Source organism: Salmonella sp. 2020_1395 (assembly GCF_043848115.1).
In the GTDB taxonomy this organism is placed as follows: domain Bacteria; phylum Pseudomonadota; class Gammaproteobacteria; order Enterobacterales; family Enterobacteriaceae; genus Salmonella; species Salmonella enterica.
The window spans coordinates 115,344-173,014 of sequence record NZ_JBCMFH010000005.1; the positions used below are offsets into that span (position 1 = coordinate 115,344).

Consider the following 57,671-nt stretch of genomic DNA (forward strand, 5'->3'; position numbering starts at 1 on the left):
TTAATAAAATACCACTAAAGAAGTATGGTTGATGACTGGATTTATAGAGCAAGATCTCTTTTTTGATAATAGTTATTATTTCCTGGAGGGTTTATTTAACTCTATATTGCTTTATTTTTAAGAATATACGACGCTTGTCCGTTTAAAATGAAACCGGCAGGTTTCGAAGCTCTAACAGTCTTCCATGCAGTATTTTTATATAGTCCCCCGCTTTTAGTTCTGAAAGTACCTGCATGATACGGCTGCGTGAAAGCCCGGTTCTCTGCTGTATGAAGTTCTGTGCGTTGATCTCAAATCGTGAGCTTTCAGGATACGACCACAGTTCAAGTAACAGCGCTTTTATCTGGCTATAGGCGTCCTGCCCGATAAGGTTTCTGTCACGGTTAGTCATGAAAGCAATGCGGTACATCAGGATGTTCGAAATGTCACGCCAGAGATGCTTTTCATCGGCTATTTCCACAAAATCTTTTACTGGGACAGGATAATATTCACAGGTGGTTTCGGCGATAAAAAAGACGTCTGAATTCTCTTCTAACTGGTATAAGTCAGCATAGGCATCTACAAGGCCTAAAATCATTGGTGAGACACCGCAGCCCATTACAATGCTGTCGATACGCCGACATACTTTAATAGCGCCTTTAGTGATTAACAGGATGTGGGATTGATTATCAATCTTGATATCCAGTGTTTTACCGGCCGTAATAGTGACAGGGGAGATGTTTTGAATAACGTGCCGATGAATATTTAAAATGGCTTGCAGGTTTTTTTCTTTCCCTGTGGGACGATACACATTCCCGCCGTTTAACTGCTTCATATCTTCCCCATTATTATGGCTGATAAAGTGGTTGACTATTAAAAGGTAAACATAAATTTAATATTCACTTAAAATTATAATTAAGTAAATTAAAATAGCCAACAAGAATATTTAAGTCAATGTATTCACCTTGTCAATGCATGAGCGACAACGCTGTTTGTAAGGTTAACCATAGTAAATGTGATGATTTTATTTGCAATCATTTTATGACAGCTATCATAGGTACCGTGCTTAACGAGCGCGTAGAGCGTACAGGATAGCGAAGCGATGAACATCGCTGTTGGAGGATACGAATGAGAGAAAAGTACAAAATGCAGGCGGGCGGCGTTTTACTGAGCGAAATCGCCGCCTGCCGGAACTCCTCCCGGCGGGAGCCATAAGCGGTTAGCGGTACTGGACGATCAGGCTTTGAATCTCCGGATGATCTTTTAACGACACGTGCCGTACCGTGGCGATTCCATTCATCAACGAAATAGCGTTTCCAGACGGTGTGGCGACTGTCTGTAAATGGGGGATATTATTCCGCGAACATGATACCTCGATATTGCGATCGTGAGGCGCAAGATTACAACCATATTCGACAATCTGGCCTTTGAAATGAATAACGCCTGCGGAGACCGGCGCGGTAGCAGCCAGCGCGGCTGATGAAGCTGACATCGCTGCACAAAACAGGTAGCAGCATAATGGTGATTTTTTCATCCTGTGAAACCTCACGTCCTGTGAGCATCCCCTTATTTTTTGGGGACCAACAAATCCCGTGTATTACTCTTTAATGTAAATACACAAACTACCTTAACTTTCGCAAGCTGAGATAAACAGCGCTATACGACAATTTTTATGTAAAAGAGTACGTCATAACGGCAGGTCAGGAGGGAAAGCGGGGCCGCTTAGCGGAAGGGGGACATAAGAAACAGCCAGTAAGAATAACTTACCGGCTGTTTTTACGGTTCGGCGCCTGGGCCGAATTAATCCTGCAGGTCGCCGCAGAAGCGATAACCTTCGCCGTGAATGGTGGCGATGATTTCCGGCGTATCCGGCGTGGATTCGAAATGCTTACGAATACGACGAATGGTAACGTCAACAGTACGGTCATGCGGCTTCAGCTCGCGCCCGGTCATTTTCTTCAACAGCTCTGCGCGTGACTGAATTTTGCCAGGGTTTTCGCAGAAGTGAAGCATCGCGCGGAACTCGCTGCGCGGTAGTTTATACTGCTCGCCGTCCGGGCCGATCAGTGAACGACTGTTGATATCCAGTTCCCAACCGTTGAACTTGTAGCTTTCAACGCTACGACGCTCTTCGCTGACGGTACCCAGGTTCATGGTACGGGACAGCAGGTTGCGGGCACGGATGGTCAATTCGCGTGGGTTAAACGGTTTGGTGATGTAATCATCCGCGCCGATTTCGAGGCCGAGAATTTTGTCGACTTCGTTATCGCGGCCCGTCAGGAACATCAGCGCAACGTTAGCCTGTTCACGCAGTTCACGCGCTAACAGGAGACCGTTTTTCCCTGGCAGATTGATATCCATGATCACCAGGTTGATGTCATATTCAGAGAGGATCTGATGCATTTCCGCGCCATCTGTCGCTTCGAATACATCATAGCCTTCCGCTTCGAAAATACTTTTCAACGTGTTGCGTGTTACCAACTCGTCTTCAACGATAAGAATGTGCGGGGTCTGCATGTTTGCTACCTAAATTGCCAACTAAATCGAAACAGGAAGTACAAAAGTCCCTGACCTGCCTGATGCATGTCGCAAATTAACATGATCGGCGTAACATGACTAAAGTACGTAATTGCGTTCTTGATGCACTTTCCATCAACGTCAACAACATCATTAGCTTGGTCGTGGGTACTTTCCCTCTGGACCCGACAGTGTCAAAAACGGCTGTCATCCTAACCATTTTAACAGCAACATAACAGGCTAAGACGTACCGGACACCTAATAAAACTACGCTTCGTTGACATATATCAAGTTCAATTGTAGCACGTTAACAGTTTGATGAAATCATCGTAGCTAAATGCTAGCTTTCATCACAAATTTGCAATATTCCAACTAGTTACGTAAGCCAACTAATAAATGCGATGAATCCAAAGAACAGGATCTATTTTAAATTAAATTATCCTAAATAAACAGCAGGATAACGATGTTCTGTTAACATAAACAGCAATAGTACAGATACGCAATAGTGTAGCGTCTTTTACGAAATCAAAAATGCTTTTTCAGTGATATCCGTTAAAATTTTGTAAATTTGCGAAGCGTAATATGCTTACAAACGCCAGCTAATTTCCTGTAAATTAGTCAAAAAGAGTAATGAAATGCGTGTAACAATCGTTCTTGTCGCTCCCGCCAGAGCGGAAAATATCGGCGCAGCCGCCCGGGCTATGAAGACCATGGGATTTACTGACCTGCGTATTGTCGACAGCCAGGCGCACCTGGAGCCCGCCACCCGTTGGGTCGCACATGGATCTGGAGATATTATTGATAATATTGAGGTTTTCCGCACCCTTGCCGACGCGCTCCACGATGTGGATTTTACCGTCGCGACGACAGCCCGCAGCCGGGCAAAATTTCATTACTACGCTTCGCCCGCTGAACTGGTTCCCTTATTACAGGAAAAATCACGCTGGATGCGTCATGCTGCGCTGGTTTTTGGCCGTGAGGATTCCGGTTTGACCAATGACGAGCTGGCGCTGGCGGATGTATTGACCGGCGTGCCGATGGTGGCGGATTACCCTTCGCTCAATCTGGGACAGGCAGTCATGGTGTATTGCTATCAATTAGCAGGTTTAATGCAACAGACCACTGAATCCGTTGATATTGCTGATGAATCGCAGTTACAGGCGTTACGCGCGCGCCTTTTACGTCTGTTAACGACTCTGGAGGCGGCCGATGACCACAAATTAACCGACTGGCTACAACAGCGAATCGGCCTGCTGGGACAGCGAGATACGGTAATGTTGCACCGTTTGGTTCATGATATTGAAAAAAAACTAACAAAATAACGTGCTGCAATTTTTAAAATAATAAGAGATTACGTCTGGTTTCAAGAGATCATAACAGGGGGAATTGGTTGAAAATAAATATATCGCCAGCAGCACATGAACAAGTTTCGGAATGTGATCAATTTAAAAATTTATTGACTTAGGCGGGCAGATACTTTAACCAATATAGGAATACAAGACAGACAAATAAAAATGACAGAGTACACAACATCCATGAACCGCATCAGCACCACCACCATTACCACCATCACCATTACCACAGGTAACGGTGCGGGCTGACGCGTACAGGAAACACAGAAAAAAGCCCGCACCTGAACAGTGCGGGCTTTTTTTTCGACCAGAGATCACGAGGTAACAACCATGCGAGTGTTGAAGTTCGGCGGTACATCAGTGGCAAATGCAGAACGTTTTCTGCGTGTTGCCGATATTCTGGAAAGCAATGCCAGGCAAGGGCAGGTAGCGACCGTACTTTCCGCCCCCGCGAAAATTACCAACCATCTGGTGGCGATGATTGAAAAAACTATCGGCGGCCAGGATGCTTTGCCGAATATCAGCGATGCCGAACGTATTTTTTCTGACCTGCTCGCAGGACTTGCCAGCGCGCAGCCGGGATTCCCGCTTGCACGGTTGAAAATGGTTGTCGAACAAGAATTCGCTCAGATCAAACATGTTTTGCATGGTATCAGCCTGCTGGGTCAGTGCCCGAATAGCATCAACGCCGCGCTGATTTGCCGTGGCGAAAAAATGTCGATCGCGATTATGGCGGGACTTCTGGAGGCGCGTGGGCATCGCGTCACGGTGATCGATCCGGTAGAAAAATTGCTGGCGGTGGGCCATTACCTTGAATCTACCGTCGATATCGCGGAATCGACTCGCCGTATCGCCGCCAGCCAGATCCCGGCCGATCACATGATCCTGATGGCGGGCTTTACCGCCGGTAATGAAAAGGGTGAACTGGTGGTGCTGGGCCGTAATGGTTCCGACTATTCCGCCGCCGTGCTGGCCGCCTGTTTACGCGCTGACTGCTGTGAAATCTGGACTGACGTCGATGGCGTGTATACCTGTGACCCGCGCCAGGTGCCGGACGCCAGGCTGCTGAAATCGATGTCCTACCAGGAAGCGATGGAACTCTCTTACTTCGGCGCCAAAGTTCTTCACCCTCGCACCATAACGCCTATCGCCCAGTTCCAGATCCCCTGTCTGATTAAAAATACCGGCAATCCGCAGGCGCCAGGAACGCTGATCGGCGCGTCCAGCGACGATGATAATCTGCCGGTCAAAGGGATCTCTAACCTTAACAATATGGCGATGTTTAGCGTCTCCGGCCCTGGAATGAAAGGGATGATTGGGATGGCGGCGCGTGTTTTCGCCGCCATGTCTCGCGCCGGGATCTCGGTGGTGCTCATTACCCAGTCCTCCTCTGAGTACAGCATCAGTTTCTGTGTGCCGCAGAGTGACTGCGCGCGTGCCCGCCGTGCGATGCAGGATGAGTTCTATCTGGAGCTGAAAGAGGGGCTGCTGGAGCCGCTGGCGGTTACTGAGCGGTTGGCGATTATCTCTGTTGTCGGCGACGGTATGCGCACGCTACGCGGCATTTCAGCGAAATTCTTCGCCGCGCTGGCGCGGGCTAATATCAATATCGTGGCGATCGCTCAGGGATCTTCTGAGCGTTCCATTTCTGTGGTGGTGAATAACGACGATGCCACCACCGGCGTGCGGGTAACGCACCAGATGCTGTTCAATACCGATCAGGTGATTGAAGTGTTTGTCATTGGTGTCGGCGGCGTCGGCGGCGCGCTACTGGAACAGCTTAAACGTCAGCAAACCTGGCTGAAGAACAAGCACATCGATCTACGCGTGTGCGGCGTGGCGAACTCAAAGGCGTTGCTAACCAATGTGCATGGCCTGAATCTGGACAACTGGCAGGCGGAACTGGCGCAAGCGAACGCGCCGTTCAATCTGGGACGCTTAATTCGCCTGGTGAAAGAATATCATCTACTCAATCCGGTGATTGTTGATTGTACCTCCAGTCAGGCGGTGGCCGACCAGTATGCCGACTTCCTGCGTGAAGGGTTCCATGTGGTGACGCCAAACAAGAAAGCGAACACCTCGTCGATGGACTACTACCATCAGCTACGTTTCGCCGCCGCGCAATCACGGCGCAAATTCTTGTATGACACCAACGTCGGCGCCGGTTTGCCGGTAATCGAAAACCTGCAAAACCTGCTGAATGCGGGTGATGAACTGCAAAAATTTTCCGGCATTCTTTCCGGGTCGCTCTCTTTTATTTTCGGTAAACTGGAAGAGGGGATGAGTCTCTCACAGGCGACCGCCCTGGCGCGCGAGATGGGCTATACCGAACCCGATCCGCGCGACGATCTTTCCGGTATGGATGTGGCGCGGAAACTGTTGATCCTCGCCCGCGAGACGGGCCGCGAGCTGGAGCTTTCCGATATTGTGATTGAACCGGTGTTGCCGGACGAGTTTGACGCCTCTGGCGATGTGACCGCCTTTATGGCGCATCTGCCGCAGCTTGACGACGCGTTTGCCGCCCGTGTGGCAAAAGCTCGTGATGAAGGTAAGGTATTGCGCTATGTGGGCAATATCGAAGAGGATGGCGTGTGCCGCGTGAAGATTGCCGAAGTTGATGGTAACGATCCGCTCTTCAAAGTGAAAAACGGTGAAAACGCGCTGGCGTTCTACAGCCACTATTATCAGCCCTTGCCGTTGGTGCTGCGCGGCTACGGCGCAGGCAATGATGTGACGGCGGCGGGCGTGTTTGCCGATCTGTTACGGACCCTCTCATGGAAGTTAGGAGTTTAACATGGTGAAAGTGTATGCCCCGGCTTCCAGCGCGAACATGAGCGTCGGTTTCGACGTGTTGGGCGCGGCCGTCACACCCGTTGACGGCACGTTGCTGGGCGATGTGGTATCCGTTGAAGCAGCGGATCATTTCCGTCTGCATAACCTGGGGCGATTTGCCGATAAACTGCCGCCGGAGCCGCGTGAAAATATTGTTTATCAGTGCTGGGAACGTTTTTGCCAGGCATTGGGGAAAACCATCCCGGTGGCGATGACGCTGGAAAAAAATATGCCGATTGGTTCCGGGTTAGGGTCCAGCGCCTGTTCCGTCGTCGCTGCGCTGGTCGCGATGAATGAGCACTGCGGCAAACCGTTAAACGACACGCGTCTGTTGGCGCTGATGGGCGAGCTGGAAGGCCGTATCTCCGGCAGCATCCATTACGATAACGTCGCGCCGTGCTTTCTTGGCGGTATGCAGTTGATGATTGAAGAAAACGGCATTATTAGTCAGCAGGTGCCGGGCTTTGATGAGTGGCTATGGGTACTGGCTTATCCGGGCATTAAAGTTTCTACCGCAGAAGCACGGGCCATTTTGCCTGCGCAGTATCGCCGTCAGGATTGCATTGCGCATGGACGGCATCTGGCCGGTTTTATTCACGCCTGTTACTCGCGGCAGCCGCAGCTTGCCGCCGCGCTGATGAAAGATGTTATTGCCGAACCATACCGCGCGCGTTTACTGCCGGGCTTTAGCCAGGCGCGGCAGGCGGTATCGGAGATCGGCGCGCTGGCGAGCGGGATTTCAGGATCGGGGCCGACGCTGTTTGCGCTATGCGATAAACCGGAGACGGCGCAGCGCGTCGCGGACTGGCTGAGCAAACATTATCTGCAAAATCAGGAAGGCTTCGTTCATATTTGCCGGCTGGATACGGCGGGCGCACGAGTAGTGGGATAATCAATGAAACTCTATAATCTGAAAGACCATAATGAGCAGGTCAGCTTTGCGCAGGCCGTCACGCAAGGACTGGGCAAACAGCAGGGACTTTTTTTTCCGCACGAACTGCCGGAGTTTAGCCTGACGGAAATTGATGAGATGCTCAACCAGGACTTTGTCAGCCGTAGCGCAAAGATCCTCTCGGCATTTATTGGCGATGAAATACCGCAGCAAATTCTGGAAGAGCGCGTCCGCGCGGCGTTTGCGTTCCCGGCGCCGGTAGCGCAGGTAGAAAGCGATGTCGGCTGCCTGGAGCTGTTCCATGGTCCGACGCTGGCCTTTAAAGACTTCGGCGGGCGTTTTATGGCGCAAATGCTGACGCATATCAGCGGCGACAAACCGGTGACGATTCTGACCGCAACGTCAGGCGATACCGGCGCGGCGGTGGCTCACGCGTTCTATGGCCTGGAAAATGTGCGGGTCGTCATTCTCTACCCGCGCGGTAAAATCAGTCCGTTGCAGGAAAAACTGTTCTGTACGCTGGGCGGCAACATTGAAACCGTGGCGATCGACGGCGATTTCGACGCTTGCCAGGCGCTGGTGAAACAGGCATTTGATGACGAAGAACTGAAAACGGCGCTGGGGCTGAATTCGGCTAATTCGATTAATATCAGCCGCCTGTTGGCGCAAATTTGCTACTACTTTGAAGCCGTGGCGCAACTGCCGCAGGGGGCGCGTAACCAACTGGTGATCTCCGTCCCCAGCGGCAACTTTGGCGATTTGACGGCAGGGCTGCTGGCGAAGTCGTTAGGCCTACCGGTGAAACGTTTTATCGCCGCCACCAACGTCAACGACACGGTGCCGCGTTTTCTGCATGACGGAAAGTGGGCGCCGAAAGCGACGCAGGCGACCCTGTCGAATGCGATGGATGTCAGCCAGCCGAATAACTGGCCGCGCGTGGAGGAGCTATTCCGCCGTAAAATCTGGCGCCTGACTGAGCTGGGCTATGCGGCGGTGGATGACACTACGACACAACAGACGATGCGCGAGCTGAAAGCGAAAGGTTATATCTCGGAACCTCATGCGGCGGTAGCGTATCGGGCATTACGCGACCAGTTAAACCCTGGCGAGTATGGCTTGTTTCTCGGAACGGCGCATCCGGCGAAGTTTAAAGAAAGCGTGGAGTCCATTCTGGGAGAAACGCTGGCCTTGCCTGAAGCGCTCGCCGAACGCGCCGATCTGCCGCTGCTTTCACATCATCTGCCTGCGGATTTTGCCGCCCTGCGTAAGCTAATGATGACCCGCCAGTAACCATTGCGCCCGGTGGCGATGTCGCTTACCGGGCCTATGGGTGGTGTCGATTTGTAGGCCGGATAAGGCGTAACCGCCCTCCGGCGATGCCGTTACTGCTCGTAGCGTTTAAAGACCAGCTCGTCTTGTGTGGAGGTTTCTTCATCAAAGAAATACCCTTCACGGTCAAACGCGATAAGCTGTTCCGGCTTCGTTAAGCGGTTTTCAATAATAAAACGGCTCATCAGTCCGCGCGCTTTTTTGGCGTAGAAGCTTACCACCTTAAACTTGCCGTTTTTCTCATCAAGGAACACGGGCTTAATCAGCTCGGCATTCAGTTTCTTCGGCTTCACCGATTTAAAATATTCCTCAGAGGCCAGATTCACCACCACCCGATCGCCCTGCGCCTCAAGCGCTTCGTTGAGCTTATCGGTAATGATATCGCCCCAGAATTGATAAAGATCTTTGCCGCGCGGATTCTCCAGGCGAATCCCCATCTCCAGACGATAAGGCTGCATTAAATCCAGCGGGCGCAATACGCCATACAAGCCAGAGAGCATACGCAGATGTTGTTGAGCAAAATCAAAATCCGCGTCGTTGAACGTTTCCGCCTGTAGGCCGGTATAAACATCGCCTTTGAACGCCAGAATCGCCTGGCGTGCATTATCCGGCGTAAAATGAGGCTGCCAGTCATGAAAACGCGTGGCGTTGAGATCCGCCAGTTTGTCGCTAATTCCCATCAGCCTGGAAATTTGCGGCGCCGAAAGCTGGCGGGCCTGTTGAATAAGCTGCTGGCTGTGATCCAACAGCTCCGGCTGGGTATAGCGGGTCGTGGCCAGCGGGCTTTGATAATCAAGCGTTTTTGCAGGTGAAATCAGAATCAGCATATCCAGTCCTTGCAGGGAATTTTCTGCGACTTTAGCAAAAAAACGCCGCAGAGTTGACCGATGGTTGCGATTGTCGGCTTAATCGCGCGATGCCGCATCCCAGGTATCTGGCGCCAGTTGTGGTTCGATATCCGGGAAGCGCCGCGGATCGAACTGCGGTCTTACGCCCAGTTTCCGTTGTCGCAGATAATCGCCGGCGAGGGTATACACCACCGGTGAGAGCAACAAAATCGCCGTCAGATTGGTAATGGCCATACAGGCCATGATCATATCAGCGAGCTGCCATATCAGCGGAAAACTGATAAGCGTACCGGCGATAACCATGCCAAGCGTCGCAAGGCGTAATAGCCAGATGGCCTTTGCGTTATGTAACCGCAGAAAAAACAGATTGTTTTCGGCGTAAATATAGTTGGCGACGATAGAACTGAACGCGAACAGAATGACGATAAGCGCGACAAAACTGGCGCCCCATTCACCGGTCAACGAAACCATTGCATGTTGGAGAAGCTGAATGCCTTCTGTTGACGAGTGGGACGCGTGATTCCCCGCCAGCAGGATAATCATCGCGCTGGCGGTACAGATGATAATGGTGTCGCTGAATACGCCAATCATTTGCACAATCCCCTGCGCGACAGGGTGAGGGGGATACGACGTTGCCGCTGCGGCCGCATTAGGCGTTGACCCCATTCCCGCTTCATTAGAGAACATCCCACGCTGAAAACCGCTGGTAATAGCCTGAGTGAGCGTATATCCGGCTGCGCCTGCCGCGGCTTCCTGCCAGCCAAATGCGCTTTTGACTATCGAGGCGATAACGCCAGGCATTTGCTCAATATGCCAGAGGCAAATGAACACGCTGCCGGCGACCCACAATAACGCGATGAGGGGAATCAGCCATTGCATCAGGCGGGCGACGCCTTTTATGCCGCGAATGATAATTAACAGGGCACAGAACGCCAGAGCAATGCCGGAGATAAGCGGCGGAATGTTGAAGGCGAAATGGAGCGCGCGTGAGACGGCATTCGCCTGCACGCTATTAAAAATCAACCCGTAGGCGACGAGCAGAAAGAGGGCGAAAACCACGCCCATCCAGCGCATTCCCAGCCCGCGCGCCATATACCACGCCGGGCCGCCGCGGAACTGGCCTGTCGGGTCGCGTTCTTTATAAAGCTGGGCAAGCGAACACTCGGCGAAGGAGGTCGCCATGCCAATGATGGCCGAGACCCACATCCAGAATACCGCGCCGGGACCGCCTGCGGCGATAGCCAGCGCCACGCCGGCCAGATTACCGCTGCCAATCCGCGCCGCGAGGCTGGTACACAGCGCCTGAAATGACGTCAGGCCGCCTGGCTGCGGGCTAAAGCTGCCTTTCAGACTGCGGCTAAATTGGCGAATATAACGAAATTGAATGAATCCGGTACGCCAGGTAAACCAACATCCTGCGCCGAGCAGCAGGTAAATCATTACCGAGCCCCAGAGTATTTCGTTAATAAAACTGAAAAACTCAGGCATTAACGTCCCTCTTGTTGATGCCGTCACGCTTTGATGATCCTGTATAAGCGTGACCCATGATGTAGATGACCTTGTCAGACTAATATTAACGGCAGTTTACCATAAATACGGCGGTATCCTTTAATTGCGCATCAACCGTCGGCAGATACGCAAACAGTGCACAAGGGCAGCCAGGTGCATGTAGGCGGTTGCGCTGTGAGTGCGTCGTGTTATCATCAGGGTAGACCGGTTACATCCCCTAACAAGCTGTTTAAAGAGAAACTCTATCATGACGGACAAATTGACCTCCCTTCGTCAGTTCACCACCGTAGTGGCTGATACCGGAGATATCGCGGCAATGAAGCTGTACCAGCCGCAGGATGCTACAACTAACCCTTCTCTCATTCTTAACGCAGCGCAAATCCCGGAATATCGTAAGCTGATTGACGATGCTGTCGCCTGGGCGAAACAGCAGAGCAGCGACCGCGCGCAGCAGGTTGTTGACGCGACCGATAAGCTGGCGGTGAATATTGGCCTGGAAATCCTGAAGCTGGTGCCGGGGCGTATTTCTACCGAAGTTGACGCGCGTCTGTCTTATGACACTGAAGCGTCTATCGCCAAAGCAAAACGTATCATTAAACTCTACAATGATGCGGGTATCAGCAACGATCGTATCCTGATCAAGCTGGCGTCCACCTGGCAGGGCATTCGCGCAGCCGAACAGCTGGAAAAAGAAGGCATCAACTGTAACCTGACGCTGCTGTTCTCCTTCGCGCAGGCGCGTGCGTGCGCCGAAGCGGGCGTCTACCTGATCTCGCCGTTCGTAGGTCGTATTCTTGACTGGTATAAAGCCAATACCGACAAGAAAGACTATGCGCCAGCTGAAGATCCGGGCGTGGTTTCCGTAACGGAAATCTACGAGTACTACAAACAGCATGGTTACGAAACCGTCGTTATGGGCGCAAGCTTCCGTAACGTAGGCGAAATTCTGGAGCTGGCGGGCTGCGACCGTCTGACTATCGCACCGGCATTGCTGAAAGAACTGGCGGAAAGCGAAGGGGCGATTGAGCGTAAGCTCTCTTTCTCCGGCGAAGTCAAAGCGCGCCCGGAACGCATTACCGAAGCCGAGTTCCTGTGGCAGCATCACCAGGACCCCATGGCGGTGGACAAACTGGCGGATGGTATCCGTAAGTTTGCGGTAGACCAGGAAAAACTGGAAAAAATGATCGGCGATCTGCTGTAATCATTAACGCGTGGCCCTGATATGGGTCACGCTACCTCTTCTGAAACCTGTCTGTCCTTCCCTTCGCAGTGTATCATTCTGTTTAACGAGACTGTTTAAACGGAATAATCATGGATACCTTACGTATTGGCTTAGTTTCTATCTCCGACCGCGCTTCAAGCGGCGTTTACCAGGATAAAGGCATTCCTGCGCTTGAGGAGTGGCTCGCTTCTGCGCTGACCACGCCTTTCGAGGTCCAACGGCGCTTAATTCCTGATGAACAGGAAATTATCGAGCAAACGTTGTGTGAACTGGTTGATGAGATGAGCTGTCATCTGGTGCTGACCACTGGCGGTACCGGTCCGGCGCGTCGCGACGTCACACCGGACGCGACCCTTGCCATCGCCGACCGTGAAATGCCTGGTTTTGGCGAGCAGATGCGCCAGATCAGCCTGCGCTTTGTGCCGACCGCCATTCTTTCCCGCCAGGTGGGCGTTATCCGTAAACAGGCGTTAATTCTTAATCTGCCTGGACAGCCAAAATCGATCAAAGAAACGCTGGAAGGCGTAAAAGCGGACGATGGCAGCGTTAGCGTGCCGGGCATTTTTGCGAGCGTGCCGTATTGTATACAGCTGCTTGACGGGCCGTATGTCGAAACCGCGCCGGAAGTGGTTGCCGCTTTCCGTCCGAAGAGCGCCAGACGTGAGAATATGTCATCCTGACCGGAAAATACTGATAGTAGGGTTATTCCTCCCGGTGCGGGAGGAATAAAAGAGATTTAGTGCGCCTCGCCGATTGGCAGAATAGTGCGGCCAAATTGCTCGTTTAGCACTTCACCCATCGCCAGATAAATAGCGCTGGCGCCGCAAACCAGACCAACCCAGCCTGCGATATGGATAATGGCTTCGTTACCGGTGATATTGCCGACCGCCAGCAGAGCGAACAGTACGGTCAGGCTCAGGAAAACAAATTGCAGCGCGCGGGCGGCTTTCAGCGTACCGAAGAACATAAACAGCGTGAACACGCCCCACAGACCTAAATAAGCGCCGAGTAGCTGAGCGTCAGGCGCATCCGTCAGGCCCATTTTCGGCATCAGCAGGATAGCGACCAGCGTCAGCCAGAACGAACCGTAAGAGGTAAAGGCCGTTAAACCAAAGGTATTGCCTTTTTTATACTCCAGCAGACCGGCAAAAATTTGCGCGATACCGCCGTAGAAAATCCCCATCGCCAGAATAATACCGTCCAGGGCGAAAAAACCGGCATTGTGCAGGTTAAGCAGAATGGTGGTCATGCCGAAGCCCATCAGGCCCAGCGGTGCCGGATTAGCCAACTTAGTGTTGCCCATAATTCCTCAAAATCATCATAATTGAATGGTGAAATAGTTTCCCAGAATAACGAGTTCCGTATTCGGGGCGCGGCATAATAATCAGGGGGAAGAGGACTGTCTATGATCTAATAAGGGGGAAAAGAAAATATTTCCCCCTGTGAGGGCATTCACGCCTGAACGGCTGCCATCATTCGTCGCAGGCAGGCTATTTGCAACACCGCCGGAATAGTCACGCGATACGCGCTGCCGCTCATCGCTTTGACGCCGTTTAACGCCGCGCCGACCGGGCCGCCAAGACCTGCGCCGCGCAGCAATCCGTGGCCCAGGATGCTCATTGCGGCATGGGTACGTAAAATGCGGGTAAGCTGGGTGGAAAGCAGGTGGGAGACCCCTTTTGCCAGACTGCGATCTTTCATGAGCAGCGGCAGCAGTTCTTCCAGTTCAGAAACTTTGGCGTCTACGGCTTGCAGAAATTCCTGCTTATGCGCCGCGTCCATCTTCTGCCAGGTATGACGTAAAAAATGCTCCAGCAGTTGCTGTTCTATTTCAAACGTCGACATGCTTTTATCTGCTTTAAGTTTTAGCCGTTTTGCGACATCCAGCAGAATCGCGCGGTACTGTTTTCCGTGTCCGCGCAATTTGTTGGCGATACTGTCGCCGCCGTAATGCTGAAACTCGCCGGCAATGAGCTGCCAGTTACGGCGGTGTTGCTCCGGGTGACCTTCCATCGCTTTGAACAGCTCGTTATGACTAAGGACGCTCGACAAGCGAGCTTTGCCCTTTTCGTTATGCGTCAGCAAACGGGCGAAATCGGCGAGTTGTTCTTCGCTACAATGCTGAAGAAAGTCTAAATCCTCGTCGTGTAAATAGGTGACGTTCATTTTCAGTCTGGCTTTTGGAATAGAAATAACAGCGATTAATCGTCGCCAATGACTTTAAGTCTCGCCATATCGGAAGAATTTACCGTATGGCCTGAGAAGGTAATCTTTGATACGCAGCGTTTGTTGTCGTTATCGCTATTAATATTGATCCAGCCTGTTGTCTGGCCCTCTTTGATTGAGGAAGGGACGTTCAGGCTTTGGCTGGCGCTACGCGCAGTTTTAAAATAGACGGATGCGCCGCTAAGTTCGATGTCGCCGTGATCCGCCGTGAGTTGAATGCGCTTCACGATGCGGCAGACGGGAATTTTCAGCGCGAGATCGTTCGTTTCATTTCTGGGCATGGCAATAACACCCAGTATTTTATGGTCGTTCGCGTGCGCGACGCTACTTAACGCCAGGCCGAAAAGCAGGCCGGCGGAAATCGTTAACACAGATCGCATGGAATTTCTCTTTGACGGGTTCAATAAGCAATTACCGTCTATCATACTCTGCTCATGGCAACGATTCAGTTTTGTAATCTTTTCTTTTTATTACAATTTTTATGTGAATGGTATTCGTTATTTAATTTATTTCATGAATGTTTATCTGTCTGGTTTTCCATCGCGCCCTCTCGTCACTAAAAAATTTTTTCATCTCCCCCTTGATGACGTGGGTTACGACCCCATCTTGTAGTCAACCGCAGTGGTGAGTCTGAAAAAAAACGATTCAGGGTAGTTGAAACCGCACGTTTCGCCCTTATTACAGATTCACAACCACATGATGACCGAATTTTTAGTGGAGACGTTTAGATGGGTAAAATTATTGGTATCGACCTGGGTACTACCAACTCTTGTGTAGCGATTATGGATGGAACGCAGGCACGCGTGCTGGAGAACGCCGAGGGCGATCGCACTACGCCTTCTATCATTGCTTATACCCAGGATGGTGAAACTCTGGTTGGTCAGCCGGCTAAACGTCAGGCAGTGACAAACCCGCAAAACACCCTGTTTGCGATTAAACGCCTGATTGGCCGCCGCTTCCAGGACGAAGAAGTTCAACGTGACGTTTCTATCATGCCGTACAAAATCATCGGCGCCGACAACGGCGACGCATGGCTTGATGTGAAAGGTCAGAAAATGGCGCCGCCGCAGATTTCTGCCGAAGTGCTGAAGAAAATGAAGAAAACAGCTGAAGATTATCTGGGCGAACCGGTAACTGAAGCGGTTATCACCGTACCGGCTTACTTTAACGATGCGCAGCGTCAGGCTACCAAAGATGCTGGTCGTATCGCGGGGCTGGAAGTTAAACGTATCATCAACGAACCGACTGCCGCAGCGCTGGCTTACGGTCTGGATAAAGAAGTCGGCAACCGTACTATCGCGGTTTACGACCTCGGTGGTGGTACTTTCGATATCTCTATTATCGAAATCGACGAAGTTGATGGCGAAAAAACCTTTGAAGTTCTGGCAACCAACGGTGATACCCACCTGGGTGGTGAAGACTTCGATACCCGCCTGATCAACTACCTCGTTGACGAGTTTAAGAAAGATCAGGGCATTGACCTGCGTAACGATCCGCTGGCAATGCAGCGTCTGAAAGAAGCCGCAGAAAAAGCCAAAATCGAGCTGTCTTCTGCGCAGCAGACCGACGTGAACCTGCCGTACATTACCGCAGATGCCACCGGTCCGAAACACATGAACATTAAAGTGACTCGTGCGAAACTGGAAAGCCTGGTTGAAGACCTGGTGAACCGTTCTATCGAGCCGCTGAAAGTCGCACTGCAGGACGCTGGCCTGTCCGTGTCTGATATCAACGACGTGATCCTCGTCGGCGGTCAGACCCGTATGCCAATGGTGCAGAAAAAAGTGGCTGAGTTCTTTGGTAAAGAGCCGCGTAAAGACGTTAACCCGGACGAAGCTGTGGCTATCGGCGCAGCGGTACAGGGCGGCGTATTGACCGGCGATGTGAAAGACGTACTGCTGCTGGACGTTACCCCGCTGTCTCTGGGTATCGAAACGATGGGTGGCGTGATGACTCCGCTTATCACCAAAAACACCACCATCCCGACCAAGCACAGCCAGGTGTTCTCTACTGCGGAAGACAACCAGTCTGCGGTAACCATCCATGTGCTGCAGGGTGAGCGTAAACGTGCGTCTGATAACAAATCTCTGGGTCAGTTCAACCTGGATGGCATCAACCCGGCGCCGCGCGGTATGCCGCAGATCGAAGTCACCTTCGATATCGATGCTGACGGTATCCTGCACGTCTCCGCGAAAGACAAAAATAGCGGTAAAGAGCAGAAGATCACCATCAAGGCGTCTTCTGGTCTGAACGAGGAAGAAATTCAGAAAATGGTTCGCGATGCAGAAGCGAACGCTGAATCCGACCGTAAGTTTGAAGAGCTGGTTCAGACCCGTAACCAGGGCGACCATCTGCTGCACAGCACCCGTAAGCAGGTCGAAGAAGCAGGCGATAAACTGCCGGCTGATGACAAAACCGCTATCGAGTCTGCCCTGAGCGCGCTGGAAACTGCCCTGAAAGGCGAAGATAAAGCCGCTATCGAAGCGAAAATGCAGGAGCTGGCGCAGGTTTCCCAGAAACTGATGGAAATCGCTCAGCAGCAACATGCGCAGCAGCAGGCTGGCTCCGCTGACGCTTCTGCAAACAACGCGAAAGATGACGACGTTGTCGACGCTGAGTTTGAAGAAGTAAAAGATAAAAAATAATCGCCCTTTGAACGGGTAATTACTGGCACGGGCGAAGAGGTTTCCTCTCCGCCCGTGTATGCATGTTAAGGGCAGATAAAAAGAGATGGCGAAAAGAGATTACTACGAGATTTTAGGCGTTTCCAAAACAGCGGAAGAGCGTGAAATCAAAAAGGCGTATAAGCGCCTGGCCATGAAATATCATCCGGACCGCAATCAGGGTGATAAAGAGGCCGAAGCTAAATTTAAAGAGATTAAAGAAGCCTATGAAGTGCTGACCGATGCGCAAAAACGCGCAGCCTACGATCAGTATGGTCACGCCGCGTTTGAACAAGGCGGTATGGGCGGCGGATTTGGCGGCGGCTTTAATGGCGGCGCTGATTTCAGTGATATCTTTGGTGACGTTTTTGGCGATATCTTTGGCGGCGGGCGTGGTCGCCAACGTGCGGCGCGTGGGGCTGATTTGCGTTATAACATGGATCTCACCCTGGAAGAAGCGGTGCGTGGCGTGACCAAAGAGATCCGTATTCCGACGCTGGAGGAGTGCGACGTTTGCCACGGCAGCGGGGCGAAAGCTGGCACGCAACCGCAAACCTGTCCGACCTGTCATGGTTCTGGTCAGGTACAGATGCGCCAGGGATTCTTTGCTGTACAGCAGACCTGCCCACACTGTCAGGGACGCGGTACGCTGATCAAAGATCCGTGCCATAAATGTCACGGTCATGGGCGTGTTGAAAAGAGTAAAACTCTGTCCGTTAAAATCCCGGCGGGCGTGGATACCGGCGATCGTATTCGTCTGGCAGGCGAGGGCGAAGCGGGCGAGCATGGCGCACCGGCAGGCGACTTGTACGTTCAGGTCCAGGTGAAACAACACCCTATTTTCGAGCGTGAAGGCAATAATCTTTATTGCGAAGTGCCGATCAACTTTGCGATGGCGGCGCTCGGCGGTGAAATTGAAGTGCCGACGTTAGATGGTCGCGTGATGCTGAAAGTACCGAGCGAAACACAAACGGGCAAGCTGTTCCGTATGCGCGGCAAAGGCGTGAAGTCCGTACGCGGTGGCGCGCAGGGCGATTTGCTGTGCCGTGTGGTGGTTGAAACGCCGGTCGGTCTGAGCGAAAAACAGAAGCAATTGCTAAAAGATCTTCAGGAAAGTTTTGGCGGCCCGACGGGAGAGAAAAACAGCCCGCGTTCAAAAAGCTTCTTTGACGGCGTGAAAAAATTCTTTGACGATTTGACTCGCTAATCTTTTTCCCGTTGTATTTTTCTTCAGCCCGGGTGTATATCCGGGCTTTTTTCTGCCTGTACGCGCCCAGGCTTCTGTTAAACGCATCGTATCCTCTCATTTGTTGATATTTTGTTTTTACTGATAAACAAATTGATGTTAATCAGCAGTTTTGTATACGCTTATTCTTTAAAAAAACGTGATGTGATGACATTAATGATTGCTTTTTTAGATGCTGTGAATTGATTTATCTTGAGTATTATCTATATTGCTTTTTTTAGTTTCCGGAGGCAGACAGCGAATGGGATCGAAAGGTGCCAACAAGAGCTTTGATTATAATTTAATCAAAATTCTTGACGCTGTTATTTTGTCAGGAAATGCGGCTATGGCGGCAAAAAAGTTAGGCATTACACCGGCTGCCGTTTCTCTGGCGTTAAAGCGCCTGCAGAGTTATTACCCGGAAGAACTGTTTAGCAGAGGGAAAGGCGGGCTCATCCCCACAGCTAAGGCTGTCGACATTCACCAAAATTTCAGTCAGGTGATGAAACTGGTGGATGACACATTTCTATGTAATAGCAAAAAAGATGAAGCGTTCCAGATAACGTTATTAGGCAGTGATATTGTTGAAAGCTATTATCTTTCTCAGCTCTATAACAGCGATATATTTGACCGTATTTTGATAAATCATTTCACTGTCAGAAATATGAGTCGGGAGCATATCAGCGAACTTCTGTTTACTGCGCAAGGCGATCTGTTGATTAGTGCCGAACCTTTGCTGGAGTCCGGCATAGAGAATCAAATTATTGATAGTTTTAAATCATTTGTTTGTATCTGTAGCAGTAAACACATGCTGAGTACCCTCTCACAACTGTCGCTACATCATTTTTATTCTTCGCGTCATGCGTTATATCAGCCGGGGATGGGGGCTTCAGTGATATATCATGATAGTGAATTATTTAAGGATGAGCTTTACTATACTGGCAGGCGTATTGTCGGCTATCGCAGTGATTCGCTTAACGGTTTGATGAGCATGATCGAACGAACCTCATTGATTGCATTGATGCCTTTGAAATTAGCGCTTTTTTATAAAAATCATCGTAAATATGACATTAAATTTATTCAGCCTCCGCCCGAACTGGCTTTGAAGTCAGTTCAGGTCTATGCATCCTGGAATAAAAATAGTAGAAATATATCGACGATTAATGAGATGGTAAGTATGTTACAAACGCTTTCCTCCTTCCGTCGCTAATACACCTCATTTTTACGCTTTGATTTAATATGGTTTTAAATGATGTGCTTTGATTTTTACCCTTCTGACAGGGCGCTTACACTCCTTGTGTTAATTATTCATTTATAATGATTTCGGAGTGTTAAAATGTCTATTCCCAACCATGTGTCGACAACGGAAGTTGTGCTATTGGAGCTAGAGATCTTACTCACTATTATTTCGATTGGCGCGTGGGGAGGCTTTGTCAGCTATCTTTTACGCAAAGATAAGACAGAATATAATAGTTCTCATGAAAGTATTAAATATTGCTTAACGCAGATCGTGATTTCCTGCTTCACCAGTTTCTTGTTAAGCGCGATTGCGATCGAAAAAGAATGCAGTTTCAACATTGTTCTGTTGGCGGCAGGCTTAGGCGGTGTTTTCGCGAGTCCGATCTTAAAAATTCTTGGGCGGCGGATTAAAAAAATTATCGAAGGAAATAATTCAGATTAATTATCATTCGTAGTATCAGGCTCATCCGTGAGCCTTTTACGCGTCTTTTTTCAGCCGGGTCTAGGTCACTCTATTCTTGATCCAGCCATAAATAAATTGTTCGTTATTGTGGTTTTTCTCAGCAACGTTTAAGTAGTACGTGCCCTGACTGCAATTGAGGGCTTTCACCAAAACGGCTTCCCCTTCCTGGCCTCGCCAGGCCAAATAATGTTCGAGAGCGGCAAGCGTCCGCGGGCCAATATTGCCATCCACATGAATATCCGGGTAGCGTTTACCTTCGTGATTAAAGACGTTCAACCAGCGTTGCAGCCACGCGCTGGGGTGGTAAGCGCCTATGTTGACTGCCGCATCGCACAGCTCGAAGGAGACTGGCCACGATAGCGTCGAGATGACGTCAAAACCTGGTTTTATCCAGTAATCCTCTTCGAGAATCGCGTAGGCTTCAGCGTGGGTCAGATCCCGCATATCGCCAGCATAGCCATGCGCTCGCGCCGTGGCTTCGGTAATGCCCCAATGGGTGGCGCCGCCTTTATCTTTAGGGTTAAATACGTAACCGCCTTCAAGCGCAATAATTCCATCTATAATTGGATTCATCTTCCCTTTCCTTCGCTTAGTGAATATGCAGATACATGAGAGAACCTAATGTTACTGAAAATACGGTCGTCAGGGCGGCGATGGTTTGCCGTACAATCTGTTTTTTTCTTCCCTTTGTTTCGCTATCCGTCGCGATAATGGCGATATCACTATTCACTTTGAGACCTTGCCTTGGAATGGTAATAAAAAGATCGTTAATACCAAGCGCTTTAAGGTCACGTCTGATTAAATAGAGAATCTGCGTTAGATTTGCATCATTAACATAGTGGCTTCGACTTCCCCATAACGCAGTGGTTATTTTTTGTCGCTCGATAATCTCCAGATGAGCATTCTCGATGATGAAACTGAGACATTTGGCTCTCATCGCAGTCATTTTAATAACCTGTGAATTTGAGACCGTCCTCAGTTCATATTTACCTTCATTGTAAATGCAGTTGCTATTAATGATATAAGTTTTCATAACGTCTTCCTTTAGAAATGTACATCCTGGTTGTCTGTGGTGACTATATTGTATGAGAAATGTCTTAATCCAATAAATGTCACTGGTTTTATTGTATTGTCATTGTCTATAGCGAGTGTAATCACATTATTTCATTGAAATTAAATGATATTTAATTACATGATAAATGATATTTACTATGCTCTCACCAGAACGGAGTAAGCGGGCGCTGAGAGGTGTTGTTTTCTCTTCGATAGACGGTGTTGTTAACCTCATTTTTATGATTTTTATATCATCTAAAAAGATGATGTTTTGTGATTAGCTATTTTTTATGCCTGTAACGATTATGGACCCCGCAGAACGAGCTGCGACAATTTTGAAACGTAAAAGGAAATTTGAAAATGGCTACAAGCAAACTGATTCAAGGCGATACAATTACTGAAACTACTCATGCAGCGAATGGTTTTGACCCTGCAACAAGCGATGATAAAATAAGCTATACTTCCGCTCGTGTTGCGAAACCGGTATACAATAAATATAAAAATTCCACGACTAAACCGAAGGTATTCGGTTATTACACCGACTGGTCACAGTATGACAGCCGTCTGCAAGGCAATATGTCCCAACCAGGCCGTGGTTATGATTTAACCAACGTTTCACCGACGGCTTATGACAAACTGATTTTCGGCTTTGTTGGCATCACCGGTTTCAGAAAAATTGATAAAGAAGACCGCGACGTCGTAGCAGAAGCGGCAGCACAGTGCGGCAAAGTGAAATATGAACCGACCTTCCTCGATCCGTGGGGTGATTTCCAGTCTTATATCAACCTGGGTTTTGAAACCAGCGGCTGGGATGTTGATCCGAAAACCGTGACCCAGGCTAACGCCAAAGGTATGCTGGGCGCGCTGCGTGATATGCAGGCAAAAGCGAAAGCCGCAGGTCACACGCTGGCGCTCTCCATGAGTATCGGCGGCTGGAGCATGAGTAACGGGTTCCACGAAACCGCCGCTTCTGACTCTTCTCGTAAAATCTTCGCCAAAGGCGTGGTGAAACTGTTCAAACAGTTCCCGATGTTCAGCGAAGTGGATATTGACTGGGAATACCCGAACGATGAAGGGGCGGGCAACCCGTTTGGTCCGGAAGATGGCGCTAACTACGCGCTGCTGATTGCCGAACTGCGTAAACAGCTGGATTCCGCTGGTCTGAGCAATGTGAAGATCTCTATTGCCGCTTCTGCTGTCACTACTATTTTTGACTATGCGAAAGTAAAAGATCTGATGGCTGCTGGCCTGTATGGCATCAACCTGATGACCTATGACTTCTTCGGTACGCCGTGGGCGGAAACGCTGGGCCACCACACTAACCGCAAAGCGCTGGAAGAGGGCGGCTGGGCTGTCGAAACTATCGTTGATCACCTGCTGGCGGAAGGTTTCTCCGCTGACCGTATCAACATCGGTTATGCCGGCTATACCCGTAACGCTCGTCAGGTAGAGATTGAATCCCTGTCGCCGCTGAAAGGTTCTTACAACCCAGGTTCAGGCCCTACTACCGGTTCCTTCGAATCCGGCACCAGCGAATGGTATGACGTCATTTATAGCTACCTGGATCTGGAAAACCAGAAAGGCCGTAACGGTTTCAACGTTTACACCGACCAGGTCGCTGATGCTGACTACCTGTATAGCCCGGAATCCAAACTGTTTTTATCCCTGGATACGCCGCGTACCGTCAAAGCAAAAGGCGAATATGCAGCGAAACTGGGCCTGGGCGGCGTGTTTACCTGGACTATCGATCAGGACAACGGCGTGCTGGTTAACGCCGTGCGTGAAGGTCTGGGTTATGAAATCGAATCTGAAGTTATCGATATGGAACCGTTCTACTTTGAAGGTATCAATGTAGAAAAAGATGAAGAGCAGAGCGACAGCGACGACGCGCAGAAGGTCAATCACGCGCCGAAAGCGGCGATTGAACTGCTGGTCGTAGGCGGATCTACGGTACAGCTGTCTGGCGCAGGCTCTTCTGATGAAGATAACGATGAGCTGTCCTTTAGCTGGGGCGTGCCTTCTCAAATCACTGTGGCAGACAAAACGGCTGAAATCATTGAGGTTGTGGTACCGGAAGTTAGCGAAAAAACAGCCTTCCAGTTCACCCTGTTTGTACGCGACTGCTACAACGAACCGTCCTCTCAGCAGCGCTTTGTTCTGACGGCTGTGCCTGCGCTATCTCAGGTTCAACCGGAACCGGAAGAGGAAGAAGAGATTATCGTTCCTGTACCGGACGAGGAAGAGGATACCACGCCGGCTGAGGATGATACGTCAGCAGATGACAAAACGTCACCTTACGCGCAGTGGGATGCTTCTACTGTTTATGGCGCAAACTGGGGTTCTTTCGAAATCGTTAGCTGGAAAGGCCATAACTATCAGGTGAAATGGTGGTCTATGGGCGACCAGCCTGACCTGAACTGCGGTGTCGGCGGTGCATGGACCGATCTTGGCGCTTACTAATACACGGCATTAAGCACGATGTATTGGGCTTCATGATTCAAGCCCCGGTTTACCGGGGCTTTTCTCCACCAGGGACAGAGGAAGAGCAGACCATGACCATTTCCATCCATGCCAGCGCATTTGACGTCAACAGCTGGTATCAAAAAATCACCTTAACCTTCATCAATGAGAGCGGTAATCCGGTCGATATGAACCATGCCGCAATATCATTCACGGCTTCCGGGCACATCGATCCATGGGGAAATAGCGGCGGTACGCTCAAAGGGAACCTGCCGCTTACGCTGAATGATAGTTCGTATGGCACGCTGGAAACTAACAACATCATCATTAATAACAGCGATGCATTACTTCTTCAGCCGGGCGAACGCGGGACGCTCTCTTTCAGCCTCGCGGCGACGCAGGTGCCGGTAAAAATGTCCGCCATCACCTTGACGCTGGCGTCATCGTCATCCGAAGACGCAGAGTCTGAAACCCCATCCGATCAGGAGACGCCAGCGATACCCGCCGCAGACGAACAACCCGCCGAACCCGATGTGCCGGAAAAGGACAATGACCTTCAGGAACGCGGCCTTACGCTTAACGTTAGCGAGTTGAATACCGCGAGTTGGTATCAACGCGTCACCTTTACGCTGACCAACCTCTACGCTCAGGCGGTAGATCTCAATCAGCTTCAACTGAATTTTACGGCCAGCGCGCACCCCGATCCCTACAGTCCGTTTCAGGGAACAATGCTGGGGAATCAGGCCGTGACGCTGGCCAGCGATGGGGGATGGCCCATCGAGAAGAATACCATCACCATTAATCATGACGGCGCGCTGATGCTGGCGGCGGGGGATACCGTCGAATTACAGTGCTATCTGGCCGCCACGCAGATGCCAGTTGCCATCAGCGATTTGAGCGCGACGTTGGCCCATGACCCTGCCCGTCAGGGAAAAATTTGCGTTCATTTTCCTGCCATGACGCAGACCGTGGCGCTCAAACCGGCGATTGAGCTGCTGTTTCCTGCCGGCGAAACCCGGCGCTTTGTCGGTGAGTGGGGAGAGGTTCTGACAATAAGCGATCTTAGCGCAGGAACGTATCGGCTTACCGTACCGGCACTGGCGAATGATGAGATGCAAATCGCGCCAGTCGAGTCCTCTTTTACCGTTACGCTGCAATCCGGCGATGCCGCCGCGCAGGTCCAGGTATCCTGTCTGCCGATTGTCCGTTATGCCAGCGCGCGTCTGATGATTGACGCCCCTGCGCTTGGTAATGCGAAATTGACCGTTGATATCGCTGATACTACGCAAGCGGATGAGCGTACCGTCACGCTGATCGCCAACCAACCGCAGTTAATCACCCGGCTACTGGCGGGGCATCATTATACGGTCAATCTGCAGCCTGCGATGATTAATAACCGCTTTATATCGGCCCCCATACAGCTTACGGGTTTTATCCCTGCTGCGGCGCAGGTTGCCGAGGTTGCTGTCGCTTACCAACAGTCAGCGCTCGACACGGCGAGTTTCGTGACGGTGGATGCCACTCTACTGGGCCTGCCCGATGGCGTCGCGCCGCAGCGTTATCTGTTCAGCAGCGGTAAATATCAGTACTCATTAATGCTGGAGAGCGGCAGCGATCGGCAGACGTTGGCATTACGCTTTGCGCCCGGGCTGTATGATGTTCAGACGGACGATATTTTCATCGACAGTGTGCCGTGGCGTTGTGAACAGGCCGGGCCGCTACGGTTGTTGCAAAAGGTCAACCATGTGGCGCTGGAGTTTCTGCCCGGCGTGACGCTACAGGTAAAAGGTTGGCCTGATTACCTTGCTCATGGCGGCGTGACGGTTAACGCGCCAGAGACGGTTTCTCTTTATCGCGATATACCGTTTAGCGCGTTGTTTAAATACGATGGTTTTGACGGCGGCGGCGATCCGGTTCCGGCCGCGGAGGTTGACGTGAACGGGGATGGTTTTCTGGATTACGCGACGTTACCGATCCATAAAACCGTTGCGCTGGTGCGCCAGATAGAAAAAGAAGCCGGGCGTAGCGTCATGCCGGTAATGGTCATTTATACCGCGAATGCCAGCGGCGGTAGCGCGCTGGCGGATTTACAGGATGCGCAAAAGCTACGTAACCATTTTGGTAACTTTATTACCCAGTGTCTGGCGGCGCAGTCATACAAAGATGAGACGCATCCTGTCCCGGCCACCTTTGTGCTTAACCCGGATTTTCTCGGGGCGCTACAGCAAGGACCGTATGGCTATACCGTAGTACGGCAAAAAAACAGTGTGCCGGTGAATGCCCAACTGGCGGCGGCGATACAAGCATTACCGGCGATGGCTGGCTTTATCGCGCCTTCGTTGCCGACGTTTAGCGACGATCTCTACGGCTATATTCAGGCGGTGAACTATCTTGTTCGTCAGTTTGCCCCGGATGTGGCTTTTGGCTGGCAGACGAATGTCTGGGCGACAGGAACGGCGGACTGGGTGCTGCGCGATACCGCTGATCCGGTAGCTGAAGGGCAGGCGATCGCCGGATTTATTCATGAACTGGGCGTTTATAGCGGAGAATATGCGCCGGACTTTATTGCGTTTGATAAATTTGAGCGTGACTGTTTCAGTCCTGATGCGCTTGCCCACTATGGCTGGAATGCGACATGCTGGCTTAATTACCTGGCGATGGTCAAACAGGTGACGAAAGCGCTGCTGACGCCAGCCATGCTGTGGCAAATCCCAGGCGGCCATATGCCTACAGTAGAAGAGGGCGTCAGTAAAATCAGCGCTGCGCACTTTGCATCCGGCGGAACCTTTTTTATGGGTGACGCCCGCATTGGCAGCGATCCTGACACGCTCTCTTTGCAGCTACTCAATACGGCCTTAAATAGCGCGACTTACGGCGTCCCGACCGTCGGCGACTTTTTACGTAAAGATAAAGGGTATGACTGGGGCCAGATGCAGGCGCTGAACCTACCGGACTTTAACGTCTTTTCGATCTTATGGGGCGGTGGTTCTACTATCAGTATTACGACAATCCATTCTAACGGTGAAGACGGCGGCTGGCTGGCGGATAAAATGGTAGAGTATTATGCTGCTCCACGCTATTTCAGATAATATCACTGCTTATTTGCATTAATCTGGACTATTAGTTTGAGATTCGAAGGCGCGTGCTTTCGAATCTCTTTTTCTGCGCCCCTTGACCTCTCATTCTTTATGCGTAATTCGTTATTAATTTTCTGTAATCATTTTGTATTAAGAATTGTCTTAATCTTAAAAATATTGCGTATTAGTGCCTTGTGAATACAGAAATACTGCATAGCGATGTTATTTATTATTAATTTAAGTACTTTTTGAGAGGTTATACTGTGACGCTACATTGAGTAGACAACCGTTAATGAAAAAAATGATGAACGACGCTTTTGCTAAAGATAATAATGAGAATTCATTACACTCTTTTCTTTTTTCTCAGCAGGCTAAACCTCACGCGGCGATTGATGCCTTATTTTCGGCCTTGTTGCCATTTGGTCAACCGTTTACGCTGGGTATCGGCGATGAGTTTTATTTACAGGCAAACGATGAACACTACATTGTATTACTGGAGTCAGGCGTTGTTTCTTTCTGTCATAATGACAAACGACTCCATATATCTTCATCGTTTGCGCCATCGGTCGTGGGTATGGTTGACAGCTATGGCGCTACCTATAATGTCCCCGCACGACCGGAACACTTTTTGCTCGCAGAAACGGTTTGTACCGGTAGATTTGTTCGCCTGCCGGATTTTATAAAAATCGCCGATGAATGCGATTTATGGCACGACGTGGCCCGTTGTCTGGCTTACCGTCTGATGGTGATGAGCGCGCGCGATCGTGAATTAGTCGGCGTCGATTCTTATCTGAAAGTTCGGGCGCTGCTGACTGAAATCTGGGCTTATCCACAGGCCTACCGGGAAAGCATTATCGTGTTGAATTTTATTCAACGGCGTACCGGGATATCGCGCAGTCGGACTATGAAGATTCTGTCTGAACTAAAAAAAGGCGGGTATATCCATATTGATAATGGGCGGCTGACGGCGCTCGGAAAACTGCCAGTGGCGTATTAATGCGCTATCCGCAACGATATATTTACATATCTCGACTGAATTTGCCTGTTATCGTTAATAAAATGTTTTATTGAAGGTTGTTATGAAGGCTATTTTAAAAAAGTCAATACAGCTAAAGGAGATAGGCCGAACGGCTGGTGTAAAGTTAATATAAAACAAGAGGTTATGTCTGGTCCTATAAAACCAAATGTCGATGATTGCAACTTGCCGTTGGCTTGCTAATAATTAATAACATCGTTATCTCATTATAACGTAAAGATTAACTCACGACGTTGAGTGGCTGTTTTATTGCCTCTGACATTTATATCAGAACAAGAAGACACTTTTTTTCGCATAAGAAAAAGTCGTGATATTGCTGTGAAGAAATATCAGCAGCCGTTTCGTTAAAAAATCTGATTACCCTCATTTTTATATTTAAAAGGAGCTTGAATGAAAAAGCCTGTACTAGCATTAATGGTCTCTGCAATTGCCTTTGGCGGAATGTTGTCCACCGCGCAAGCGGATACTACAACCGTCACTGGCGGTACGGTAAATTTTGTCGGACAGGTCGTTGACGCCGCCTGTTCTGTTTCCGCTGACTCTGTCGATCAGACCGTGACATTAGGCCAGGTTCGCGCCAGTAAATTAACCGAGGCCGGTATGGTGGCGAATCAAAAAGAAGATTTCACCATTAAACTGGAAGACTGCGATACTCAGACCAGCCAGAATGCGGCGGTGATTTTTAATGGCCAACAGGACGCAAACCAGCCGGGGTCGCTGGCGAATACCGCTGGGGCAGGTTCGGCGACGAATGTGGCATTACAACTTTATGGACCAGATGGCCAGGCGCTGAATATCGGTGAATCGTCCAGTACTGTTACCTTGAACGATGGCGAAAACGTTATTCCGCTTAGCGTGGATTATATCGCTACCGGTACGGCGACTGCCGGTAATGTTACCGCGACGGCGACATTTAGCATGGTTTATTCCTGATTCCTTATCGGGATTTTTTTCTCGTCTGTTGGGAGGCGAGAAAGGGGCGTTACGCGCGTCACTGCGCGTAACAAACCGACGGCATCAGGATATTACGCAGATGAAAAAAAACGTACCGATTTTCCTTCGATTATTGCTACTGCTGTCGGCGGCCGGCCTGTCGTTTGCCGCGCAGGCGGGAGGCATTGCGCTGGGCGCGACCAGGGTGATTTATCCGCAGGGAAGTAAGCAAACCTCCTTGCCGATTATTAATTCTTCTGCCAGCAATGTTTTTTTAATTCAGTCATGGGTCGCCAATGCCGATGGTTCACGCTCGACGGATTTTATCATTACGCCGCCTCTCTTTGTGATCCAGCCTAAAAAAGAAAATATATTACGTATTATGTATGTCGGGCCGTCATTACCGACCGATCGCGAAAGCGTATTTTATTTAAACAGTAAAGCGATACCCTCTGTCGATAAAAATAAATTGACCGGCAACTCCCTGCAAATTGCGACGCAAAGCGTGATTAAGCTATTTATCCGCCCGAAAAATCTGGCGGAGGCGCCAGCTCATGCCCCGTCGACGCTTCGCTGCCGTAACGAGCGCGGCCAGCTAACGATTACTAATCCTTCGCCGTACTACGTTTCGATGGTTGAACTGTATAGCGCGGGGAAAAAACTGCCGAATACTATGGTACCGCCGAAAGGCGCGATCACTCTCCCGGCGACGCCCGGCCAGGTATCTTTGCGCACGGTAAACGATTTTGGCGCAACGACGCCAGCACGCGTTTGTCCAGCTTCATGATGTTATGCGTAATCAGCTTTTCATGACGCGATATTACTCCAGCGTAACTAAACCCGTATTAACCCCGCTGGCGTTGGCTATCGCACTGGCGCCTGCGCCGGGGTGGGCGGAAAACTATTTCAACCCGGCATTTCTGTCTGACGACCCGTCTGCGGTGGCCGACCTATCGACCTTTTCCCGTAATGCCCAGGCGGCGGGGATGTATCGCGTTGACGTTTACCTGAACAATACGTTTCTCGCAACCAGAGACATTGCCTTCCAGGCGGTGAAAACGACGGGAAAAAGCGCGCCCACCGATGACAGCGGATTACGCGCCTGCCTGACGCCTGAAATGCTTAAAAATATGGGGGTAAACACCGGGGCGTTTCCACTGTTGGCGAAGGCGGCGGCGGGAAGTTGCCCGGATCTCGCCAGTGCGATACCGGCCGCCCGGACCCGCTTTGATTTTGCGCAGCAACGTCTCGACATTAGCATCCCGCAGGCGGCGATGGTTGCCAGCGCCAGAGGCTATATCCCACCGAAATACTGGGATGAAGGTATTAATGCGTTGCTATTGAATTACACCTTTACCGGCGCGAATAGTCAGGATCGGAGCCCAGGCGGCAGTGCGGAGAACAGCTATTTTCTTGGATTGAATAGCGGCCTTAATCTGGGGGCCTGGCGGTTACGCGACTACTCCACATGGAACGCGAATAGCGGCGATCAGAATAGCGACAGCGACTGGCAGCACATCAGTACTTATCTGGAACGTGATGTGGTCTTTTTGCAGGGAGAACTGACGGCAGGCGATAGTTATACCCCCTCCGCATTATTCGACAGCCTTCCTTTTCGCGGGCTACAACTGGCGTCTGACGACAATATGTTGCCAGACAGCATGAAGGGCTTCGCACCGACCATTCACGGCATTGCCAGAAGCAACGCGCAAGTGACCATTCGGCAAAACGGCTACATCATTAATCAGCGCTATGTGCCGCCCGGGGCATTTACTATTAATGATCTCTATCCCACCGCCGCCAGCGGCGATTTGACTGTGGAAGTCAAAGAGTCCGACGGTTCTATTAATCGCTATAACGTGCCCTATTCCGCCGTGCCGATTCTACAACGAGAAGGGCGGTTGAAGTATGCGGCGACGGTGGCGGAGTATCGCAGCGATAGTAGTCAAAAAGAGAAGGTGAAATTCAGTCAGGCGACCTTGATATGGGGGTTACCGCATGGTTTTACGCTGTATGGCGGAACACAACTTTCCAGTCATTATCACGCGCTGGCGATCGGCAGCGGCGCAAATCTGGGCGACTGGGGCGCGGTGTCGCTGGATGTCACCCAGGCTACCAGTACGCTGGCGGATAATAACACCTACCAGGGGCAATCGCTGCGTTTCCTGTATGCCAAATCGCTTGCACAGTCAGGAACCAATTTACAGCTTATGGGCTATCGCTATTCAACCTCGGGCTTTTACACGCTGGATGATACCACGTGGAAACGGATGAGCGGCTATGACGATGACAGTCGGACTGACAGCGATAAAAGCAGGCCGGAATGGGCGGATTATTACAATCTTTATTATACCAGGAGGGGGAAAGTACAACTCGATATCAATCAACAGCTAGGCGGGTTGGGATCGCTTTTTATTACCGGCAGTCAGCAAAGTTACTGGCACACTGATGAAAAGGATTCTTTGTTGCAGGTGGGATACAGCGATACGCTGGCGGGGATTGCATGGAGCGTTTCTTACAACAATAACAAATCCGCAGGCGATGCGGAGCGCGATCAAATTTTCGCGCTGAATATCTCGGTGCCGCTAAGTCAATGGCTGCAACACGATGATGAGGTCACGCGCCATCACAATGTTTACGCTACCTTTAGCACCAGTACGGACAAAGAGCATAACGTTACGCAGAATGCGGGCCTTAGCGGCACACTGCTGGACGAAAACAATCTTAGTTACAACATACAGCAAGGCTATCAGAATCACGGTATTGGCGAAAGCGGCGCCGCCAGCCTGGAATACGATGGCGCAAAAGGCAACGCCAATATTGGCTATAACGTTAGCGATAACGGCGATTACCAGCAGGTGAACTATGGCCTGAGCGGCGGCCTGGTGGCGCACGCGCATGGAGTGACGCTAAGCCAGCCGTTAGGCAATACCAATATTTTGATTGCCGCGCCGGGCGCAGCCAATGTCGGCGTTGTCGACCAGCCGGGTATTCATACGGACGCGCGTGGCTATGCGGTGGTGCCGTATGCGACAACATATCGCCAAAACCGTATGGCGCTGGACGTTAACGCCATGGCGGATGATGTCGATATTGATGACGCGGTGACTCGCGTTGTGCCGACCGAAGGCGCGCTGGTTCTGGCCCGCTTTAAAGCGCGAGTCGGCGCGCGTGCCCTGGTAACGCTGAATCATAACGGTAAGCCTGTACCCTTTGGCGCAACGGTGACGGTGAATGATCGCCATGCGGAGGCGATTGTTGACGAGGCCGGGGAAGTCTATCTTTCCGGGTTGTCAGCGCAAGGCGTTCTGCACGTTCGCTGGGGGAACCTGCCGGATCAACAGTGCGTCGCATCCTATCATCTCTCTTCCTCCCGTCAGATTCTGAGTCGACAACATGCGGAGTGTCATTAAATGAAAATACCTCTTTTATTTGCTCTGCTGGCGGGAAGTGTCGTATCGCAGTACGCCTTCGCAGACGTGTGTAAAAACGTTAACGGTGTACCTTCCAGTATTAATTACGATTTAACGACCACTCTGACGGCAGAACAAAACCAGGTGGGAAAGACGGTTCAACTGGAAAAAAGCCAGGAAGTTAATGTACAGGCGGTGTGTCCCGCCGGCGCGGCGACCTATAGCCAGACTTATCGCTCCTATGTGTCGCCATATCCGGTCGTAGAAACGAGCGGTAACTGGAAATATTTAAAGCTGGACCCGGACTACCTTGAAGGCGGAATGCGAATTGAGGATTCTTCGGCGGGCGATATCTATCCGCCAATGAACAATGTCCTGATGGGATATGATGAAAATGTGAAAGCGGGTCAACCGTTTTACGTTCGTGACTCAAATCTGGAGTTTCAGCTCAAAATTGTTAAACCGTTCGTCGGCACGGTGAATATTAGTCCTAAGACTATGTTCAATGTTTATGTCATGACCGCCGCAGGCGATCCGCTGACAGATGTCGTATACAGCATTCTTTATAGTGGAACGGTGACCGTACCGCAAAGCTGTGAAATCAACGCCGGACAAACGATTCTGGTGAATTTCGGTGCATTATACAGCGGCAATTTCAACCATGCAGGCCAAAAGCCGGAGGGGGTACGAGCGAAAAAATTCAGCGTACCGGTAAAGTGCAGCGGCCTGGATTCGCAGGTCAATTTAACGATGCGTCTTATCGCTACGCCGGATAGCCACGTTCCCCAGGCTATCGCTTCGGATAATGCGGATGTCGGCGTAGTGGTCGAAACCGATGAAGGAAACGCGCTTATCCCCAATGATGCACAGAGCGTCGCGCCTTTTATCACCGATAGCGCCGGACGCGCTAACATCACACTGCAAGCCTACCCGGTAAGTACAACAGGCGAAACGCCAGCGGAAGGGGCGTTTACCGCACTGGCCAGCCTGCGAGTGGACTTTGACTAAATGAACAGATCACACTGCGCTCTTTTTGCCATGGGACTGATGCTGTGTCCACAAATCAATGCCAGCGCTGACGACCTCGCTTATAACCTCGAATTTACCGGCACTATTGTGGCGCAAACCTGCGACATAGATATTTCCAGTCTCAGTCAAAGTATTGATTTAGGGCAGTTTGCAGTTGGCGATTTTCCTTCGACAGGAACAACGACAAAATTTAAGCCCTTTAATATCAACCTCAAAAATTGTTCCCGAGGAATTGCCGGGGCGAAGATCTGGTTTACCGGCGAACCCGATCCGGACAATCCCGCGCTACTGGCGATAACCGATACCGGAATGGGAAGCGGAAACATGTTAGCAAGCGGGGTTGGGGTGGAAATTCTGAATGATGATCAGGATACCATCAGTATCAATAATGCCGACTCGGTGGTCTATCCGTTGAAAGCCGGACGCAACACGCTGTCTTTTTATATTCGCTATAAATCGACCCGGCCGACGGTCACGTCCGGGAACGCGACGGCGGTCATGTATTTCGATATGCAGTATGAATGAGGAGCCATCGTAATTATGCGTAACGATATCCTGTACGGCATCGGGATGCTGCTGGCGGCATCCGGCGTCCAGGCGCACGATGGCCGGGTCTATGTCTCCGGAACCATCACGGACAATACGTGTTCGCTCTCTCCCGGCTCGGAAAATATTAACGTGGCGATGGGCGCGGTTTCTCAACGGCAGTTTTATCGCGCAGGCGACGGTTCCGCATGGCAACCTTTTGCTATCGATTTACAGAACTGCGGCAGCACTGCCAGCGGCGTAACGGTCAGTTTTAGCGGTGCGGCGGACAGTCGTAATACGGATTTATTGGCGCTTACCGCAGGGGAAAGCGACGCTTCGGGCATTGGGATTGCGCTTTATGATCAAAATAAAACCTTAATCCCACTGGGGCAGGAGAGTGATGTGGTGACGCTCAGTCCGGGCCAGGCGTCGGCGCATCTGCAATTTTACGCGCGTTATCTTGCTGATGGCGGCGCGGTAACGCCCGGGGACGCCAATGCCTCCGCAACCTTCATTCTTGCCTATGAATAAGTTCTTTTTACGCTGCGCGATATATTGGTGCTTGCTTCCCATATCATGGGCGCAGGCTGGCGTGGTAATTGGCGGTACTCGCTTTATCTATCATGCGGGCGCCCCGGCATTAAGCGTACCGGTAAGTAACCATTCAGAAGCGTCCTGGTTAATTGATACGCATATTTTACCTGGTGGCCGCTGGCCTGGAACCAAAAACGAAGGGAATATCACGCCCTTCGTGGTCACGCCGCCATTATTTATGCTTTCAGCGCGCCAGGAAAACTCAATGCGGGTGGTTTATACCGGCGGACCGCTACCCGCCGACAGGGAAAGTCTGTTTACCTTGAGTATCGCCGCCATTCCCTCCGGTAAACCGGAGGCGAACCGTGTACAAATGGCGTTTCGTTCGGCTTTAAAATTGCTCTATCGCCCTGAGGGACTCGCCGGCAATCCGCAGCAGGCCTACCGGCATCTGATCTGGTCGCTTACCCCCGATGGCGCGACGGTACGCAATCCGACACCCTATTACGTTACGCTCTTTTTATTACGCGCTAACGAGCGCGCCCATGACAACGCCGGGGTCGTGGCTCCCTTTGCAACGCGTCAAACGGACTGGTGCCGGCACACGGTTCGCTGCACTGTGCGCTGGCAAAGTATTAATGACTATGGGCGGGTAATGCCAGCGCAAACCGTGGATCTGACGCGTATTCATTAACCTTTTTTTCAGGCGCCTTCCGATAGCGGGAGGCTTTCCGATCTTATCGAACGAGACTTTTATTATGTATTATCACGCGTTAAAACTTTCCCGACTGGCGATGTTGACGTTGGCAGGCGTTGCCGTATCCGCCTCGGCAATCGCCGCCGATTCTGCCCCGACGTCGCAAATTGGCCCGACGGCGGAAGCCTACATCGTCAGTCATCCGGATAAAGTGGGAGAGGTGGTGGCAACGTATTTGGCCGAACATCCGGAATTTTTGGTCGCCGCCAGCGAGACGTTGCATCAGCGTCAGCAGATTGCGCAACAACAGGCGTATGTTCAACTGGCATTACAGTATCGTGCTGAGTTGCTCAGTAGCAGCAGTCCTTCCGTTGGACCAAACGAGGCAAAAGCAGCGGTGGTGATGTTCTTTGATTACCAGTGCTCGTGGTGCAGCAAAATGGCGCCTGTGGTCGAAAACCTGATTAAGGCGAACCCGGATACCCGGTTTATTTTCAAAGAGTTTCCTATTTTTTCCTCCCGCTGGCCAGTATCCGGACTGGCGGCCAGAGCCGGCGAACAGGTATGGCTTACACAGGGCGGGGCGAAATATCTCGACTGGCATAATGCGCTTTATGCCACAGGGAAGGTGGAAGGCGCGTTAACGGAACACGATGTCTACACCCTGGCGCAACATTATCTAACGCCGACGCAGTTGGCCGCCGTAAAAGAAGCGCAAAGCAGCGGTGCAGTACATGATGCGCTCCTCACTAACCAGGCACTGGCGCAGCATATGGACTTTAGCGGCACGCCTGCTTTTGTCGTCATGCCTCAGACGCAAAACGGTGATGTAAAACGGGTGACCGTGATCCCGGGAAGCACGACTCAGGATATGTTGCAAATGGCGATTCAGAAAGCGAAGGGGTGATATTCGCTCAGAGGAGAACGCACAGGAGTGAAAGTAAAATGAAGTCTATGCGTTGCGTCATACCGGTGATTTTACTTTCCTTTATCGTTCATGAAGGGACAGCGAAACCGACCGCTCAGATTCATTTTATGGGATCGGTTGTTGAGGCAGGCTGCTGGAATGACGTGGGAACCTTAGAAATTCAATGCCATAATAAAGAGGGAGTTGAACGTTATATTATTGTCGAGAATATTATCACGCCGATATCGTCTCCTCATGCAACGGTAAAACGAGATTATTTGGATGAAGATAAGCAATTAACAGTGCTACGCATTGTCTATGACTGAACCGCGTAGCAGACCGCAGATAGTGTCCCGTCAGTGTCGTGTGAGGATATTATGAAAAATGTTCTCACCTTCCCGGGACACGGTCTATAGACTTTATCTTCAGATAAATGGCGCTAAAAAGAAAAGTACGATCAATAAAAAAAGAGTGGGAATACCAATAGATATAATTTTATTACATCGGTGAGTATGATGTTGAATAGCTTGTGGCGGTATGTCAGCAGCGTCAATGATAAATCTTTCATCGATTTTTATCCCCTGCCTGGGGAGCGTAACGAACAGTTCGAAAAGCCCGATTTGTTGTAAATCTCGTCGCAGCAGATAAAGAAGTTGCGTCAAATTAGCATCGCTAACAAATTGACTTCGCTCTCCCCAAACTGCGTGTGAAATCATCTCCCGCGTAATCAGCTTCTTGTAGGCATTTTCAAAAAGATAGCTTAAACAACGCGCACGCATTAGCGTCACCTTTAGCACTTTTTTATCATGTAATGATATTATTTCTCTTAATGACTCATTATAAATAAATTCGTTATTAATAGTATATTGTCTCATGAATTCACTCCGTTTTGATATTCATAAGGTAAGTTTCACACTGTCAGTGTGTTCACTGGCGGTAAAGTACTCCTTACATCAGTACGGATAAGCGTAGAGAACCGCAAAGAAATAAGAGAATCATTTGTGATTAAACAGGATAATATTATGCTTTTTTACTTTTTTATAAAGTGTGCCAGATGTTTTTGATGTTTTTTATAAAATAGCATCATGTGTTTTTATTTCACACAGGCTGAAATGATATCAATAAAATTATAATTTAATAACAAACAGGTAGAGGAAATGATTTACTTATTGAAATAAGTGTGGTGCAAGGTTAATCTGCGCCTTAAATGATGGTGCCAGATTATACCAGCCAGGATAACCTATATGCGGCCAATAAAAAATGCAAAAAAAATTGACTACAATCTGATCAAAGTGTTCGATACGGTTATTACTGAAGGAAATGCAACCAGGGCGGCGAGGAAACTGGATGTCACGCCTGCGGCGATCTCTCAGGCTCTTCTTCGTTTACAAAATCTTTATGGCGAAGAGTTATTTATCAGAACCCGCAAAGGATTAGTTCCGTCCAGCAAAGGTAAATCGCTTCACCAGGTATTTCGCCAGGCAATTGAATCTATAGAAAGCACACTGTGCGATAAAACAGATGCTCAGGATAGTAATGAACTCATTGTTCTGGGAAGTGATATCACTGAAAATTACTATTTTCCGGCATTGCTGGATACTGTGTTGATGAATCGATATATTATTAAACACTATGCGATTAAAAAAACAGGGGAATACTCGCCAGCCTCCATGCTGACGCATGGCTATGCGGATGTCATCATGGGAATTCTGGAAATTAAGAATGAGATGATCGAAAGTTATCTTATTGATAATTTATCTGATTTTGTTTGTGTTTGTGGTGAAAAAAGTCCATTGGTTGGGCTTGAAAAAATGTCTTTATATAATTTTTATGCTGCCAGACATGCTGTTTATCATTCAGATATGTTCTCTTCCTTCACCACTGATAGCATTGATTTATTCAAGAGCAGTACGCCTTATGCGGGGCGCAGGGAAATAGGTTATTATAGTGATTCACTATTTGGAGTTATCGGTGTTGTTGAAAAAAGCGATATGGTTGCGATTTTGCCAGGAAAGATTGCTACTTATTTTAGAGATGTGCGGCGTTATAATATAAAAATACTACGTATGCCTGATGAAATAATTTTTCGTACATTACCCGTTTATGCTTATCTGGCTACAAACAGCACCCATTATAAAAATGCCAAAAAACTGATATCAACATTTCAGTCGACCTTTCTTTTTAGCCAGGAAAAGCAGCCTGACGCTTTGGTTGAAGGAAGCACATCCTTATGCGATTTGTCGGTTTAATATCAAATTATTGTATTAAATAAATAACCGTTATGACCATGGTCAGTAAAGCAAAAAATAATGCTATATATTTATACTCTTCTTTTTTTAAAGAAGAGGGGAGGTTTTTCTTTTCATTGCTGATAATAATGTTAGCATCTACTTTAATACCAGTTCGAGGCACCGTGGAAAAAAACTGGCTCAGGCCAAAGCCTTTAAGATCGCGCCGCAGTAGATATAAAATCTGGGTCAGGTTGGCGTCGCTGATAAATTGACTTCTTTCCCCCCAAAGTTCATTAGTGAGTTGTTTTTTATAAATGATCTCTTGTTGTGCATGATTCAGCATATATTCCAGACACTTTATGCGCATTGCGGCAATTTTTATCATCTTTCCCGTTTTTATGTTTTTTAGCTCATTGGTCTTATCATTGTAAGTGTGCGTGCTGTTAATTAAATAAATAGTCATGATGTTATTTAATGGGTTTAATTGGGGTGGCGATAATAATATGCATATTAAATTTATGGATCAACTGGCGTGATTGTAATAGCGTCTTTTTTCCAGAGAAAATCGTATCGTGTCACAAAAATGATGGTTTTTTAGAAAAACTAAAATTTTATTTTTAGTCGCTCTAAAAATAAAATGATAGTAGTGTTAATTTTTATCAGTAGATTGATATGCTTTGATTGATTTATTGTTGATATAAAATAATTTGAATTATGGCGCAAGGCCTATGCCAACCATAAAAAAGGTATAGGCTATTAGTCACAATGCATTAATGCTACATAATTGTTATGCTTTTATAGTAGCGCCAGGGAAATAAAATCTTCGGATGATAAAGAATAGTTTTAGTCTGGGCGTTATTTTATGGATGTTTTATTTTAAATTATTAAACCGATTTCTCTTGTTGACGTAGGGTTATTTGCTAAGCAACGGGCTGGCTTGTTGCGGCCGCTCGTTGTCTATATCTGAATTAATAAGGAGAAACGTATGAATAAGAAAAGTTCGTCAATGGTTAACATGCCCGCACCGCGTGAGCCGATTAACCAGAAAATCGATACCAATAACGCATTGGTGTTAAATCATAACGCCATATATGAACAACGATTAGCGGAGATCACGCAATCTAATACCTGTGACAAGGCCATTGTCACCGTAAATCCCTACGGGACCGCCCCGTTGAGTCTCTATCTGGGGGTTTGGATGGATGAAGCTGCCGCGCTTGAGATCAATGTTGTTGATAGCGAAGCGACGACAGAGGAAGTGCGTTATCAATATGATGTACATCCGGGCGCTAACCTTATTCCTGTGTGTGGGATGGTATCCGCGGTGAATAATCAGATTACCCTACGCCTTGCCTCGCAAATTGTCGGGCAATATACAGTAATGACAGACGCATTACCGCCCACGGATTCGGCTAACGTGAGCCTCGGTTTCCCTATTATTAGCGTCTCCTGTCCTGCGCAGCAGGCCTCGCTGATGGAGGAAGGACTTTATTTCTCCACTTATTTTGATCGGTATAATCTGGCTTTTGATCATAACGGGATTGTCCGGTGGTATGTAAGTCAGGAAATCCCTTCTTATAATTTTGTCAGAATGGATAACGGCCATTTCCTGGCGACGTCACAGGGAATAAACCATTGCCTGAATATGTATGAATTTGACATTATGGGACGGGTTTATACTGTTTATCTTCTCGACAATGAGTTCCATCACTCCATTCTTCCCATTGAGAACAATCTGGCGATTGCGCCTTCAGAATATAGCAATGGACGGCCAGACGGTTACTCAACCGGGAAAGATGGCGTTTCTATTATTAACTTATCTACCGGACTTGAAGTCGCCTATTACGATATGCTGTATGTGATGGATTATTCCAGATCGCCGCGTCCTTCCGGAAGCGCGCCAGGTCAGGATGTATCAATGGATGACTGGCTGCATATCAACCAAAGCTATATTAATGAACCCAACAATTTGCTGATCTGTTCCGGTCGACATCAGAGCGCGATTTTTGGCGTAAATGTGGATTCCGGCGAACTGCGCTTTATTATGGCGAACCATGAGGATTGGTCTGACGAATTCAAGCAATACTTATTAACCCCTGTCGATGATGATGGTGTCCCGCTGTACGATCTTACCTCGCCGGGAGGGATTGATGCGGCAGATAAGAATTTCTGGACCTGGGGGCAGCATAACATTGTTGAAATTCCAAACGATGAGCCTGGTATCCTGGAGTTTATGGTCTTTGATAATGGTAACTATCGTTCACGCGAAGATGCGAAAAGTCTGTTGCCGCTCGATAACTTCAGCCGGGTGGTGCAGTTTAAAATAAACCTAAACACGATGACCGTAACGCGTCCGTATGAATATGGTAAAACGGAAGTCGGGAACCGGGGCTATAGCAGTTTTGTGAGCGCTAAGCATTTATTGACTAATGGTCACCTGGTTATTCACTTCGGCGCGACGACGGTTGATGAGTTTGAACATACCATTACCGCGCAACCAGGTTCCAGCGATCTTGTCGATCCGGATGAAGGGCAACAGGCGTTAGGCCGACTGGTATTACAAGAAATCAATAAAGAGACGAAAGAGGTTTTATTCGAAGCGATGGTGACGTCGGGCTATTTCAAGAACGAAGAGACGAATGGCACGAATTATCGTTATGATATTTCTGCATTTCGGGTATACAAAATGCCGCTGTTTGCATAACTAAGTATGTTATGCGGCCGGTTATCGACCGCATAACATTATGGCTTATTTGCTAATATCATCCACGCGCATGGTGTGGTCAGGTTGAATATTGTTAACCTGCTTCATATAGTTAACCAACGCTGGTGCGGTTTGTATCCCTATATATTTGATATTTTTACCTTTAGTGAAGGTAAATCCGCCACCACCTTTACCGATAAAGGAATCCAGCGCGACGGTATAGAGTTTATTGTCTTCTACCGGTTTGCCTTTGATATCAAATTCAACAATACGCTGGCCCAGCGGTTTGGTGCTGTCATATTTAAACTGGACGGTTTTAGATACGTGCAGCATACCGTTTTTCAGATCGGCAGCGTGTGACATGATGGATTTCAGGTCCTTACCGCTGATTTCCATGCTCATGACATCGTTGGTGAACGGATACATACTCAGCACATCACCATAGGTGATATTACCTTTAGGCAATTCGGTACGGATGCCGCCAGCATTATAGAAGGATGCGTCGGCGCCAGGAACGGTAGCCATCAGGGCATCGGTGATTAAGTTGCCGGTTGGCGCGGATTCACCGTAAGAACGGGTCAGCACTTCCGGAGAGTGCGCGACCACCTCATCGGTAATTTTCTTAACCTTGTTATCCCATTCGTCAATTTTGGCCTGCGTGACCGGATCTGGCTTATAAGTATCCGCATACATGGTGATCAACTTACCATTGTAGCTGTCCACTTTTTTGGTTTCCGGGTTCCAGTCAAGCACCAGTTTACCTAATTCGATGGTGTACGCATCCGTGGAAACGACAAGGGTATCGCCCACTTTAATCGGTTCTGGCGTACCTTTATGCGCATGGCCGGTAATCAGGACGTTAAGTCCATAGCCTTCCAGCGATTTCGCCATATCAACGTCGGTTTTCAGGGCGCGTGCGACATCAGCCTCGCCCGCGCTGGACTGCATACCCGGCACGCCTTCGTGGGCGAGCAGCACGGTCAGGTCAACTTTCCCTTTTAACTCTTCCAGCTGTTTTTTCACATAAGGAATCGGATCGCGGCAGTCAACGCCTTCACGCACGCCTGCGGCAATCGCTTCATAGAATGCGGAAACGCCGTGCATACCGATGACGCCGATCTTGAATCCATCTTTTTCCACGATGGTATACGGTTCTTTAATTAATGGCGTATCTGTGCCGCTGTAAAAAACATTATCCAACAATACCGGGAATTGCAATTTGCTGAGTTGTTTAACCAGATTCTCATGGCCATGGTCAAATTCATGGTTACCGACAGAGACGGCGTCGTAAGGCATGGTATTTAAAATATCAATAATAGCCTCGCCTTTGGTCAGCGTACTGATAAAAGGTCCGGTGAAATAGTCGCCAGCATCAAAGAAAAAGACATCTTTCTCTTTCGCTTTTGCATCTTTGACAATTTTCGAGATGGGCGCAAAGCCCCCTACCGGACGTGTCTTGGATACATAGGGGATAATTTCTGGGGTTACATGGGCATGTAAATCGTTTGTATAATAAATTGTGATGTCACGCGCATCGGCTGAAAAGGAAATGGCTGAAGACAAACCAATGCACAGCGACAGTAGGGATATCGAAAACTTTTTGTTCATATAAACCATCCATTTACGCTACATTAAAGAAAAACAATGTCTGTAGTCGTGTCATTCACGACTACAAACCGGGGAAATTAAGTAATATTCATCAAGTTTATTAATTATTAAAACTCGAAGCCGATCAGGTAATTCATACGGTCGCCGTAGCCGTCATACCCCAATTTATTATTGAAGTAACGGTAAGAGACGGAGGCGGTCCATCGCGGCATAAATTTCCATGTAAACGTTACCGCGCCATTCAGGCCGGTCGTCCCACCCTGTTGTTCGGCGTAGGCATCATTACGATCCATTTCAACTTCGTTCCAGTTTGAAATGACGAACTTTTCATTAAACATATCGAAGTTATAAGCCGCGACCCAACCGAGAACATAACCGTTAAAGCCTGTCGCCTGTCCATACTTTTTAGAGGTATAATCGTTCGATAAGTTATGAACAGCAAAATAGGGCTTAATAAAGCCTGATGGGCTGGTTAAACCCAGATAACCTACCCCGTACATCATGTTTAATTCATCACCGAATTTATTCTCCATCGACATATAGAGTTTCATCATTGCGGTAAAGTTAGAGCCTTCTACTACCCTATAATGTCCCAGAAATTGGGTAACATGGTTACGGCCTTCTACCGGATGGTTGAGCACGTTCATTTCATAAAATGATGCAAATTCGCCCCTGTCAAACACGGCGCCGAAATCGGCTACCGCTTTCCACACTTCGCCGCGATCGACATTGACAAAGCCTTTATTCCAGTCGCCATATCCGAAGCTAAGTTTACCGTATACGCGTTTCAATTCCGCTGCCTGGCCATTAAAGCAAGAGAAAAGAACACATGCGGCGAGTAGACTATTAATATATTTCTTATTTTTCATGCTCAACTCCATGAGGTAAAAACACAGTGAAATGTTGTGTAAAGAAGCGAATTCTAAGGAGTGTCTTTTTATACGTAGGTGATAGATGTCTCAAAAATATCAGCGACATATAATCGTCAAATATTCGTGTCAGATAATGTTGTTTGTTGTGTGATAACTATTTGATTTATAGTTTATGTCTCTGTTGTAAAAGTCACACCGGATAGCATGAAATTAATGAAACTTCGAATGGGAATAATCTCTCGTAAAGACAACTTACTGCCAGTAAATTAGGGTGTTACCGTTGAAACAGCAACATATATTGACATCACAATAGCGGTTGTGACATATGGGCCATATTTGAGATCTGCATCACTCGTTCGCGATTTCTTTTTTTATAGACTGCTTCAGGCGTGTTTTCTTTAGCACGAAATATATTTATGGCATTAATATTATAATGAGTGTGAATAATTTTCTACGATAAAACGATGTTAATGGAAGAAATATAAGACAAATCGAATATATATAGTGCAATTAATTCAGGCTGTATTCCGCAGCCGGGTCTATCGGCAAATATATCGTAATCAGACCGTGCGATAACTCAAAGGAGTTGAAATGAAAAGAACAGTCGTTGCCAGTATGATAGGGTTGGCGCTATGCGCTGGAAGCGTATTATCAACCGCGCAAGCGGCAACCGCAAAGCGTCCTAACTTAGTCATTATTCTGGCGGATGATTTAGGGTATGGCGATCTCGCCACCTACGGGCACCGCATCGTTAAAACACCTAACATAGACAAATTGGCGCAGGAGGGGGTGAAGTTTACCGACTATTATGCGCCAGCGCCTCTGTGTTCTCCTTCCCGCGCGGGCCTGTTAACTGGTCGTATGCCGTTCCGTACCGGAATCCGTTCCTGGATACCGGAAGGCAAAGATGTTGCGCTGGGGCGTAATGAACTGACTATCGCCAATCTGCTAAAACAGCAGGGCTACGATACGGCGATGATGGGGAAATTACACCTGAATGCGGGCGGCGATCGCACCGATCAGCCGCAGGCGAAAGACATGGGCTTTGACTATACGTTGGTTAATCCGGCGGGATTTGTCACCGATGCTACGCTGGACAACGCCAAGGAGCGCCCGCGCTATGGCGTGGTGCATCCTACGGGGTGGATTCGTAATGGCCAACATATTGGCCGCGCAGATAAGATGAGCGGCGAGTTTGTGAGCTCTGAAGTGGTGAACTGGCTGGATAATAAAAAAGACGATAATCCGTTCTTCTTATATGTCGCCTTTACCGAAGTCCATAGCCCGCTGGCGTCGCCGAAAAAATACCTTGATATGTATTCGCAGTACATGACCGACTACCAGAAGCAGCATCCGGATCTGTTCTACGGCGACTGGGCAGACAAACCGTGGCGCGGCACTGGCGAATATTACGCCAATATCAGCTACATGGATGAGCAGGTCGGTAAAGTGCTGGATAAAATTAAGGCGATGGGCGAGGAAGATAACACCATCGTCATCTTTACCAGCGACAACGGCCCTGTCACGCGTGAAGCGCGTAAGGTATACGAGCTGAACCTGGCCGGGGAAACCGACGGTCTGCGCGGGCGTAAAGACAACCTGTGGGAAGGCGGCATTCGCGTACCGGCAATCATCAAATACGGCAAGCACATTCCACAGGGGATGGTAACGGACACGCCGGTATATGGTCTTGACTGGTTGCCGACGCTGGCCAACATGATGGACTTTAAACTTCCGACAGATCGTACCTACGACGGTCAGTCTTTAGTTCCGCTCCTGAAGGACAAGACGTTAAAACGCCAGAAACCGCTGATCTTCGGTATCGATATGCCGTTCCAGGATGATCCGACGGATGAGTGGGCGATCCGCGACGGCGACTGGAAGATGATCATCGATCGCCAGAATAAACCTAAATATCTCTATAACCTGAAAACCGATCGTTTCGAGACGCTCAATCAAATTGGTAAACAGCCGCAGATTGAGAAACAGCTTTACGGTAAGTTCCTGAAGTATAAAAAGGATATTGATAACGATTCGCTGATGAAAGCCCGTGGCGATAAGCCGACGCCTGTCACCTGGGGCTAATGGAATAATTATAAAAAATTAAGTATGCCACTTAGGGCGATGCCCACCTGATCCGGTCACTCTGTGCCGGATCAGGTTCTTTTATTTCAGGGAAGGTAATGATGTTTGGGAAAAGTTGTCAGGTCATGGTTAAACCAACCGGATCGGTGTGTAACCTTGACTGTAAGTACTGTTTTTATCTGGAGAAAGAAAAGCTCTATCCGGATCGAAAAAACCATTACAAAATGTCGGAAGAGACCCTCGAACTCTTCATCAGGCAGCAGATTGCCGCACAGGATATTGATGAGGTCATTTTTGCGTGGCAGGGCGGGGAACCCACATTAATGGGCATCCCGTTTTATCGTAAAGCCGTTGAATTTCAGCAGCGCTATTGTGGCGGCAAAACCATCGTCAATACCTTCCAGACCAACGGCATCCTGATCAACGACGACTGGGCGACCTTCTTCCGGGAGCATGATTTTCTGGTTGGCGTCTCTATTGATGGCGATGCCGCGTTACACGATGAATGGCGAGTGACGCGCTCCGGAAAGCCGACGCATGAAAAAGTAGAAAATGCGGTGCGTTGTCTGGCGCAGCACAACGTGGAATTTAATACCCTCACGGTGGTTAACCGTACCAATATGCACCATCCTGTTCAGGTCTATCGCTACCTGAAAAGCATTGGTAGCCGCTATATGCAATTTATCCCTTTAGTTGAACGATGCGGGGAAAATGGGCTGGCGCAGCCGCAGGATAAACATATCGCGATGACGCCGTGGTCGGTCGATAGCCTGCAATTTGGTCAGTTTCTGAATGCGGTATTTGATGTCTGGATCCGTGAGGATATCGGCGATATCGGCATCCAGCTATTTGAACAGACGCTGGCAGCCTGGTGCGGCCTGCCGCCGCAGGTTTGCGTTTTTGCTCCCACCTGCGGCAGCGCGTTTGCGATGGAAATGAACGGCGATGTTTATAACTGCGATCACTTCGTATATCCGCAATTTAAACTGGGGAATATCCACCAGAAGACGCTGCGTCAAATGAATCAGGGCGAACAAAATCGCCAGTTCGGCAGCGATAAACAGCATTCAATGGCGCAGGAGTGCCATCGCTGTCAATGGAAGTTCGCCTGCTATGGCGGCTGTCCGAAACATCGTTTTTTACCCTCCGCGTCAGGCGCAACCAATCATAACTATCTGTGTGCAGGTTATCAGGCTTTTTTCTCGCATACCGCGACGGCGATGAGTGCCATGCGAACCCTGTATGAAAAAGGCATCTCACCTGCAGAAATAAAGTCAATATTTGTTTGAAGGTGGTATTCGCAGGGAGTGAATATGTTTTCTCACATTAATGTCGATGCTTGCAAAACGCCAGGCTGCAAAAATCTGGGGATTCTGGGGAGTCCAGACTATCTACCGCAAGGGAAAAATGTTCTCTGTCGAGCGTGCGGTTTTTTGTTCCCCATTATCTCAGCCAGATCGCTTAATCTTTTTCGCCAGGCGGCGAATCAACCCTGGAAAGGTCTGGTGAAGTCCTGTCCGCATTGTGGCGGGACGTCGCTGAAAAAATATGGATTTTCCACTAAAGGTGAACGGCGTATGTATTGCCGCCAGTGTAATAAAACGTTCATCTCCTATACCGCTATCAGAAGCGACGCCAGACAAGAGAACCTTGCCACGTTGATTGGCGAAGGAGCGTCGCTAGTTGAAATACGCGCGGCGCTGGCGATAGACAGCACGGGTTTTAGCCGCGAATTACAAAAACTGTCCCGTCGCGCTAATCAAGCGGAACGCGATTTTGTGTTTCCCGCGTTTGACATCGCTATGAGCACGCGGGCGTTTCGTGTGAAATTTAACGGCGGCGACAGCAGCTTATACGTGTTGGTGACGGCGGAAGAAGAGAGCGGTAAGGTCGTCGCGATCTCAACGAATTACTCCGCCCAACCGGTGGAAGCGGATTATCAATATCATTCTGATTACGAAGAACGACTTCCGTCCGGCACGCTGGCGCATCTGGTGCAGCGAAAAGAGGCGCTGACCATGCGCCGCAATGTATTATTTGATGTGGATTACGGCCCCGCCATTTTATATAAAAACGATCCGGGGATGTTAGTAAAACCCGTATTACCTGCTTATCGACATTTTGAGTTGGTTCAGGCGTTGACGGATGAGCGCTCCCTGAATGTCCAGCATTATCTCGATCACGAATGCTTCATTCTGGGCGGCTGTATGATGGCGAATTTTAGCTATCTTCGTCAGGGTCGCTGCCATATTTCGTTTGTGCGTGAAAGAGGCGTTACGCCGCCCAAACGCGATCTCCCTCCGCGGTTGTTTTTGAGCGGCGGAATTCGCAACAACGTCTGGCGTACATTTTCCACACGGGATTATGCGATGGCAGTATGCAATCTTACAGGAAATAAAAAGGTGAGTTTGTTACGCCATGCGACGTTAAATAGCGCGACGGCGTTTATTCGCTATGTTCATAACCATCCCTTCCTGCCGCATCTTAACCGGATGTCTCCTGGCAATGTTGTTGCCGTACTGGATTACCTAAAATTTGAATATAACGCTTCACGTAACTGAATTGCTAAAATAAAAAGTGTGATGAGGTGTTGTTGCGGTATTTTATTCGGACGGCTTAAAAATCCAGAGTATTAATTTTCGTGGTCCCCATGAGGGGCGATGAGATTAATACACTGGAGATTTATCATGAATACGTTGACTGCAACGTCTGTTGTCCTTCCTGCGCCGCGTCCGGCGATTAATCAGGGTATCGATATCAATAATGAAATGGTGCTTAACCATACCGCTATTTATGAAAATTGCCTTGCGCAGGTCACGCAAGAGAATACGGTAGAAAATGCGCTGATGTTGTTAGACCCTTACGGCACGGCGCCTTTAAGCGCTTATGCCGGGGTCTGGAGTCTGGAATCAGCTGAGATCATAGTCACGGTCCAGGATGCGGCAAAAACGGCGATGCCGGTAGAACATCTTTACACCCTTACGCCAGGCGCAAATCTGTTGCCGGTTCTGGGGCTGGTAGCGGATACTGAAAACCGTATTGTCTTTTCTCAGGCAGATACGCCGCTTGCCGTCTATACGCTCACCACACAGCCATTACCGCCGGCAGATTCCGCGGAAGTCGTATTAGGTTTTCCGATTATCAACGTGACGCAACCTGCTACCGATGCGGACAAGATGGCGCCAGGGTTTTATTTTATTACGCATTTCGATCGCTATAATTACGCATTAGATCAGAATGGTCTGGTGCGCTGGTACGTTACTCAGGATTATCCGTCTTATAATTTTGTTCGAATTGATAATGGCCATTTCCTCACTACTTCAGAAGCGAAAAATACCTATCTGGATATGTATGAGTTCGACATGATGGGGCGTCTTCACACATTCTATAATCTCGATAATCAATTTCACCATTCTATCTGGCCGTGGGATAGCAATACCATTGTTGCGCCCTCTGAATATACCTCGGGTCGGCCCGACGATTTGAAAACCAATGAAGACGGCGTATCGGTTGTCGATCTGACTACCGGACTGGAGACGGCTTACTACGATATGGCGAAGGTGCTGGATACGACGCGGGTTTCCCGTCCTTCAGGTACGGCGCCGGGAGAAGACCCGACGGTTAAAGACTGGCTGCATATAAACCAGAGCTACGTGAATGAGACGAATCAGTTGTTAATTGCGTCCGGGCGTCATCAGAGCGCGGTGTTTGGCGTCGATCTGCAAACGCAAGCGCTACGCTTTATTTTGTCAACGCATGAAGACTGGGACGACGCTTATCAGCCTTATCTTTTAACCCCGGTCGACAGTGAAGGTGTGGCGCTTTATGACTTTAGCAAACAGGAGGATATCGACGCGGCCGACCGTGACTTTTGGACTTGGGGCCAGCATAACGTCGTTGAAATCGCCAATAATACGCCGGGTATAGTGGAGTTTATGGTATTTGATAACGGTAACTACCGTTCGCGTGATGACAGCAAAAGCCTGTTACCGCCGGATAACTACAGCCGCATTGTCCATTTCGTGGTGAATATGAATGAGATGACCGTTATGCGGCCATTTGAATACGGCAAGGAGCTGGGCGCGCGTGGCTACAGTAGCTGCGTTAGCGCGAAAGCGATCCAGCAGAATGGCAATATTGTGGTGCATTTTGCCGACTGCACGTTTGATGAAAATGGCCGCGCCATCTCTTGCCAGCCTGGCGAGAGCGATATTATCGATCCGCAGGCGGGCAGCGAGGCGATGGGGCTGCTAATTTTACAGGAGATTGCGCCTACGGAGAAAACCGTGCTTTTTGAAGCGACCATGACGTCAGGTTACTACAAAAACGCGGAAACGAACGGGGAAGGCTATCGCTACGATATTACCAGTTTCCGGGTGTATAAAATGGATCTGTACGCGTAGCGGTCTATCATCAATGACTGATTGCACTAAAAAAGTCCGGCGTAAGTCGGACTTCATTTCGTAAAAAACGAGCTATTCATCATATATAATCTAATTTTAACGATGAGTCAGGCGAGGTAAGATAGTAGATTCGAAGAATTCACCTGATTGAGAGAATAAAAAGTGAAACATCTGCACCGATTTTTTAGCAGCGATGCCTCTGGGGGCATCATTCTCATCATCGCCGCTGCGCTGGCTATGCTGATGGCCAATATGGGCGCGACCAGTGGATGGTATCATGATTTTCTGGAGACGCCGGTTCAGCTACGGGTTGGGGCGCTTGAAATCAACAAAAACATGCTGCTGTGGATCAACGATGCGCTGATGGCCGTGTTTTTCCTGTTGATTGGCCTGGAAGTTAAGCGCGAACTGATGCAAGGCTCGTTAGCCAGTCTGCGCCAGGCCGCTTTTCCGGTGATTGCCGCCATCGGCGGGATGATTGTACCGGCATTGCTCTATCTGGCCTTTAACTACTCCGATCCGGTCACTCGCGAGGGCTGGGCTATTCCTGCCGCGACGGATATCGCCTTTGCGCTGGGCGTGCTGGCGCTGTTGGGCAGTCGGGTTCCGCTGGCGCTGAAAATATTCCTGATGGCGCTGGCGATCATCGATGATCTCGGCGCCATCGTTATTATCGCACTGTTTTATACCAGCGATCTTTCTATCGTCTCGCTGGGCGTGGCGGCGTTCGCGATTGCCGTGCTGGCGCTGCTGAACCTGTGCGGCGTCAGACGGACAGGGGTATATATTCTGGTCGGGGCAGTGCTGTGGACGGCGGTACTGAAGTCCGGCGTTCACGCGACGCTGGCAGGCGTCATTGTCGGCTTCTTTATTCCGCTGAAAGAAAAACACGGTCGCTCGCCGGCCAAGCGTCTGGAGCATGTTCTGCACCCGTGGGTCGCGTACCTGATCCTGCCGCTCTTTGCTTTTGCGAATGCCGGCGTTTCTCTTCAGGGCGTCACGATTGACGGTCTGACCTCCATGCTGCCGTTGGGAATTATTGCCGGTCTGCTGATTGGTAAGCCGCTGGGGATTAGCCTGTTTTGCTGGCTGGCGCTGCGTTTCAAGCTGGCGCATCTGCCGCAGGGGACCACTTATCAGCAAATCATGGCGGTCGGCATTTTGTGTGGCATTGGCTTTACGATGTCCATCTTTATCGCCAGCCTGGCATTTGGCAATGTCGATCCGGAACTTATTAACTGGGCGAAATTGGGCATTTTGATTGGTTCATTGCTCTCCGCAGTGGTGGGGTATAGCTGGTTGCGCGCGCGTTTGAACGCGCCGGCATAATCAGTACGAAGGAAAGGGGGAGCGATGTATCGCTCCCTTGCGACATTGAACAGGGAGAGAAATGAGCATGTCTCATATTAACTACAACCATCTTTATTACTTCTGGCATGTCTATAAAGAAGGTTCTGTCGTGGGTGCCGCAGAGGCGCTTTTTCTGACGCCGCAAACCATTACTGGTCAAATTAAAGCCCTGGAAGAGCGTTTACAGGGGAAGCTATTTAAACGTAAGGGACGCGGTCTTGAACCCAGCGAACTGGGCGAGCTGGTTTTTCGCTATGCGGACAAAATGTTTACGCTAAGCCAGGAGATGCTGGATATCGTCAATTACCGCAAAGAATCAAACCTGTTGTTTGATGTCGGCGTCGCCGATGCTTTATCCAAGCGTCTGGTCAGCAGCGTTCTGGATGCGGCGGTGGTGGTAGACGAACCCATACATCTGCGTTGCTTCGAGTCGACGCACGAAATGTTGCTCGAACAGCTCAGCCAGCACAAGCTGGATATGATTATCTCCGACTGCCCGATAGATTCCACGCAGCAGGAGGGGCTATTCTCAGTCAAAATCGGCGAATGCAGCGTCAGTTTCTGGTGTACGAATCCGCTTCCTGAAAAAGCGTTCCCTGCCTGCCTGGAAGAGCGACGGTTGCTGGTGCCGGGACGGCGCTCAATGCTGGGGCGTAAATTGTTGAACTGGTTTAATTCGCAGGGGTTGCAGGTTGAGATCCTCGGTGAATTTGATGACGCGGCCTTAATGAAGGCGTTTGGCGCGACGCACGATGCGATTTTTGTGGCGCCGAGCCTTTATTCGCTGGATTTTTATGCCGATGAGTCGGTAATAGAGATTGGGCGCGTGGAGAATGTCATGGAAGAATATCATGCGATTTTTGCCGAGAGAATGATCCAGCATCCGGCGGTGCAGCGTATTTGCAATGCGGACTACTCGGCATTGTTTAAACTACAGTAGACGTACCTACCGTAATACTTCCGGCTGCGGAACTAGCCCGCAGCCGGAATCATTCTACAAGTTCAGTAGGCTACGGTACTGCCCACCTTCGCGGATAAACACCGGAATTCTGTTCAGTGGCGTAGCGTACTGCAGCGTCTGCCCTCCTGAATAGCTTTCACCGGTTGCAAGATCCGTCCATGTTTCCCCTTCCGGTAGCCAGATATCACGTTCGCGCATACCTTCATGCATGACGGGGGCGATCAGCAGGTCAGGACCAAAACAATACTGGTCGGTGATTGCCCAACTTGTTTCCTGTTCGGGGAATTCAAAGAACAGGGGGCGCATCACTGGCGTATTGTGCTTATGGGTTTCCTCCATCAGCGCTTTGATATAGGGCTTGAGTTTTTCTCGCAACGCCAGGCAACCTGTCAGTACCTCGCATACTTCCTCACCGTAGCTCCAGACCTCGTTCGGCGCACCTGTAGGGCACTGGGCGATACCATCCCGGTACGGTTGCGCGGGTAAAATTTGCGGATCGCGGTTGCCGTGCAGACGCATCACCGGACTAAAGACGCCCCACTGGAACCAGCGAATCAGCAATTCATGGAATTTCGGGTCGTGAATATTACCGCCATGGAAACCGCCGATATCCGTCGTCCACCACGGTATCCCCGCGATTCCCATATTGAGTCCGGCGGCAAACTGGTTGCGTAGCGATCTAAACGAGGAGTGAATATCCCCTGACCAGACCAGTGCGCCGAACTTCTGACTGCCGGCCCAGGCGCAGCGTAGCAGGTTGATAACCTGGTCTTCGCCATCGGCTTTCATGCCGTCAAAAAAGGTTTTAGCGTACATACGTGGGTAGATATTGCCCACTTCCAGTACCGGCCCGGCATGGTAGCGATAGTTGTCGTAGTCGTAAACGCTGAACTCAGGTTCGGCTTCATCTAACCAGAATAACTTCACGCCTTTATCGTAATAGTTGCGTTTGGCTTTGCCCCAGACGTAGTCGCGCGCGCCCGGATGAGTCGCATCAAAGTAAGTGGTATTGCCGAGGAAATCCATATTGATCGGCAAGCCACGTTCCGTTTGTACCAGCCAGCCGTTTTCGCGCATCTCCCGATAGCTTTCGGTACGGTTATCCACCGTCGGCCAGACGGAGACCATCAGCTCAATTCCCAGCGATTTCAGCTCGGCAATCATGGCATCAGGATCGGGCCAGTCGCGCGCATCGAACATCCAGTCACCCTGATTCGGCCAGTGAAAGAAGTCGATTACGATCACTGAGATAGGCAGATTGCGGCGCTTATATTCGCGGGCGACCTCCAGCAGCTCTTCCTGTGTACGATAACGGAGTTTGCACTGCCAGAAGCCCATGGCGTAGTCCGGCATCATCGGCGGCGTGCCGGTAGCCAGCGCGTAAGCCCGGCTAATTTCTGCCGGGGTATCGCCAGCCGTGATCCAGTAGTCTAACTGTTCGCTGACCTGCGCTTCCCATTCGGTAACGTTTTGGGCAAAGGTTACGCGTCCGACTGCCGGGTTGTTCCATAAAAATCCGTAGCCCAGACTGGAGAGCATAAACGGTACTGAGGCCTGGGAGTTACGTTGCGCCAGCTCAAGCACGCATCCTTTGAGATCCAGGTTGGCCTGTTGATACTGCCCCATGCCATAAATTTTTTCCCCTTCGGTGGCTTCGAAGCGGGCTTTCAGTGAATATTTCCCACCCTGAATAGGGCGGAACTCGCGTCCCTCAAGGTTGAGTGCGCTGACGTACTGGCCGTGAGATGATTCATCCTCGCCAATTTCGCCCCGCAGGCGCCAGAACTCCTGCAACAGGGGTTTGTGTGGATGGCGGTAAAATGTAACCTGTCCTTTTTGATTGACGATAGCGATAATTTTGCCGTTGGTCAGCGTTGCCTGGTGGTGCTCATAATCAATGTGGCACTGGCTTTCTGCGACTGGCTCAGTCAATGCCCAGTCTTCATTTCTCATTACCGGCAGATGACGGCCGCTGCGTACGCGCAGGCTGTTCTCGCCCCAGGGTTCAATCCATAAATAGCGATCGTTTTGCTGCCAGACCAGACGACGCGGGTCTTGTTGCATAAATGGCATGGTGGTGCCTCCCATATTCGAGGGTGAAGGTAAAGAACGTTATGAGTTGACGGTTTCCAGATCGTGGCGAATCTTCTCTTCCATCGCTTCGTATTTGCGAAAGAAAAGTAGTGGGATCGCTGCGAGCGCGAAGAGTAGGGCGGGTGCCCAGATAAAGGCCCAGATAATGCCCTCCAGACCCGCAGCACTCTGGGCATGGTTGGGGACATAGCCAAAACTGTTCATGATCCAGGCGGCGAAAGCGGTGCCGAGGCCACTACCCATCTTGATGCAGAAGGTACTGCCGAAGGCGATAAGAATGCCGGTAGCCTTAATACCGGTCTTCCAGGCGCCAAAATCAACGGCGAAGCCCAGCATGGCAAACGGCATTGAGCAGGCGATACCGCTGCCGATATTGCCGAGTATCCAGGCGGCGATGAGGAAAGTAATGTTGTCCGCTGCCAGCCACATCATGACGCCGCCAAACGTGGCGACCAGCAGACCGCCTACCCATATCCAGGTTTTAGCCAGGTATTTGCTAAAGAAGGGGATAGCGATGATAAACAGGATCTGAATCGTCGCCAGGCTGTTAATCAGCGGTACCAGATCTTTACGGTCGAGGTTGTAGGTCAGATAATAGACAATGGTCGTGTTGCGCTGCTGTAGGGCAATCCAGAAGATCAGATTAGCCAGCACCATCAGGATCCACGGCCAGTTACCTTTCATCGCCGCGAAACTTTTTTTCATCGGCAACTTAGGTTCATGCTGTATTTTATCCGTATCCATTTCACGAATGTTTTTAAACGCAAAGAGCGTTAGCGCGCAGGATATAATGGCAAACGTAATTGCCGTATAAATAAAACCAGCGTGATCATCACCGTTACCTAAAAAAGCGACTAACGGCAAGGCGGTCGCGTTCATTAATAAAACCCCAATTTGCCCACCGGTCATTCGCCAGGAATTTAAAACCAGTCTTTCCTTGGGAGATAAGGTCATCAGGGGTAATATTGCACTGAGTGGTGTATTAAGTCCGGTAAATAGAATGCTGGCAATCATATAAGATATTGCTGCATAGATGGCTTTTCCTGTCATACTGATATCAGGAGACCAAAATGACAGCGCGCTGAATACCGCAAAAGGCAGCGGTAACCATAAAAACCAGGGACGACATTTACCGTAGCGTGAACGCGTTTTATCGATGATGATCCCCCATATGGGGGCGTCTATGCCATCGATAATACGCGCCAGCAGCAGGATAACGCCTGCTACGGCAAGGCTAATGCCCGCAACGTCTGTGTAGAAATATAAAATGTACGTTGAACCGAAGCAGTACAGCAGATTACCCGCCACATCCAAAGAGCCGTAGCTAATACGCTGTAGTAAAGACAATGATGCTGACCCGGAAGGCTGGGTATCCTCAATGACAGAACTCATAATGATAACTCCGATATTGGTACGATACGCCCAGAAAAACAACCTCTACTTTCTAAGCAAGTTTTGAATATTATTTTTATGTCGTTTTTGAATTTAACCTCAGATTAAAATGAGTAAGTAAGGTGTACATGAAAAGTAGTTAACCCGACGGCATCAATCAATTATTAAATCTTACATCAGGATTGCGTTTATTAGTTTTTGAATGAGCGATGTTTTTATTTGCTAAGGTGGTCACAGTTTTTTCAGTAATGAAATAAGAAAAGGAAAACAGTGAAAGAAAATAACTTTCAAGTATTACGTGACTGAGGGAGGGGTAGCTGAAAAAATAGGCTGGTCAGGAAGAGCGTGAACGAGTGAGGTCAGAGCCAGCGGTTGTCGAGCAAAACGGCAGATAGCAGGCATAAAAAAACCCGCTTTACGCGGGTTTTTCTACAAAGCTGATAACAAGCAGGCGATTAAGCCAGTTTGTTGATCTGTGCAGTCAGGTTAGCTTTATGACGTGCAGCTTTGTTTTTGTGGATCAGACCTTTAGCAGCCTGACGGTCCACGATCGGTTGCATTTCGTTAAATGCTTTCAGTGCAGCAGCTTTGTCGCCAGCTTCGATAGCTGCGTATACTTTCTTGATGAAAGTACGCATCATAGAGCGACGGCTTGCGTTGTGCTTACGAGCCTTTTCAGACTGAACGGCGCGCTTCTTAGCTGATTTGATATTAGCCAAGGTCCAACTCCCAAATGTGTTCTATATGGACAATTCAAAGGCCGAGGAATATGCCCTTTTAGCCTTCTTTTGTCAATGGATTTGTGCAAATAAGCGCCGTTTAAATTGCAGCACTCGTTGCGTAGTGATGGCGCAGGATTCTACCAGCTTGCGTGCTGTGAATACAGCCTTTCCATGAGAAAAATTGCATTAAGCGGCGGGTTTTGGGGCGGAGTTTGCCGCATGGCGATGAAAAGCATCTTCTTTATGTTTCATCAGGGCAATAGTCGGTTAACCTTGACCGCTGTACAAGGTATACTCTTGCGATTTTCACTGTTTTGAGTCAGACATGAAGCTGATACGCGGCATACATAATCTCAGTCAGGCCCCGCATGGGTGTGTGCTGACCATTGGTAATTTCGACGGCGTACATCGGGGGCATCGCGCTCTACTGCAGGGTTTGCAGGAAGAAGGACGCAGACGCGGTCTGCCGGTGGTGGTCATGATTTTCGAACCGCAGCCGCTGGAGCTGTTCGCGACGGATAAAGCGCCCGCTCGCCTGACGCGCCTGCGTGAAAAACTGCATTACCTTGCGCAGTGCGGCGTGGACTATGTGCTGTGCGTGAAATTCGATCGCCGCTTTGCCGCTTTGACGGCGCAAACGTTTATCAGCGAACTGCTGGTGGAGCGACTTGGCGTGCAATTTCTTGCCGTCGGCGATGATTTCCGCTTTGGTGCTAGCCGTGCGGGCGATTTCTTGTTATTACAGAAGGCGGGGGCGGAGTATGGTTTTGCGGTTTCCAGCACCCAAACCTTTTGTGAAGGCGGCGTGCGTATCAGTAGTACCGCAGTGAGACAGGCGCTGGCGGAGGATAACCTGGCGCTTGCCGAAAGCCTGCTGGGACATCCCTTTACTATTTCCGGGCGTGTCGTTCATGGCGACGAGCTGGGACGTACCATTGGCTTCCCGACGGCGAACTTACCGCTGCGCCGTCAGGTCTCCCCGGTCAAAGGGGTCTATGCGGTGGAAGTCACCGGGCTTGGCGATAAGCCGTTACCCGGCGTAGCGAACATTGGCACTCGTCCAACGGTGGCTGGCGTGCGTCAACAACTGGAAGTGCATCTGCTGGACGTTGTAATGGACCTCTACGGTCGCCATATAGATGTAATACTGCGTAAAAAGATACGTAATGAGCAGCGATTTGCGTCGCTTGATGAGCTAAAAGCGCAAATCGCACGCGATGAGTTAACGGCCCGCAAGTTTTTTGGGCTAGCCGGGCAGGTGTAAGCCTGACGGTGTTTATCAAACC

General features: G+C 49.6%; 51 protein-coding genes and 1 other annotated feature. Of the genes, 34 read left to right on the top strand and 17 right to left on the bottom strand.

The annotated features are described in order from the left end of the window. Positions 1–142: 142 nt before the first annotated feature. The 3 genes from ACH0WD_RS09905 to arcA all read right to left on the bottom strand — a co-directional run bounded on the left by ACH0WD_RS09905 (position 143) and on the right by arcA (position 2,496). The gene (locus tag ACH0WD_RS09905) at positions 143–814 is read right to left on the bottom strand and encodes a winged helix-turn-helix transcriptional regulator (RefSeq protein WP_000811635.1); all 672 of its coding nucleotides are present in this window, start codon (positions 812–814) and stop codon (positions 143–145) included. 384 nt (positions 815–1,198) lie between these two features. Continuing rightward, positions 1,199–1,513 carry a hypothetical protein gene (locus tag ACH0WD_RS09910; RefSeq protein WP_000749516.1) on the bottom strand — a complete coding sequence of 105 codons (315 nt, stop codon included), beginning with the start codon at positions 1,511–1,513 and terminating at the stop codon, positions 1,199–1,201. 266 nt (positions 1,514–1,779) lie between these two features. After that, on the bottom strand, positions 1,780–2,496 hold the full coding sequence (gene arcA / locus ACH0WD_RS09915; protein ID WP_001194359.1) for a two-component system response regulator ArcA: 717 nt from the start codon (positions 2,494–2,496) through the stop codon (positions 1,780–1,782). A gap of 95 nt (positions 2,497–2,591) precedes the next feature. Between arcA and yjjY the strand changes: the two genes are divergently transcribed. The 6 genes from yjjY to thrC all read left to right on the top strand — a co-directional run bounded on the left by yjjY (position 2,592) and on the right by thrC (position 8,862). Continuing rightward, entirely contained in the window at positions 2,592–2,732 is a 141-nt protein-coding gene (yjjY, locus tag ACH0WD_RS09920) for a protein YjjY (protein WP_001541509.1), read from the top strand. A 399-nt stretch (positions 2,733–3,131) separates the two neighbouring features. Continuing rightward, positions 3,132–3,818: a tRNA/rRNA methyltransferase gene (locus ACH0WD_RS09925; RefSeq protein WP_001266782.1), complete on the top strand. Its 687-nt coding sequence runs from the start codon at positions 3,132–3,134 to the stop codon at positions 3,816–3,818. A gap of 213 nt (positions 3,819–4,031) precedes the next feature. Continuing rightward, complete coding sequence (thrL, locus tag ACH0WD_RS09930; protein WP_001575544.1) at positions 4,032–4,097, top strand: thr operon leader peptide; 66 nt, start codon at positions 4,032–4,034, stop codon at positions 4,095–4,097. Next, positions 4,033–4,153, top strand: a sequence feature (Thr leader region). Its footprint overlaps the gene before it by 65 nt. Positions 4,154–4,178: 25 nt before the next feature. Continuing rightward, positions 4,179–6,641, top strand: coding sequence for a bifunctional aspartate kinase/homoserine dehydrogenase I (thrA, locus tag ACH0WD_RS09935; protein ID WP_001264687.1), 2,463 nt, complete (start codon positions 4,179–4,181; stop codon positions 6,639–6,641). Position 6,642: 1 nt separating this feature from the next. Beyond that, entirely contained in the window at positions 6,643–7,572 is a 930-nt protein-coding gene (thrB, locus tag ACH0WD_RS09940) for a homoserine kinase (RefSeq protein WP_000241685.1), read from the top strand. Between the two features lie 3 nt (positions 7,573–7,575). Then, positions 7,576–8,862, top strand: coding sequence for a threonine synthase (thrC, locus tag ACH0WD_RS09945; RefSeq protein WP_000781110.1), 1,287 nt, complete (start codon positions 7,576–7,578; stop codon positions 8,860–8,862). 92 nt (positions 8,863–8,954) lie between these two features. Here the strand turns inward: thrC and yaaA are convergent, their stop codons facing one another. Continuing rightward, positions 8,955–9,728, bottom strand: coding sequence for a peroxide stress protein YaaA (yaaA, locus tag ACH0WD_RS09950; RefSeq protein ID WP_000906173.1), 774 nt, complete (start codon positions 9,726–9,728; stop codon positions 8,955–8,957). A 78-nt stretch (positions 9,729–9,806) separates the two neighbouring features. Then, complete coding sequence (locus ACH0WD_RS09955) at positions 9,807–11,237, bottom strand: sodium:alanine symporter family protein (protein WP_001113807.1); 1,431 nt, start codon at positions 11,235–11,237, stop codon at positions 9,807–9,809. A 268-nt stretch (positions 11,238–11,505) separates the two neighbouring features. Between ACH0WD_RS09955 and tal the strand changes: the two genes are divergently transcribed. Beyond that, entirely contained in the window at positions 11,506–12,459 is a 954-nt protein-coding gene (gene tal, locus ACH0WD_RS09960; RefSeq protein ID WP_000130175.1) for a transaldolase, read from the top strand. A 110-nt stretch (positions 12,460–12,569) separates the two neighbouring features. Continuing rightward, positions 12,570–13,160 (top strand): molybdopterin adenylyltransferase, encoded by a 591-nt coding sequence (gene mog, locus ACH0WD_RS09965; protein ID WP_000380373.1) that lies wholly within the window; start codon positions 12,570–12,572, stop codon positions 13,158–13,160. Positions 13,161–13,216: 56 nt separating this feature from the next. On the opposite strand, the gene satP is transcribed toward mog, so the two are convergent. The 3 genes from satP to ACH0WD_RS09980 form a co-directional block, all read right to left on the bottom strand. Continuing rightward, on the bottom strand, positions 13,217–13,783 hold the full coding sequence (satP, locus tag ACH0WD_RS09970) for an acetate uptake transporter (RefSeq protein ID WP_000528525.1): 567 nt from the start codon (positions 13,781–13,783) through the stop codon (positions 13,217–13,219). A 149-nt stretch (positions 13,784–13,932) separates the two neighbouring features. Continuing rightward, positions 13,933–14,646 (bottom strand): acidic protein MsyB, encoded by a 714-nt coding sequence (gene msyB / locus ACH0WD_RS09975; protein WP_001103477.1) that lies wholly within the window; start codon positions 14,644–14,646, stop codon positions 13,933–13,935. A 35-nt stretch (positions 14,647–14,681) separates the two neighbouring features. Further along, complete coding sequence (locus tag ACH0WD_RS09980; protein ID WP_001258084.1) at positions 14,682–15,086, bottom strand: DUF2541 family protein; 405 nt, start codon at positions 15,084–15,086, stop codon at positions 14,682–14,684. Positions 15,087–15,434: 348 nt separating this feature from the next. Between ACH0WD_RS09980 and dnaK the strand changes: the two genes are divergently transcribed. The 4 genes from dnaK to ACH0WD_RS10000 all read left to right on the top strand — a co-directional run bounded on the left by dnaK (position 15,435) and on the right by ACH0WD_RS10000 (position 20,275). Beyond that, a complete protein-coding gene (dnaK, locus tag ACH0WD_RS09985) occupies positions 15,435–17,351 on the top strand; it encodes a molecular chaperone DnaK (RefSeq protein WP_000516126.1) in 1,917 nt (638 codons plus the stop codon). 85 nt (positions 17,352–17,436) lie between these two features. Next, a complete protein-coding gene (gene dnaJ, locus ACH0WD_RS09990) occupies positions 17,437–18,576 on the top strand; it encodes a molecular chaperone DnaJ (protein WP_001119009.1) in 1,140 nt (379 codons plus the stop codon). Between the two features lie 280 nt (positions 18,577–18,856). Beyond that, positions 18,857–19,804 carry a LysR family transcriptional regulator gene (locus tag ACH0WD_RS09995; RefSeq protein ID WP_000534911.1) on the top strand — a complete coding sequence of 316 codons (948 nt, stop codon included), beginning with the start codon at positions 18,857–18,859 and terminating at the stop codon, positions 19,802–19,804. 126 nt (positions 19,805–19,930) lie between these two features. Continuing rightward, a complete protein-coding gene (locus tag ACH0WD_RS10000; RefSeq protein ID WP_000026889.1) occupies positions 19,931–20,275 on the top strand; it encodes a phage holin family protein in 345 nt (114 codons plus the stop codon). A 60-nt stretch (positions 20,276–20,335) separates the two neighbouring features. Here the strand turns inward: ACH0WD_RS10000 and ACH0WD_RS10005 are convergent, their stop codons facing one another. Both ACH0WD_RS10005 and ACH0WD_RS10010 read right to left on the bottom strand, forming a co-directional pair. Next, positions 20,336–20,869, bottom strand: a complete 534-nt coding sequence (locus tag ACH0WD_RS10005; RefSeq protein WP_001068132.1) for a glycoside hydrolase family 108 protein — start codon at positions 20,867–20,869, stop codon at positions 20,336–20,338. A 16-nt stretch (positions 20,870–20,885) separates the two neighbouring features. Beyond that, entirely contained in the window at positions 20,886–21,329 is a 444-nt protein-coding gene (locus ACH0WD_RS10010) for a transcriptional regulator (RefSeq protein WP_000860681.1), read from the bottom strand. A gap of 380 nt (positions 21,330–21,709) precedes the next feature. Between ACH0WD_RS10010 and ACH0WD_RS10015 the strand changes: the two genes are divergently transcribed. The 12 genes from ACH0WD_RS10015 (at position 21,710) to ACH0WD_RS10070 (ending at position 36,289) form a co-directional block, all read left to right on the top strand. Beyond that, positions 21,710–23,809, top strand: a complete 2,100-nt coding sequence (locus ACH0WD_RS10015; protein WP_000235803.1) for a glycosyl hydrolase family 18 protein — start codon at positions 21,710–21,712, stop codon at positions 23,807–23,809. A 92-nt stretch (positions 23,810–23,901) separates the two neighbouring features. Next, positions 23,902–26,898 carry a hypothetical protein gene (locus tag ACH0WD_RS10020; protein ID WP_000155809.1) on the top strand — a complete coding sequence of 999 codons (2,997 nt, stop codon included), beginning with the start codon at positions 23,902–23,904 and terminating at the stop codon, positions 26,896–26,898. 280 nt (positions 26,899–27,178) lie between these two features. After that, positions 27,179–27,883, top strand: a complete 705-nt coding sequence (locus ACH0WD_RS10025) for a winged helix-turn-helix transcriptional regulator (protein WP_000738619.1) — start codon at positions 27,179–27,181, stop codon at positions 27,881–27,883. A gap of 429 nt (positions 27,884–28,312) precedes the next feature. Then, positions 28,313–28,855, top strand: a complete 543-nt coding sequence (locus tag ACH0WD_RS10030; protein WP_000743357.1) for a fimbrial protein BcfA — start codon at positions 28,313–28,315, stop codon at positions 28,853–28,855. A 100-nt stretch (positions 28,856–28,955) separates the two neighbouring features. After that, positions 28,956–29,642 (top strand): fimbrial biogenesis chaperone BcfB, encoded by a 687-nt coding sequence (bcfB, locus tag ACH0WD_RS10035; RefSeq protein WP_000742551.1) that lies wholly within the window; start codon positions 28,956–28,958, stop codon positions 29,640–29,642. Between the two features lie 4 nt (positions 29,643–29,646). Next, complete coding sequence (gene bcfC, locus ACH0WD_RS10040; RefSeq protein WP_001245853.1) at positions 29,647–32,268, top strand: fimbrial usher BcfC; 2,622 nt, start codon at positions 29,647–29,649, stop codon at positions 32,266–32,268. After that, complete coding sequence (locus tag ACH0WD_RS10045) at positions 32,269–33,276, top strand: fimbrial protein BcfD (RefSeq protein ID WP_000701238.1); 1,008 nt, start codon at positions 32,269–32,271, stop codon at positions 33,274–33,276. Next, on the top strand, positions 33,277–33,822 hold the full coding sequence (locus ACH0WD_RS10050; protein WP_001082038.1) for a fimbrial protein BcfE: 546 nt from the start codon (positions 33,277–33,279) through the stop codon (positions 33,820–33,822). Between the two features lie 15 nt (positions 33,823–33,837). Continuing rightward, positions 33,838–34,356 carry a fimbrial protein BcfF gene (locus tag ACH0WD_RS10055; RefSeq protein WP_001243232.1) on the top strand — a complete coding sequence of 173 codons (519 nt, stop codon included), beginning with the start codon at positions 33,838–33,840 and terminating at the stop codon, positions 34,354–34,356. Next, positions 34,322–35,053 (top strand): fimbrial chaperone BcfG, encoded by a 732-nt coding sequence (gene bcfG, locus ACH0WD_RS10060; RefSeq protein WP_172480782.1) that lies wholly within the window; start codon positions 34,322–34,324, stop codon positions 35,051–35,053. The genes ACH0WD_RS10055 and bcfG overlap by 35 nt, the downstream gene beginning before the upstream one ends. Before the next feature lie 64 nt (positions 35,054–35,117). Further along, complete coding sequence (locus ACH0WD_RS10065) at positions 35,118–35,963, top strand: DsbA family protein (protein ID WP_000291391.1); 846 nt, start codon at positions 35,118–35,120, stop codon at positions 35,961–35,963. A 38-nt stretch (positions 35,964–36,001) separates the two neighbouring features. After that, complete coding sequence (locus ACH0WD_RS10070) at positions 36,002–36,289, top strand: hypothetical protein (RefSeq protein WP_000839833.1); 288 nt, start codon at positions 36,002–36,004, stop codon at positions 36,287–36,289. A 99-nt stretch (positions 36,290–36,388) separates the two neighbouring features. On the opposite strand, the gene ACH0WD_RS10075 is transcribed toward ACH0WD_RS10070, so the two are convergent. Continuing rightward, on the bottom strand, positions 36,389–36,838 hold the full coding sequence (locus ACH0WD_RS10075) for a transcriptional regulator (protein WP_001250361.1): 450 nt from the start codon (positions 36,836–36,838) through the stop codon (positions 36,389–36,391). 369 nt (positions 36,839–37,207) lie between these two features. On the opposite strand from ACH0WD_RS10075, the gene ACH0WD_RS10080 reads away from it, so the two are divergent. Next, positions 37,208–38,212 carry a LysR family transcriptional regulator gene (locus tag ACH0WD_RS10080; RefSeq protein ID WP_001247391.1) on the top strand — a complete coding sequence of 335 codons (1,005 nt, stop codon included), beginning with the start codon at positions 37,208–37,210 and terminating at the stop codon, positions 38,210–38,212. Positions 38,213–38,219: 7 nt separating this feature from the next. Here the strand turns inward: ACH0WD_RS10080 and ACH0WD_RS10085 are convergent, their stop codons facing one another. After that, complete coding sequence (locus ACH0WD_RS10085; RefSeq protein ID WP_000158341.1) at positions 38,220–38,657, bottom strand: transcriptional regulator; 438 nt, start codon at positions 38,655–38,657, stop codon at positions 38,220–38,222. Between the two features lie 522 nt (positions 38,658–39,179). Between ACH0WD_RS10085 and ACH0WD_RS10090 the strand changes: the two genes are divergently transcribed. Next, positions 39,180–40,898, top strand: coding sequence for an aryl-sulfate sulfotransferase (locus ACH0WD_RS10090; protein ID WP_001036514.1), 1,719 nt, complete (start codon positions 39,180–39,182; stop codon positions 40,896–40,898). Between the two features lie 45 nt (positions 40,899–40,943). Here the strand turns inward: ACH0WD_RS10090 and ACH0WD_RS10095 are convergent, their stop codons facing one another. Together ACH0WD_RS10095 and ACH0WD_RS10100 are read right to left on the bottom strand one after the other, a co-directional pair. Next, complete coding sequence (locus tag ACH0WD_RS10095) at positions 40,944–42,515, bottom strand: bifunctional UDP-sugar hydrolase/5'-nucleotidase (RefSeq protein WP_000262866.1); 1,572 nt, start codon at positions 42,513–42,515, stop codon at positions 40,944–40,946. Positions 42,516–42,613: 98 nt separating this feature from the next. Beyond that, positions 42,614–43,375, bottom strand: a complete 762-nt coding sequence (locus ACH0WD_RS10100; protein WP_000791534.1) for an outer membrane protein OmpK — start codon at positions 43,373–43,375, stop codon at positions 42,614–42,616. Positions 43,376–43,969: 594 nt separating this feature from the next. On the opposite strand from ACH0WD_RS10100, the gene ACH0WD_RS10105 reads away from it, so the two are divergent. From ACH0WD_RS10105 to nhaR, 6 genes are all read left to right on the top strand, one after another. After that, on the top strand, positions 43,970–45,463 hold the full coding sequence (locus ACH0WD_RS10105; RefSeq protein ID WP_000831886.1) for a sulfatase: 1,494 nt from the start codon (positions 43,970–43,972) through the stop codon (positions 45,461–45,463). A gap of 98 nt (positions 45,464–45,561) precedes the next feature. After that, positions 45,562–46,752, top strand: a complete 1,191-nt coding sequence (locus tag ACH0WD_RS10110) for an anaerobic sulfatase maturase (RefSeq protein WP_000971153.1) — start codon at positions 45,562–45,564, stop codon at positions 46,750–46,752. Positions 46,753–46,770: 18 nt separating this feature from the next. Beyond that, positions 46,771–48,024, top strand: a complete 1,254-nt coding sequence (locus ACH0WD_RS10115; RefSeq protein WP_001055829.1) for a hypothetical protein — start codon at positions 46,771–46,773, stop codon at positions 48,022–48,024. 126 nt (positions 48,025–48,150) lie between these two features. After that, a complete protein-coding gene (locus tag ACH0WD_RS10120; RefSeq protein ID WP_001094809.1) occupies positions 48,151–49,866 on the top strand; it encodes an aryl-sulfate sulfotransferase in 1,716 nt (571 codons plus the stop codon). 162 nt (positions 49,867–50,028) lie between these two features. Continuing rightward, complete coding sequence (gene nhaA, locus ACH0WD_RS10125) at positions 50,029–51,195, top strand: Na+/H+ antiporter NhaA (protein WP_000681340.1); 1,167 nt, start codon at positions 50,029–50,031, stop codon at positions 51,193–51,195. A 61-nt stretch (positions 51,196–51,256) separates the two neighbouring features. Further along, a complete protein-coding gene (gene nhaR, locus ACH0WD_RS10130) occupies positions 51,257–52,156 on the top strand; it encodes a transcriptional activator NhaR (protein WP_000062872.1) in 900 nt (299 codons plus the stop codon). Positions 52,157–52,210: 54 nt separating this feature from the next. On the opposite strand, the gene ACH0WD_RS10135 is transcribed toward nhaR, so the two are convergent. The 3 genes from ACH0WD_RS10135 to rpsT all read right to left on the bottom strand — a co-directional run bounded on the left by ACH0WD_RS10135 (position 52,211) and on the right by rpsT (position 56,382). Then, positions 52,211–54,250, bottom strand: coding sequence for a TIM-barrel domain-containing protein (locus ACH0WD_RS10135; RefSeq protein ID WP_001116447.1), 2,040 nt, complete (start codon positions 54,248–54,250; stop codon positions 52,211–52,213). Between the two features lie 39 nt (positions 54,251–54,289). After that, positions 54,290–55,663, bottom strand: coding sequence for an MFS transporter (locus tag ACH0WD_RS10140; RefSeq protein ID WP_000099989.1), 1,374 nt, complete (start codon positions 55,661–55,663; stop codon positions 54,290–54,292). A gap of 455 nt (positions 55,664–56,118) precedes the next feature. Further along, positions 56,119–56,382, bottom strand: coding sequence for a 30S ribosomal protein S20 (gene rpsT, locus ACH0WD_RS10145; RefSeq protein ID WP_001518655.1), 264 nt, complete (start codon positions 56,380–56,382; stop codon positions 56,119–56,121). Between the two features lie 105 nt (positions 56,383–56,487). Here rpsT and ACH0WD_RS10150 point away from each other — a divergent pair, with 105 nt between their 5' ends. Together ACH0WD_RS10150 and ribF are read left to right on the top strand one after the other, a co-directional pair. Next, positions 56,488–56,703 carry a DUF2575 family protein gene (locus ACH0WD_RS10150; RefSeq protein ID WP_001726890.1) on the top strand — a complete coding sequence of 72 codons (216 nt, stop codon included), beginning with the start codon at positions 56,488–56,490 and terminating at the stop codon, positions 56,701–56,703. A gap of 7 nt (positions 56,704–56,710) precedes the next feature. Beyond that, positions 56,711–57,649 (top strand): bifunctional riboflavin kinase/FAD synthetase, encoded by a 939-nt coding sequence (gene ribF / locus ACH0WD_RS10155; RefSeq protein ID WP_000767311.1) that lies wholly within the window; start codon positions 56,711–56,713, stop codon positions 57,647–57,649. Positions 57,650–57,671: the final 22 nt, after the last annotated feature.

Excerpts from the sequence above, each read along its gene's own strand:
- ACH0WD_RS10030 (WP_000743357.1), top strand. The coding sequence starts at position 28,313 with ATGAAAAAGCCTGTACTAGCATTAATGGTCTCTGCAATTGCCTTTGGC.
- dnaK (WP_000516126.1), top strand. The coding sequence starts at position 15,435 with ATGGGTAAAATTATTGGTATCGACCTGGGTACTACCAACTCTTGTGTA.
- ACH0WD_RS10135 (WP_001116447.1), bottom strand. The coding sequence starts at position 54,250 with ATGCCATTTATGCAACAAGACCCGCGTCGTCTGGTCTGGCAGCAAAAC.
- thrB (WP_000241685.1), top strand. The coding sequence starts at position 6,643 with ATGGTGAAAGTGTATGCCCCGGCTTCCAGCGCGAACATGAGCGTCGGT.
- ACH0WD_RS10010 (WP_000860681.1), bottom strand. The coding sequence starts at position 21,329 with ATGAAAACTTATATCATTAATAGCAACTGCATTTACAATGAAGGTAAA.
- ACH0WD_RS10075 (WP_001250361.1), bottom strand. The coding sequence starts at position 36,838 with ATGAGACAATATACTATTAATAACGAATTTATTTATAATGAGTCATTA.
- ACH0WD_RS10080 (WP_001247391.1), top strand. The coding sequence starts at position 37,208 with ATGCGGCCAATAAAAAATGCAAAAAAAATTGACTACAATCTGATCAAA.
- ACH0WD_RS10015 (WP_000235803.1), top strand. The coding sequence starts at position 21,710 with ATGGCTACAAGCAAACTGATTCAAGGCGATACAATTACTGAAACTACT.
- ACH0WD_RS10110 (WP_000971153.1), top strand. The coding sequence starts at position 45,562 with ATGATGTTTGGGAAAAGTTGTCAGGTCATGGTTAAACCAACCGGATCG.
- ACH0WD_RS10140 (WP_000099989.1), bottom strand. The coding sequence starts at position 55,663 with ATGAGTTCTGTCATTGAGGATACCCAGCCTTCCGGGTCAGCATCATTG.
- ribF (WP_000767311.1), top strand. The coding sequence starts at position 56,711 with ATGAAGCTGATACGCGGCATACATAATCTCAGTCAGGCCCCGCATGGG.
- ACH0WD_RS10020 (WP_000155809.1), top strand. The coding sequence starts at position 23,902 with ATGACCATTTCCATCCATGCCAGCGCATTTGACGTCAACAGCTGGTAT.
- nhaR (WP_000062872.1), top strand. The coding sequence starts at position 51,257 with ATGAGCATGTCTCATATTAACTACAACCATCTTTATTACTTCTGGCAT.
- ACH0WD_RS10025 (WP_000738619.1), top strand. The coding sequence starts at position 27,179 with ATGAAAAAAATGATGAACGACGCTTTTGCTAAAGATAATAATGAGAAT.
- ACH0WD_RS09905 (WP_000811635.1), bottom strand. The coding sequence starts at position 814 with ATGAAGCAGTTAAACGGCGGGAATGTGTATCGTCCCACAGGGAAAGAA.
- ACH0WD_RS10050 (WP_001082038.1), top strand. The coding sequence starts at position 33,277 with ATGAACAGATCACACTGCGCTCTTTTTGCCATGGGACTGATGCTGTGT.
- ACH0WD_RS09980 (WP_001258084.1), bottom strand. The coding sequence starts at position 15,086 with ATGCGATCTGTGTTAACGATTTCCGCCGGCCTGCTTTTCGGCCTGGCG.
- ACH0WD_RS10095 (WP_000262866.1), bottom strand. The coding sequence starts at position 42,515 with ATGGTTTATATGAACAAAAAGTTTTCGATATCCCTACTGTCGCTGTGC.
- yaaA (WP_000906173.1), bottom strand. The coding sequence starts at position 9,728 with ATGCTGATTCTGATTTCACCTGCAAAAACGCTTGATTATCAAAGCCCG.
- ACH0WD_RS10005 (WP_001068132.1), bottom strand. The coding sequence starts at position 20,869 with ATGAATCCAATTATAGATGGAATTATTGCGCTTGAAGGCGGTTACGTA.
- ACH0WD_RS09995 (WP_000534911.1), top strand. The coding sequence starts at position 18,857 with ATGGGATCGAAAGGTGCCAACAAGAGCTTTGATTATAATTTAATCAAA.
- ACH0WD_RS09955 (WP_001113807.1), bottom strand. The coding sequence starts at position 11,237 with ATGCCTGAGTTTTTCAGTTTTATTAACGAAATACTCTGGGGCTCGGTA.
- ACH0WD_RS09925 (WP_001266782.1), top strand. The coding sequence starts at position 3,132 with ATGCGTGTAACAATCGTTCTTGTCGCTCCCGCCAGAGCGGAAAATATC.
- ACH0WD_RS10000 (WP_000026889.1), top strand. The coding sequence starts at position 19,931 with ATGTCTATTCCCAACCATGTGTCGACAACGGAAGTTGTGCTATTGGAG.
- mog (WP_000380373.1), top strand. The coding sequence starts at position 12,570 with ATGGATACCTTACGTATTGGCTTAGTTTCTATCTCCGACCGCGCTTCA.
- yjjY (WP_001541509.1), top strand. The coding sequence starts at position 2,592 with ATGACTAAAGTACGTAATTGCGTTCTTGATGCACTTTCCATCAACGTC.
- ACH0WD_RS10120 (WP_001094809.1), top strand. The coding sequence starts at position 48,151 with ATGAATACGTTGACTGCAACGTCTGTTGTCCTTCCTGCGCCGCGTCCG.
- ACH0WD_RS10100 (WP_000791534.1), bottom strand. The coding sequence starts at position 43,375 with ATGAAAAATAAGAAATATATTAATAGTCTACTCGCCGCATGTGTTCTT.
- arcA (WP_001194359.1), bottom strand. The coding sequence starts at position 2,496 with ATGCAGACCCCGCACATTCTTATCGTTGAAGACGAGTTGGTAACACGC.
- satP (WP_000528525.1), bottom strand. The coding sequence starts at position 13,783 with ATGGGCAACACTAAGTTGGCTAATCCGGCACCGCTGGGCCTGATGGGC.
- dnaJ (WP_001119009.1), top strand. The coding sequence starts at position 17,437 with ATGGCGAAAAGAGATTACTACGAGATTTTAGGCGTTTCCAAAACAGCG.
- bcfC (WP_001245853.1), top strand. The coding sequence starts at position 29,647 with ATGCGTAATCAGCTTTTCATGACGCGATATTACTCCAGCGTAACTAAA.
- ACH0WD_RS10090 (WP_001036514.1), top strand. The coding sequence starts at position 39,180 with ATGAATAAGAAAAGTTCGTCAATGGTTAACATGCCCGCACCGCGTGAG.
- ACH0WD_RS10070 (WP_000839833.1), top strand. The coding sequence starts at position 36,002 with ATGAAGTCTATGCGTTGCGTCATACCGGTGATTTTACTTTCCTTTATC.
- msyB (WP_001103477.1), bottom strand. The coding sequence starts at position 14,646 with ATGAACGTCACCTATTTACACGACGAGGATTTAGACTTTCTTCAGCAT.
- bcfG (WP_172480782.1), top strand. The coding sequence starts at position 34,322 with ATGCCTCCGCAACCTTCATTCTTGCCTATGAATAAGTTCTTTTTACGC.
- thrC (WP_000781110.1), top strand. The coding sequence starts at position 7,576 with ATGAAACTCTATAATCTGAAAGACCATAATGAGCAGGTCAGCTTTGCG.
- bcfB (WP_000742551.1), top strand. The coding sequence starts at position 28,956 with ATGAAAAAAAACGTACCGATTTTCCTTCGATTATTGCTACTGCTGTCG.
- tal (WP_000130175.1), top strand. The coding sequence starts at position 11,506 with ATGACGGACAAATTGACCTCCCTTCGTCAGTTCACCACCGTAGTGGCT.
- ACH0WD_RS10105 (WP_000831886.1), top strand. The coding sequence starts at position 43,970 with ATGAAAAGAACAGTCGTTGCCAGTATGATAGGGTTGGCGCTATGCGCT.
- ACH0WD_RS10085 (WP_000158341.1), bottom strand. The coding sequence starts at position 38,657 with ATGACTATTTATTTAATTAACAGCACGCACACTTACAATGATAAGACC.
- ACH0WD_RS10065 (WP_000291391.1), top strand. The coding sequence starts at position 35,118 with ATGTATTATCACGCGTTAAAACTTTCCCGACTGGCGATGTTGACGTTG.
- ACH0WD_RS10045 (WP_000701238.1), top strand. The coding sequence starts at position 32,269 with ATGAAAATACCTCTTTTATTTGCTCTGCTGGCGGGAAGTGTCGTATCG.
- ACH0WD_RS10055 (WP_001243232.1), top strand. The coding sequence starts at position 33,838 with ATGCGTAACGATATCCTGTACGGCATCGGGATGCTGCTGGCGGCATCC.
- thrA (WP_001264687.1), top strand. The coding sequence starts at position 4,179 with ATGCGAGTGTTGAAGTTCGGCGGTACATCAGTGGCAAATGCAGAACGT.
- ACH0WD_RS09910 (WP_000749516.1), bottom strand. The coding sequence starts at position 1,513 with ATGAAAAAATCACCATTATGCTGCTACCTGTTTTGTGCAGCGATGTCA.